The organism is Streptomyces sp. NPDC097617, from assembly GCF_044761485.1.
In the GTDB taxonomy this organism is placed as follows: Bacteria; Actinomycetota; Actinomycetes; order Streptomycetales; family Streptomycetaceae; genus Streptomyces.
Window position 1 is genome coordinate 1 of the sequence record NZ_JBIWCL010000020.1, and the last position, 57,671, is coordinate 57,671.

General features: G+C 72.0%; 45 protein-coding genes. 12 read left to right on the forward strand and 33 right to left on the reverse strand.

Translation table 11 applies throughout. The annotated features are described in order from the left end of the window. Positions 1–225: hypothetical protein (locus ACIQZO_RS27345; protein ID WP_403631013.1), on the forward strand; the 225-nt coding region annotated here is incomplete at its 5' end. Positions 226–429: 204 nt separating this feature from the next. On the opposite strand, the gene ACIQZO_RS27350 is transcribed toward ACIQZO_RS27345, so the two are convergent. From ACIQZO_RS27350 to thyX, 3 genes are all read right to left on the reverse strand, one after another. Then, positions 430–2,115, reverse strand: a complete 1,686-nt coding sequence (locus ACIQZO_RS27350; protein ID WP_403631016.1) for a ribonuclease J — start codon at positions 2,113–2,115, stop codon at positions 430–432. A gap of 124 nt (positions 2,116–2,239) precedes the next feature. Then, the gene (gene dapA / locus ACIQZO_RS27355) at positions 2,240–3,139 is read right to left on the reverse strand and encodes a 4-hydroxy-tetrahydrodipicolinate synthase (RefSeq protein ID WP_403631019.1); all 900 of its coding nucleotides are present in this window, start codon (positions 3,137–3,139) and stop codon (positions 2,240–2,242) included. Between the two features lie 200 nt (positions 3,140–3,339). Further along, a complete protein-coding gene (gene thyX, locus ACIQZO_RS27360) occupies positions 3,340–4,080 on the reverse strand; it encodes an FAD-dependent thymidylate synthase (protein WP_030708713.1) in 741 nt (246 codons plus the stop codon). Positions 4,081–4,302: 222 nt separating this feature from the next. Here thyX and ACIQZO_RS27365 point away from each other — a divergent pair, with 222 nt between their 5' ends. Both ACIQZO_RS27365 and ACIQZO_RS27370 read left to right on the forward strand, forming a co-directional pair. Next, the gene (locus ACIQZO_RS27365) at positions 4,303–4,542 is read left to right on the forward strand and encodes a hypothetical protein (protein ID WP_398665463.1); all 240 of its coding nucleotides are present in this window, start codon (positions 4,303–4,305) and stop codon (positions 4,540–4,542) included. A gap of 48 nt (positions 4,543–4,590) precedes the next feature. Next, positions 4,591–5,157 carry a hypothetical protein gene (locus ACIQZO_RS27370; protein ID WP_403631023.1) on the forward strand — a complete coding sequence of 189 codons (567 nt, stop codon included), beginning with the start codon at positions 4,591–4,593 and terminating at the stop codon, positions 5,155–5,157. A gap of 35 nt (positions 5,158–5,192) precedes the next feature. Here the strand turns inward: ACIQZO_RS27370 and ACIQZO_RS27375 are convergent, their stop codons facing one another. The 6 genes from ACIQZO_RS27375 to eccD all read right to left on the reverse strand — a co-directional run bounded on the left by ACIQZO_RS27375 (position 5,193) and on the right by eccD (position 12,335). After that, positions 5,193–5,645: a hypothetical protein gene (locus ACIQZO_RS27375; RefSeq protein WP_403631025.1), complete on the reverse strand. Its 453-nt coding sequence runs from the start codon at positions 5,643–5,645 to the stop codon at positions 5,193–5,195. A gap of 16 nt (positions 5,646–5,661) precedes the next feature. Beyond that, entirely contained in the window at positions 5,662–6,414 is a 753-nt protein-coding gene (gene dapB, locus ACIQZO_RS27380; RefSeq protein ID WP_403631027.1) for a 4-hydroxy-tetrahydrodipicolinate reductase, read from the reverse strand. A 40-nt stretch (positions 6,415–6,454) separates the two neighbouring features. Then, positions 6,455–7,834 (reverse strand): M16 family metallopeptidase, encoded by a 1,380-nt coding sequence (locus ACIQZO_RS27385; protein ID WP_403631030.1) that lies wholly within the window; start codon positions 7,832–7,834, stop codon positions 6,455–6,457. Beyond that, positions 7,831–10,053 (reverse strand): polyribonucleotide nucleotidyltransferase, encoded by a 2,223-nt coding sequence (locus ACIQZO_RS27390; protein ID WP_403631349.1) that lies wholly within the window; start codon positions 10,051–10,053, stop codon positions 7,831–7,833. The genes ACIQZO_RS27385 and ACIQZO_RS27390 overlap by 4 nt, the downstream gene beginning before the upstream one ends. A gap of 303 nt (positions 10,054–10,356) precedes the next feature. Then, positions 10,357–10,644, reverse strand: a complete 288-nt coding sequence (gene rpsO / locus ACIQZO_RS27395; protein WP_030011220.1) for a 30S ribosomal protein S15 — start codon at positions 10,642–10,644, stop codon at positions 10,357–10,359. A 185-nt stretch (positions 10,645–10,829) separates the two neighbouring features. Next, positions 10,830–12,335: a type VII secretion integral membrane protein EccD gene (eccD, locus tag ACIQZO_RS27400; RefSeq protein WP_403631033.1), complete on the reverse strand. Its 1,506-nt coding sequence runs from the start codon at positions 12,333–12,335 to the stop codon at positions 10,830–10,832. A 196-nt stretch (positions 12,336–12,531) separates the two neighbouring features. Here eccD and eccCa point away from each other — a divergent pair, with 196 nt between their 5' ends. Continuing rightward, positions 12,532–16,488 (forward strand): type VII secretion protein EccCa, encoded by a 3,957-nt coding sequence (gene eccCa, locus ACIQZO_RS27405; RefSeq protein ID WP_403631036.1) that lies wholly within the window; start codon positions 12,532–12,534, stop codon positions 16,486–16,488. A gap of 128 nt (positions 16,489–16,616) precedes the next feature. Continuing rightward, positions 16,617–16,862 (forward strand): DUF397 domain-containing protein, encoded by a 246-nt coding sequence (locus ACIQZO_RS27410; RefSeq protein WP_384586890.1) that lies wholly within the window; start codon positions 16,617–16,619, stop codon positions 16,860–16,862. 82 nt (positions 16,863–16,944) lie between these two features. Here ACIQZO_RS27410 and ACIQZO_RS27415 read toward each other — a convergent pair whose 3' ends face one another. From ACIQZO_RS27415 to eccB, 4 genes are all read right to left on the reverse strand, one after another. After that, positions 16,945–17,253: a WXG100 family type VII secretion target gene (locus tag ACIQZO_RS27415; protein ID WP_403631039.1), complete on the reverse strand. Its 309-nt coding sequence runs from the start codon at positions 17,251–17,253 to the stop codon at positions 16,945–16,947. 49 nt (positions 17,254–17,302) lie between these two features. Continuing rightward, positions 17,303–17,650, reverse strand: coding sequence for a hypothetical protein (locus ACIQZO_RS27420; RefSeq protein WP_403631041.1), 348 nt, complete (start codon positions 17,648–17,650; stop codon positions 17,303–17,305). Positions 17,651–17,866: 216 nt separating this feature from the next. Continuing rightward, complete coding sequence (mycP, locus tag ACIQZO_RS27425; protein WP_403631043.1) at positions 17,867–19,153, reverse strand: type VII secretion-associated serine protease mycosin; 1,287 nt, start codon at positions 19,151–19,153, stop codon at positions 17,867–17,869. Between the two features lie 11 nt (positions 19,154–19,164). After that, on the reverse strand, positions 19,165–20,742 hold the full coding sequence (eccB, locus tag ACIQZO_RS27430) for a type VII secretion protein EccB (protein WP_403631046.1): 1,578 nt from the start codon (positions 20,740–20,742) through the stop codon (positions 19,165–19,167). 258 nt (positions 20,743–21,000) lie between these two features. On the opposite strand from eccB, the gene eccE reads away from it, so the two are divergent. The 3 genes from eccE (at position 21,001) to ACIQZO_RS27445 (ending at position 25,458) form a co-directional block, all read left to right on the forward strand. After that, positions 21,001–22,275 (forward strand): type VII secretion protein EccE, encoded by a 1,275-nt coding sequence (eccE, locus tag ACIQZO_RS27435; protein ID WP_403631049.1) that lies wholly within the window; start codon positions 21,001–21,003, stop codon positions 22,273–22,275. Further along, positions 22,272–22,970 carry a hypothetical protein gene (locus tag ACIQZO_RS27440; RefSeq protein ID WP_403631052.1) on the forward strand — a complete coding sequence of 233 codons (699 nt, stop codon included), beginning with the start codon at positions 22,272–22,274 and terminating at the stop codon, positions 22,968–22,970. Before eccE ends, ACIQZO_RS27440 begins: the two co-directional genes overlap by 4 nt. A gap of 106 nt (positions 22,971–23,076) precedes the next feature. Then, a complete protein-coding gene (locus tag ACIQZO_RS27445; protein WP_403631055.1) occupies positions 23,077–25,458 on the forward strand; it encodes an SCO5717 family growth-regulating ATPase in 2,382 nt (793 codons plus the stop codon). A gap of 63 nt (positions 25,459–25,521) precedes the next feature. Here the strand turns inward: ACIQZO_RS27445 and ACIQZO_RS27450 are convergent, their stop codons facing one another. The 9 genes from ACIQZO_RS27450 to rimP form a co-directional block, all read right to left on the reverse strand. Then, positions 25,522–26,478, reverse strand: a complete 957-nt coding sequence (locus ACIQZO_RS27450; RefSeq protein WP_403631058.1) for a bifunctional riboflavin kinase/FAD synthetase — start codon at positions 26,476–26,478, stop codon at positions 25,522–25,524. Positions 26,479–26,604: 126 nt separating this feature from the next. Next, positions 26,605–30,351 carry a serine protease gene (locus ACIQZO_RS27455; protein ID WP_403631060.1) on the reverse strand — a complete coding sequence of 1,249 codons (3,747 nt, stop codon included), beginning with the start codon at positions 30,349–30,351 and terminating at the stop codon, positions 26,605–26,607. Positions 30,352–30,612: 261 nt separating this feature from the next. Beyond that, the gene (gene truB, locus ACIQZO_RS27460) at positions 30,613–31,548 is read right to left on the reverse strand and encodes a tRNA pseudouridine(55) synthase TruB (protein ID WP_403631063.1); all 936 of its coding nucleotides are present in this window, start codon (positions 31,546–31,548) and stop codon (positions 30,613–30,615) included. Further along, positions 31,545–31,994 carry a 30S ribosome-binding factor RbfA gene (gene rbfA / locus ACIQZO_RS27465; RefSeq protein ID WP_403631065.1) on the reverse strand — a complete coding sequence of 150 codons (450 nt, stop codon included), beginning with the start codon at positions 31,992–31,994 and terminating at the stop codon, positions 31,545–31,547. The genes truB and rbfA overlap by 4 nt, the downstream gene beginning before the upstream one ends. 40 nt (positions 31,995–32,034) lie before the next feature. Continuing rightward, positions 32,035–32,328, reverse strand: coding sequence for a DUF503 domain-containing protein (locus tag ACIQZO_RS27470; RefSeq protein ID WP_030011580.1), 294 nt, complete (start codon positions 32,326–32,328; stop codon positions 32,035–32,037). Positions 32,329–32,512: 184 nt separating this feature from the next. Next, the gene (gene infB / locus ACIQZO_RS27475) at positions 32,513–35,656 is read right to left on the reverse strand and encodes a translation initiation factor IF-2 (protein WP_403631069.1); all 3,144 of its coding nucleotides are present in this window, start codon (positions 35,654–35,656) and stop codon (positions 32,513–32,515) included. Positions 35,657–35,796: 140 nt separating this feature from the next. Then, a complete protein-coding gene (locus tag ACIQZO_RS27480) occupies positions 35,797–36,090 on the reverse strand; it encodes a YlxR family protein (RefSeq protein ID WP_403631073.1) in 294 nt (97 codons plus the stop codon). A gap of 146 nt (positions 36,091–36,236) precedes the next feature. After that, positions 36,237–37,247, reverse strand: coding sequence for a transcription termination factor NusA (gene nusA, locus ACIQZO_RS27485; protein WP_403631076.1), 1,011 nt, complete (start codon positions 37,245–37,247; stop codon positions 36,237–36,239). A 2-nt stretch (positions 37,248–37,249) separates the two neighbouring features. Next, a complete protein-coding gene (gene rimP, locus ACIQZO_RS27490) occupies positions 37,250–37,747 on the reverse strand; it encodes a ribosome maturation factor RimP (protein ID WP_030718678.1) in 498 nt (165 codons plus the stop codon). Between the two features lie 166 nt (positions 37,748–37,913). Here rimP and ACIQZO_RS27495 point away from each other — a divergent pair, with 166 nt between their 5' ends. From ACIQZO_RS27495 to ACIQZO_RS27510, 4 genes are read left to right on the forward strand one after another with little or no spacing between them, the layout of a single operon-like run. Continuing rightward, on the forward strand, positions 37,914–38,456 hold the full coding sequence (locus ACIQZO_RS27495) for a hypothetical protein (protein ID WP_403631078.1): 543 nt from the start codon (positions 37,914–37,916) through the stop codon (positions 38,454–38,456). Next, a complete protein-coding gene (locus tag ACIQZO_RS27500; RefSeq protein ID WP_403631081.1) occupies positions 38,453–38,920 on the forward strand; it encodes a ferritin-like domain-containing protein in 468 nt (155 codons plus the stop codon). The genes ACIQZO_RS27495 and ACIQZO_RS27500 overlap by 4 nt, the downstream gene beginning before the upstream one ends. 16 nt (positions 38,921–38,936) lie before the next feature. After that, on the forward strand, positions 38,937–39,839 hold the full coding sequence (locus tag ACIQZO_RS27505; RefSeq protein ID WP_403631084.1) for an aminoglycoside phosphotransferase family protein: 903 nt from the start codon (positions 38,937–38,939) through the stop codon (positions 39,837–39,839). 42 nt (positions 39,840–39,881) lie between these two features. Next, positions 39,882–40,841, forward strand: coding sequence for a slipin family protein (locus tag ACIQZO_RS27510; RefSeq protein ID WP_403631086.1), 960 nt, complete (start codon positions 39,882–39,884; stop codon positions 40,839–40,841). Positions 40,842–40,951: 110 nt separating this feature from the next. Here ACIQZO_RS27510 and ACIQZO_RS27515 read toward each other — a convergent pair whose 3' ends face one another. The 11 genes from ACIQZO_RS27515 to ACIQZO_RS27565 all read right to left on the reverse strand — a co-directional run bounded on the left by ACIQZO_RS27515 (position 40,952) and on the right by ACIQZO_RS27565 (position 57,464). Next, positions 40,952–42,646 (reverse strand): proline--tRNA ligase, encoded by a 1,695-nt coding sequence (locus ACIQZO_RS27515; protein ID WP_403631089.1) that lies wholly within the window; start codon positions 42,644–42,646, stop codon positions 40,952–40,954. A gap of 61 nt (positions 42,647–42,707) precedes the next feature. Continuing rightward, a complete protein-coding gene (locus tag ACIQZO_RS27520; protein WP_403631092.1) occupies positions 42,708–43,250 on the reverse strand; it encodes a GNAT family N-acetyltransferase in 543 nt (180 codons plus the stop codon). Between the two features lie 85 nt (positions 43,251–43,335). Continuing rightward, positions 43,336–44,178: a GNAT family N-acetyltransferase gene (locus ACIQZO_RS27525; RefSeq protein ID WP_403631352.1), complete on the reverse strand. Its 843-nt coding sequence runs from the start codon at positions 44,176–44,178 to the stop codon at positions 43,336–43,338. Positions 44,179–44,336: 158 nt separating this feature from the next. Next, on the reverse strand, positions 44,337–45,494 hold the full coding sequence (gene ispG, locus ACIQZO_RS27530; RefSeq protein ID WP_403631095.1) for a flavodoxin-dependent (E)-4-hydroxy-3-methylbut-2-enyl-diphosphate synthase: 1,158 nt from the start codon (positions 45,492–45,494) through the stop codon (positions 44,337–44,339). A 174-nt stretch (positions 45,495–45,668) separates the two neighbouring features. Beyond that, positions 45,669–46,970 (reverse strand): M50 family metallopeptidase, encoded by a 1,302-nt coding sequence (locus ACIQZO_RS27535; protein WP_403631098.1) that lies wholly within the window; start codon positions 46,968–46,970, stop codon positions 45,669–45,671. Next, positions 46,967–48,220: a 1-deoxy-D-xylulose-5-phosphate reductoisomerase gene (dxr, locus tag ACIQZO_RS27540; protein ID WP_403631101.1), complete on the reverse strand. Its 1,254-nt coding sequence runs from the start codon at positions 48,218–48,220 to the stop codon at positions 46,967–46,969. The genes ACIQZO_RS27535 and dxr overlap by 4 nt, the downstream gene beginning before the upstream one ends. 21 nt (positions 48,221–48,241) lie before the next feature. After that, on the reverse strand, positions 48,242–49,570 hold the full coding sequence (locus tag ACIQZO_RS27545) for a hypothetical protein (RefSeq protein ID WP_403631103.1): 1,329 nt from the start codon (positions 49,568–49,570) through the stop codon (positions 48,242–48,244). Between the two features lie 91 nt (positions 49,571–49,661). Further along, a complete protein-coding gene (locus tag ACIQZO_RS27550; RefSeq protein ID WP_403631106.1) occupies positions 49,662–51,596 on the reverse strand; it encodes an acyl-CoA dehydrogenase family protein in 1,935 nt (644 codons plus the stop codon). A gap of 155 nt (positions 51,597–51,751) precedes the next feature. After that, a complete protein-coding gene (locus tag ACIQZO_RS27555; RefSeq protein ID WP_403631108.1) occupies positions 51,752–53,197 on the reverse strand; it encodes an aldehyde dehydrogenase family protein in 1,446 nt (481 codons plus the stop codon). A gap of 195 nt (positions 53,198–53,392) precedes the next feature. After that, on the reverse strand, positions 53,393–54,973 hold the full coding sequence (locus ACIQZO_RS27560; protein ID WP_403631110.1) for a PucR family transcriptional regulator: 1,581 nt from the start codon (positions 54,971–54,973) through the stop codon (positions 53,393–53,395). Positions 54,974–55,115: 142 nt separating this feature from the next. Then, positions 55,116–57,464, reverse strand: coding sequence for an ATP/GTP-binding protein (locus tag ACIQZO_RS27565; RefSeq protein ID WP_403631113.1), 2,349 nt, complete (start codon positions 57,462–57,464; stop codon positions 55,116–55,118). Positions 57,465–57,671: the final 207 nt, after the last annotated feature.

Here is a 57,671-nt window from a genome sequence, read left to right on the forward strand (position 1 = left end):
TTTGGCACGCTGTTGAGTTCTCAAGGAACGGACGCTTCCTTTGTACTCACCCTCTCGGGCTTTCCTCCGGGCTTTCGTTCTGTTCTTGCGTTTCCGACTCTATCAGACTCTTTCGCGTCCGACTTCCTCGGCGCTTTCCAGGTTTTCGCTTTCGCGCTTTCCTTTCCAGCGATTCCAACCTTACCAGACCATTTCCGTGCCGATTCCGACTCGGATTTGAATTGATGGCCGTTGGAGAGGCCTTTCCCTTTCGGGCTGATCAGACTTTATCAGGTCTCCCTGGGTCTGGATTCCCACCCGCTCGCATGACCCATCCGGGCACACGTGTGTGCCGGGGTGCCGTGCGAGGTGGAGACGTAAACGTACTGGAGCGGGGCCCCCGGATGCAAATCCGGTTGCCCCGCTCCCGTGCGGTCGCTACGGCGAGGGTCAGACCTCGACGACGACCGGGAGGATCATCGGGCGGCGGCGGTAGCCGTCCGAGACCCACTTGCCCATCGTGCGGCGGATGAGCTGCTGGATCTGGTGCGGCTCCGCGACGCCGTCGGCCGCTGCGCGGGCGATGGCTTCCTCGATCTTCGGGATGACCGAGGAGAACGCCGAGTCCTCGATGCCGGAACCGCGGGCCTGGATGTTCGGGCCGCTGACCACCTTGCCGGTGGTGCTGTCCACGACGACGTAGACCGAGACGATGCCCTCGTCGCCGAGGATCCGGCGGTCCTTGAGCGAGGCCTCCGTGACGTCGCCGACCGAGAGGCCGTCCACGTACACGTAGCCGGCCTGGACCTTGCCGGAGATCCGGGCCTTGCCGTCGATCAGGTCGACGACCACGCCGTCCTCGGCGATGACGATGCGGTCCTTCGGAACACCCGTCATGGCACCGAGCTCGGCGTTGGCGCGCAGGTGGCGCCATTCGCCGTGGACCGGCATGAGGTTGCGCGGCTTGCAGATGTTGTAGAAGTACAGCAGCTCGCCGGCCGAGGCGTGCCCCGAGACGTGCACCTTGGCGTTGCCCTTGTGCACGACGTTGGCGCCCCAGCGGGTCAGGCCGTTGATCACGCGGTAGACCGCGTTCTCGTTGCCCGGGATCAGGGACGACGCCAGGATCACGGTGTCGCCGGGGACGATCCGGATCTGGTGGTCGCGGTTCGCCATGCGGGACAGGGCCGCCATCGGCTCGCCCTGGGAGCCCGTGCAGACCAGCACGACCTCGTCGTCCGGCAGGTCGTCGAGGGTCTTGACGTCGACGACGAGCCCGGCCGGGACCTTCAGATAGCCCAGGTCACGGGCGATGCCCATGTTCCGGACCATCGAGCGGCCGACGAAGGCGACCCTGCGGTCGAATTCGTGGGCGGCGTCGAGGATCTGCTGGATGCGGTGCACGTGGCTGGCGAAAGACGCCACGATGATCCGCTTCTGAGCACTCGCGAAGACCCCGCGGATGGCGTTGGAGATATCGCGCTCGGGCGGGACGAAGCCCGGGACCTCGGCGTTCGTCGAGTCGGAGAGAAGGAGGTCGATGCCCTCCTCGCTCAGACGCGCGAAGGCGTGCAGGTCGGTCAGGCGGTTGTCCAGCGGGAGCTGGTCCATCTTGAAGTCGCCCGTGCACACGACCATGCCGGCGCCGGTGCGGATGGCCACGGCCAGGGCGTCCGGGATGGAGTGGTTGACGGCGATGAACTCGCAGTCGAACGGGCCGAGGGCCTCGCGCTCGCCCTCCTTCACCTCAAGGGTGTAGGGGCGGATGCGGTGCTCCTGGAGCTTCGCCTCGATGAGGGCCAGCGTCAGCTTGGAGCCGATCAGCGGGATGTCCGCCTTCTCCCGGAGGAGGTAGGGGACGGCGCCGATGTGGTCCTCGTGGCCGTGCGTGAGGACGATGCCGTCGATGTCGTCGAGGCGGTCCCGGATGGACGAGAAGTCCGGCAGGATCAGGTCGATGCCCGGCTGCTCCTCCTCGGGGAAGAGGACGCCGCAGTCGACGATCAGCAGACGGCCGTCGTACTCGAAGACGGTCATGTTGCGGCCGATCTCGCCGAGACCACCCAGGGGTGTGACTCTGAGGCCGCCCTTGGGCAGCTTCGGCGGCGGACCGAGTTCCGGATGCGGATGGCTCAAAAGTGTCTCCTCACCACACACGCCACGTACCCCGGAAGGCACGTGGCGCGCATGTCATTCGTGCACTTGCTGTTGTCTGTTCTCTATGCGTTTGTTCGTGCTTATTGAGTTGTGAAGTCTGTTGTCAGAGCTGTACCCCACCGGCGGCCAGGTCCATCGTGAGCCGGGCCGTCTCTTCGGCGGACAGCTCGACCAGCGGGAGCCGCAGCGGGCCCGCGGGCAGGCCCTGCAGGTTCAGCGCGCCCTTGGTGGTCATCACGCCTTGGGTGCGGAACATACCGGTGAAGACCGGGAGCAGCTTCTGGTGGATCTCGGTCGCCTTCTGGACGTCTCCGCCCAGGTGGGCCTCCAGCATGGCGCGCAGCTCGGGGGTGACCACGTGGCCGACCACCGAGACGAAGCCGACCGCGCCGACCGACAGGAGCGGCAGGTTCAGCATGTCGTCGCCCGAGTACCAGGCCAGGCCGCTCTGTGCGATGGCCCAGCTGGCGCGGCCGAGGTCTCCCTTGGCGTCCTTGTTGGCAACGATACGGGGGTGCTCGGCCAGCCGGACCAGGGTTTCGGTGTCGATCGGGACACCACTGCGGCCGGGGATGTCGTAGAGCATGACCGGCAGCCCGGTGGCGTCGGCGATCGCCGTGAAGTGCCGGAAGAGGCCTTCCTGCGAGGGCTTGCTGTAGTACGGCGTGACGGCGAGCAGGCCGTGGGCGCCGGTGCGCTCGGCCTGGCGGGCCAGCTCGAGCGTGTGTCGGGTGTCGTTGGTACCGATGCCGGCGACCACGTGGGCGCGGTCTCCGACGGCTTCGAGTACGGCTCGTACGAGGTCGTTTTTCTCCGCGTCGGTGGTGGTCGGCGACTCACCGGTGGTGCCGTTGATGATCAGGCCGTCGTTGCCTGCGTCCACCAGGTGGACGGCGAGCTGCTGCGCGCCGTCGAGGTCGAGTGCGCCATCCGCCGTAAACGGCGTGATCATGGCGGTGAGGACCCGCCCGAAGGGGGTCTGCGGAGTCGAGATCGGAGCCATGGGTAACACGCTACTCGCTGCCATGCTCGCGGTGTCCCCTCGGGGGACGTCAACGGGGTGTTGGACGCCGGCACTGCCTGCTCGGGGGTTCAAGCAGTGCCGGGTCCGTTTGATCAGCCTAGATGAAGTTTACGAAACGTCGCAATACGGACACTTAGGACTTGACGCCGTACATCTGTACGCCGCGGGTGTACCGGCCCTTACGGGGCAACGCGACCGTTGCCGTTGTAGGCCGCGTACGTCAGCGGCATGAGCTTCGCCCAGTGCTGCTCCATCTTCTCGCCGACCATCTCGATCTCCCGCTGCGGGAAGGACGGGACGGCCGCGAGCTCGTGCTGCGTACGCAGACCGAGGAAGTGCATCAGCGAGCGCGCGTTGCAGGTGGCGTACATCGAGGAGAAAAGACCGACCGGCAGGACCGAACGGGCAACCTCCCGGGCCACGCCCGCCGCGAGCATCTCCTGGTAGGCCTCGTAGGCCCGCACGTAGGAGTCTTCCATGACGCGCCCGGTCAGCTCCTGCTGCGCCCGGGTGCCCTCGACGAAGACGTACTTGCCCGGGCGGCCCTCCTGGACCAGCTTGCGCTCGGCGTCCGGGACGTAGAAGACCGGCTCCAGCTCCCTGTAGCGGCCCGACTCCTCGTTGTACGACCAGCCCACGCGGTGACGCATGAACTCACGGAAGACGAAGATCGGGGCACTGATGAAAAAAGTCATCGAGTTGTGCTCGAAGGGGCTGCCGTGGCGGTCACGCATCAGATAGTTGATGAGGCCCTTGGAACGCTCCGGGTCCTTCTGCAGCTCCTCCAGCGACTGCTCGCCGGCCGTGGAGACACGAGCGGCCCACAGTACGTCGGAGTCGGCGGCGGAGTGCTTCACCAGCTCCACCGTCACGTCACTGCGGAAGCTGGGTTTCAGATCTGAAGCGGCGGTTTCGCTCACCGGGGGTCCTTCCAAACGTGCGTCCTGGGGCGCGCCCACTCTACGGCGCCCCTCGCATCGCCCATGCCGACGCACGCGGCGCACGGGGTTCGCGCAGGCCGTCGCCCAGTTGACGCACAGCCATGAATTTTTCCTAATGTCCTGAAATCCGGCACCGATTGAGGGGCTCGTTCGTCCTACCTGGAGAACCCACACCCATCCACCCCGAGGAGATTCGCTCTGATGTTCCTCCGGCGCGAACCCGTCCCGTTCGCCTTCGTCTCCGAGGCCGACCGCTTCCGAAGCAATGTCACTCCGCCGCCGCGCGAGCGCCTGGGCCGGACCCAGTTGGCCGCCCGTACCCTGGTCGGACTGACCGTGGTTGCCGGGCTCGCCGGTTCACTGCTCTTCGGTATGCCCGCGCTGCAGCCGACCAAGGCGCCAGAGAAGTCGCAGCAGTCGGAGGCGTCCCAGGGGCGGTAGCCTCACGGGCACAGCCCAACCGAACGTGCATGTGAGTGAGGTCCAGCCGTGCCCCTGCCCTTTTTGACGGCCGACGGCGTATCCGATGTGGATGACGACGGCGACGGCGACGAGATCCTGGCCCATGCCGACCAGGACCGGTGGCGCCGGCCCTACCGGCCCGGCCCGTGGCGCGTGGGGATCGGCGCACTGCTGCTCCTGCTGTCGGCCTTCATGCTGCTGGCCACGATGATCGTCACCTTCGCGGGCGGCTGGGGCGGAGGCCTGGTCTGCCTGGTCGCCGCGCTCGCCGTCGTCGGCTCGGCGGTGCAGACCCTGCGCGTCGGCGTCTGGGTGAGCCCCGCGGGGCTGCGCCGGGTCGGATTCTTCGTGACCCGCACCCTCCCGTGGAGCGAGGTCGGCGAGCTGCGTACGGTGCAGCAGCCGGTCCGCTGGCTCGGACTGCCGAGGACCGTACAGGGGCAGGCGCTGACGATGTCCGCGCGGGGCGAGGCGGAGGCACCGGTGCTGCTGACCGACCACAACGCCGATTTCCTGTCGCGGACCGAGGCCTTCGACCGGGCCGCGGACACGGTGGGGGCCTGGGCCGACGAGAACCGGCCCGTGGCGCTCTGAGCCGCGCGGAGCGCCCGTGGAAGCCCGTACGGGGATCAGACCTGTACGGGCTTCTTCTCGTGGAGGGCGATCGCCCGCTGCATGGCCTTGCGCGCCCGCGGGGTGTCACGGGCGTCGTGGTAGGCGACGGCGAGCCGGAACCAGCTGCGCCAGTCCCCGGGCGCGTCCTCGGTCTCGGCCTTGCGGCGCGCGAAGACCTCGTCGGCGGAGTCCCGCAGGATCCGCCCGTACGTGTCCCGCTCCAGCTCGTCGACGGGCAGCCCGCCCTCGGCCTCCAGCTCGGACGCGAGGTGGTTGGCCCGCGTGACGAACCGGGTGTTCTGCCAGAGGAACCAGACACCGATGACCGGCAGGATCAGCACGGCCACCCCGAAGGTGACGGTGAGCCAGGTGCCGTGCCGGATCAGCATCAGCCCCCGGCTGCCGGCCAGGACGAAGTAGACCACCAGGACGGCGGCCGTGAGGAAGTACGTGATCTTCGCGCGCATCGTGAAATCAGCCCAGTCAGCCCAGGTCGAGGAAGTGTTCCAGGCCGAAGGTCAGGCCCGGGGTCTGCGCCACTCGGCGTGCGCCGAGCAGGATGCCCGGCATAAAGCTGCTGTGGTGCAGGGAATCGTGACGGATGGTCAGGGTCTCGCCCTCACCGCCGAGGAGCACCTCCTGGTGGGCCAGCAGGCCCCGCAGGCGGATGGCGTGCACCGGGACGCCGTCGACGTCGGCGCCGCGCGCACCGTCGAGGGCGGTGGCGGTGGCGTCCGGCTGGGCGCCGAGGCCGGCCTCGGCGCGGGCGGCCGCGATGAGCTGCGCCGTACGGGTCGCCGTACCGGAGGGGGCGTCGACCTTGTTGGGGTGGTGCAGCTCGACGACCTCGACGGACTCGAAGTAGCGGGCGGCCTGCGCGGCGAACTTCATGGTGAGGACGGCACCGATGGAGAAGTTCGGGGCGATGAGCACACCGGTCTCCGGCGATCCGGCGAGCCATGTGTTCAGCTGGGCGAGGCGGTCCTCGGTCCAGCCGGTGGTACCGACCACTCCGTGGATGCCGTGGCGGATGAGGAAGTCCAGGTTCCCCATCACCGATGCCGGGGTGGTCAGCTCGACCGCGACCTGGGCGCCGGCGTCGGCCAGCGTTTCCAGCTTGTCGCCGCGGCCGAGTGCCGCGACCAGTTCCATGTCCTCGGCGGCCTCGATCGCCTTGACCGCCTCGGCACCGATCCGGCCGTTGGCTCCGAGGACCGCCACGCGCAGCTTGCTCATGTTTTGTCCTTAAATAAACAGACTTGCTTGCCGTACCGAACTACGTGACCGCTTCGTCGAGACGGGCGGCCTGCTTCTCCTTCAGCGGGCCGATCACCGCGAGCGAGGGCCGCTGTGCCAGTACATCCTGCGCGACCGAGCGGACGTCGTCCGGGGTCACGGCGGCGATTCGGGCCAGCATGTCGTCGACCGACATCTGGTCGCCCCAGCACAGCTCGCTCTTGCCGATGCGGTTCATGATCGCGCCGGTGTCCTCGAGGCCGAGGACGGTGGATCCGGAGAGCTGGCCGATGGCCCGCCTGATCTCCTCGTCGGCCAGTCCCTCGGTCGCGACCTTGTCGAGCTCGTCGCGGCAGATCCGGAGCACGTCGTGGACCTGGTTGGGCCGGCAGCCCGCGTACACGCCGAAGAGGCCGGTGTCGGCGAAGCCCGAGGTGTAGGAGTACACGCTGTAGGCGAGGCCGCGCTTCTCCCGGACCTCCTGGAAGAGGCGCGAGGACATGCCGCCGCCGAGGGCGGTGTTCAGTACGCCCAGGGCCCAGCGGCGCTCGTCGGTGCGGGCGAGGCCGGGCATGCCGAGGACCACGTGGGCCTGCTCGGTCTTGCGGTTGACCAGTTCGACGCGGCCGGCGGTGCGGATGCGCTTGGCGCCGGTGCGCGGGCCGATCGGCTCGGCATCGGTGCGGGTCAGCGAGCCGGCCTTGTCGAAGGCGGCACGGACCTGGCGGACGACCTTGTTGTGGTCGACGTTGCCGGCGGCGGCCACGACAAGGTGGGTCGGGTCGTAGTGCTTCTTGTAGAAGCGGCGGATCCGGTCGGCGCCGAGCGCGTTGATCGTGTCGACCGTGCCGAGGACCGGGCGTCCCAGGGGGGTGTCCCCGTACATGGTCTGCGCGAACAGGTCGTGCACCATGTCGCCCGGGTCGTCCTCGGTCATCGCGATCTCTTCGAGGATGACTCCGCGCTCGGCGTCGACGTCCTCCTCGCGGATCAGCGAGCCGGTGAGCATGTCGCAGACCACGTCGATGGCCAGCGGCAGGTCCGTGTCGAGCACCCGGGCGTAGTAGCAGGTGTACTCCTTCGCCGTGAAGGCGTTCATCTCTCCGCCGACCGCGTCGATCGCGGAGGAGATGTCGAGGGCGCTGCGTGCCTGCGTGCCCTTGAAGAGGAGGTGCTCCAGGTAGTGCGTGGCGCCGTTGAGCGTGGGCGTCTCGTCACGGGAGCCGACGTGCGCCCAGATGCCGAAGGTGGCGGAGCGGACGGAGGGCAGCGTCTCGGTGACGATGCGCAGTCCGCCGGGCAGGACCGTGCGCCGGACGGTGCCGATGCCGTTGCTGCCCTTGAGGAGGGTTTGGGTACGGGCGACGGCCCGCCCCTCCGAAGAGGGGCGGGCCGTCACACGGGAACTACGCGACATCACTTGTCGGAGTCGTCCTTGTCAGCGTCGTCACCGGCGGTCTCGCCGTCGATCACGGGGACCAGCGAGAGCTTGCCGCGCTGGTCGATCTCGGCGATCTCGACCTGGACCTTGGTACCGACCGCGAGCACGTCCTCGACGTTCTCCACGCGCTTGCCACCGGCGAGCTTGCGGATCTGCGAGATGTGCAGCAGGCCGTCCTTGCCGGGCATGAGGGAGACGAAGGCACCGAAGGTGGTGGTCTTGACGACCGTACCCAGGTAGCGCTCGCCGACCTCCGGCATGGTCGGGTTGGCGATCGAGTTGATCGTGGCACGGGCGGCCTCGGCGGCCGGACCGTCGGAGGCACCGATGTAGATGGTGCCGTCGTCCTCGATCGTGATCTCGGCGCCGGTGTCCTCCTGGATCTGGTTGATCATCTTGCCCTTGGGCCCGATGACCTCACCGATCTTGTCCACCGGGATCTTGACGGTGATGATCCGCGGGGCGAACGGGGACATGGCGTCCGGCGTGTCGATCGCTTCCATCATCACGTCGAGGATGTGGAGGCGGGCGTCGCGGGCCTGCTTGAGGGCCGCGGCCAGGACGGAGGCCGGGATGCCGTCCAGCTTGGTGTCCAGCTGGAGCGCGGTGACGAACTCCTTGGTGCCGGCGACCTTGAAGTCCATGTCGCCGAAGGCGTCCTCCGCACCGAGGATGTCGGTGAGGGCGACGTAGTGCGTCTTGCCGTCGATCTCCTGGGAGATCAGGCCCATGGCGATACCGGCGACGGGGGCCTTGAGGGGCACACCGGCGTTCAGCAGCGACATGGTGGAGGCGCAGACCGAGCCCATGGACGTCGAACCGTTGGAGCCGAGGGCCTCGGACACCTGACGGATCGCGTAGGGGAACTCCTCGCGGGTCGGGAGGACCGGCACGATCGCGCGCTCGGCGAGCGCGCCGTGGCCGATCTCGCGGCGCTTCGGCGAACCGACGCGGCCGGTCTCGCCGACGGAGTACGGCGGGAAGTTGTAGTTGTGCATGTAGCGCTTGCGGGTCACCGGGGAGAGGGTGTCCAGCTGCTGCTCCATGCGGAGCATGTTGAGGGTGGTGACGCCCAGGATCTGGGTCTCGCCACGCTCGAACAGCGCCGAGCCGTGCACGCGCGGGATGGCCTCGACCTCGGCGGCGAGGGTACGGATGTCCGTGATCCCGCGGCCGTCGATGCGGACCTTGTCCTTGATGACGCGCTCGCGCACCAGGGCCTTGGTCAGGCTGCGGTAGGCGGCGGAGATCTCCTTCTCGCGGCCCTCGAAGGCCGGGAGGAGCTTCTCGGCGGCGATCTCCTTGACGCGGTCCAGCTCGGCCTCGCGGTCCTGCTTGCCCGCGATGGTCAGCGCCTGGGAGAGGTCACCCTTGACGGCGGCCGCGAGGGCCTCGTACACGTCGTCCTGGTAGTCCAGGAAGACCGGGAACTCGCCCTCGGGCTTGGCGGCCTTGGCGGCCAAGTCGGCCTGAGCCTTGCAGAGGGCCTTGATGAAGGGCTTCGAGGCGTCGAGGCCGGCGGCCACGACCTCCTCGGTCGGCGCCTCGGCGCCGCCCTTGACCAGGGCGATGGTCTTCTCGGTGGCCTCGGCCTCGACCATCATGATCGCGACGTCGCCGTCTTCGAGGACGCGACCCGCGACGACCATGTCGAAGACGGCGTCCTCGAGCTCGGTGTGCGTCGGGAACGCGACCCACTGGCCGCGGATCAGCGCGACGCGGACGCCGCCGATCGGGCCGGAGAAGGGCAGGCCGGCCAGCTGCGTGGACGCGGAGGCGGCGTTGATCGCCACGACGTCGTACAGGTGGTCGGGGTTGAGCGCCATGATCGTCGCGACGACCTGGATCTCGTTGCGCAGGCCCTTCTTGAAGGACGGGCGCAGCGGGCGGTCGATCAGGCGGCAGGTGAGGATCGCGTCCTCGGAGGGCCGGCCCTCACGACGGAAGAAGGAGCCGGGGATCTTGCCGGCCGCGTACTGCCGCTCCTCGACGTCCACCGTCAGGGGGAAGAAGTCGAGCTGGTCCTTGGGCTTCTTCGACGCGGTGGTGGCGGACAGCACCATCGTGTCGTCGTCCAGGTAGGCAACGGCGGAGCCGGCGGCCTGGCGGGCCAGACGGCCCGTCTCGAAGCGGATGGTGCGGGTGCCGAAGGAACCGTTGTCAATGACGGCCTCGGCGTAGTGGGTCTCGTTCTCCACTAGCGTTTTCTCCATTTTCGTCGTCTCCGTCCGCCGCCCGTGTGGCGGTGGACGGTTAGGAGAAGCGCTCCTGGCGTGCGGGCCGGTCTTCGATCGAAGCACCCGGTTCGTTGCCCTTCGGGGCATTCCGGGTGCCACTACCGAGGACCGGCGGCGTGGGAGGGCGCTCCTCCTCTTCAGTTGTGCACGTCTGCGAGGACGTACACGTGCGTCCGTTCCAGACTACAAAGGGTCCGGTCCGTCCCGCACGTACAGCAAAGGGAGCGGCCCCCGGATGTGGGAACCGCCCCCTTCACGGCGTCTTTACTTGGCGCCGGCCGCACCGCGGCGGATGCCGAGGCGCTCGACCAGCGTACGGAAGCGCTGGATGTCCTTCTTGGCCAGGTACTGCAGCAGGCGGCGACGCTGGCCGACCAGGATCAGCAGACCACGACGGGAGTGGTGGTCGTGCTTGTGCGTCTTGAGGTGCTCGGTCAGGTCCGAGATGCGGCGGGAGAGCATCGCAACCTGGACCTCGGGGGAGCCGGTGTCGCCCTCCTTGGCACCGAACTCGGTGATGATCTGCTTCTTCGTAGCGGCGTCGAGCGGCACGCGTACTCCTCGTTTTAGGTCTTCGTTGCCACCGAGTGCCCCAGGTCTGAGTCTCTGGGGAGCTTCCGTTACTCGGGAGGCGGGGTCCGCCGAGCGCAGTCCACCGACCCTCTTGCCGAGGAGTCCGGGGGACGCGTACACAAACGGCCGTCACACAGCGTACCAGGCTGCCGCTCCGCCACGTCTCAGCTGGTGAGAGCCCTGGCGCGGGAGTAGACGTCCAGCACAGCCAGGGTAAGGGGCACAAGGCTGAGCAGGACCGCCGCCTCGGTGAGGTCGAGGAGCCGCCCCCAGAAGGGTGACAGACCCTTGCGGGGAATGACCAGCGCAATTCCGGCGAGGAGGGCCGCGCCGGCCGCGACGGCGGCGGTCAGCCAGATCGTACGGAGGTCCAGACCGCTGCTGTCGTGCTCCAGGAGGAGGGCTTCGAGCAGGTCGGTCGGCGGGTGCAGGGCCATGCCCATGATCAGCAGGGCGATGGCGGTGAGGCCCGCGGCCAGGGCGCAGACCACCTGGGAGGTGTAGCGGAAGAGGCGGGCGCGCAGCAGCATGGCGAGGCCGGTGGCCAGGGCCAGCAGGCGGCCCCAGGTGTTGTCGGAGAAGCCGAGGACGGCGGAGGCTCCGACGGCGACCGCGGCGCAGCCGCCGACCAGGCCGAGGAGCATCTCGTGGCCGCGGCGGGCCTGGGCGGCGATGGCCTCGGCGTCGAGCGGGGTCCCCGCCTCGTGCTGGTCGGAGCCGGACTGCTCGCCGTACGGCTCGGTCTCGTAGCGGTCCGGGGTCTCGTAATCCTCGGTGGCGCTCTGCGGGGCGGCGTAGCCGATGGGCAGGCGGGCAAAGCGGGCGGAGAGGCCGGGGAGGAAGGCGACGAGGCCGATGGCCACGGGGGCGCAGACGGCGGCGGTGTAGGTGGCGGAGGCCTCGGTGGCGATGGCCACGAAGGTGGCGAGGGTTCCGGTGGCGGCGACGAAGGTGGCCGCGACGAACGGCGCGTCGCCGCTGGGGGTGAGCGCGACCAGGGCCACGGAGGCGATCAGGGCGCAGACGCAGCCGAGCAGGAACTGGAGGCGGCCGGGACCCTGGCCGACGGCCGGGGCGATGATCCCGGAGCCGGCGATCATCAGGTGCGGGAGCGCGCCGAGGCCGAGCGCGACGGCGGAGAGGCGGTCGCGGTAGACGCGGGCGCGCACTCCGGCGACGGCGGTGAGCAGGACGCCGACGGCGCCCGCGATGATCCCGGGCAGGCCGTGCATGTCGTGGCGCAGCGGGTCGGCGTACCAGAGGACGAAGCCCAGCATGACGATCAGCACGGCGGCGCCGGCCAGGCCCGCGCCGCGCAGCATGTCGTCGCTCCAGCGGTGCCGGTCGCGGACGACGGCGGAGGCGACCGCGTCGGACACGTCGTCGAACACGGCGGGCGGCAGGGACTCGGCGAAGGGGCGCAGGCTCAGCACCTCGCCGTCCAGGACCTGCTGGGCGGCGAGCGTGCGCGCGCCGTCGAGGACGGTGCCGGAACGCCGTACGAGGTGGAAGCCGGTGGGAGCGCCGACGGGCTGGGTCTGGCCGGTGAGGCGCAGCAGCTCGGGGTAGACGTCGGCGACGGCGATGTCCTCGGGGAGGGCGACGTCGATGCGGCTGTCGGGGGCCACGACGGTGACCCTGCAGAAACCCGTCGTCCCGGCCGTACTCACCTGTGTGACCCCCCTGATCGGTACCCGCACCGGCGGACGATTCGCGGATGCGCATGCTGCGCGCGCCACCCTACCGGGCTTATGACCGACTGTCGGCAAGTAGGATCACCGTCGCGTGGGGGAGACCCCCTTCGCGCCCGGGACTTGGGGGCGCCGGTTGCGACGTCCCGTCCGTTTTCGAGGGATTGATGCTCCGGTGAGCCAGATCGTCGTCAAACGCCCGCCGCGGTCCCTGCCGCCCGAGGTTCCCGCGGAGGAGCTGCGGCTGGAGGCTCCGCCCGAACTCCCGCGCGGGCAGCAGGAGGGCATGCTGATGCAGCTCCTGCCGATGCTCGGCATGGGCTCTTCCGTCGTGTTCTTCTTCATGCCGGGCGCGGCTCCGTTCATGCGCATCATGGGTGTGCTGATGCTGGTGTCGACGGTGGCCATGGTCGTCGCGCAGCTGGTGCGCCACCGGCGCGGTGCGCAGGGGCAAATGGCCGATGTGCGCCGGGACTACCTCAAATATCTTGCGCAGACGCGCCGTCAGGTACGGCGGACCGCGCGGGCGCAGCGTGACGCGCAGCTGTATCTGCACCCGGCTCCCGAGCAATTGTGGTCGGTGGTGGCGGAGGGTTCGCGGCTGTGGGAGCGGCGGGTCGGCGACCAGGACTTCGGACAGGCCCGGCTCGGGCTGGGCGCGCAGCGCCTGTCGACGCCGCTGGTGGCGCCGGAGACCGCGCCGGTGGACGAGCTGGAGCCGCTGACCGCGGGCGCGATGCAGCGGTTCCTGAAGGTGCACTCCTCGCTGGACGGGCTGCCGATGGCGCTGTCGATCCGCGCCTTCTACCACGTGACGGTGTCCGGGGAGCCGGAGTCCGCGCGCAGTACGGCGCGGGCGATGGTGGCGCAGCTGGCGACGCTGCACTCCCCCGAGGACCTGATGGTGGCCGTGGTGGCCGCGCGGGGTGCGGTGCCCTCGTGGGACTGGACGAAGTGGCTGCCACACACGCAGGTGCCGGGTCAGGTCGACGGGGCGGGATCGAAGAGGCTGTTCGGGGACGACCTCGCCGAGCTGGAGGGGTTGCTGGCGTCCCGGCTGGAGGGGCGGCCGCGGTTCAGCCGGGACGTCTCCCCGGTGCTGGACCAGCCGCACCTGGTGGTCGTGCTCGACGGTGGGATGGTGCCGCCGGACTCGGTGTTCGCGGCGGCCGAGGGCCTGCAGGGCGTCACCATCGTCGAGGTGGTCGCGGGTGAGCTGGACGAGCCTCGCGGTGGGCTCTCCGTCGTGGTGCGGCCGGGCCGGCTGCGGCTGGAGTCGGGCGCGGGGGTCGCGTACGAGGGCGTGCCGGACACGCTGTCGCTGCCCGCGGCGGAGGCCCTCGCCCGGCAGCTGGCGCCGATGCGCACGGGTGGCGGGGACGACGACGAGCCGTTGCTCGCCAACCTGGACTTCACCGACCTGCTGAACCTGGGCGACGCGGCCGCGGTCGATGTCGCGCGGACCTGGCGGCCGCGGTCGGCCGGTGAGCGGCTGCGCGTGCCGATCGGTGTCGGCGAGGACGGCGCCCCGGTCATGCTGGACCTGAAGGAGGCCGCGCAGGAGGGCATGGGTCCGCACGGCCTGTGCGTGGGTGCGACCGGTTCCGGCAAGTCGGAGCTGCTGCGCACGCTGGTGCTGGGCCTGGCGGTCACGCACACCTCGGAGACCCTGAACTTCGTGCTCGCCGACTTCAAGGGCGGTGCGACCTTCACGGGCATGGGGCAGATGCCGCACGTCGCGGCGGTCATCACCAACCTGGCGGACGACCTCACGCTCGTGGACCGCATGGGCGACTCGATCCGCGGTGAGTTGCAGCGCCGCCAGGAGCTGCTGCGTTCGGCGGGCAACTACGCGAACATCCACGACTACGAGAAGGCCCGGGCGGCCGGGGCCCCGCTCGAGCCGCTGGCCTCCCTCGTGCTGGTCATCGACGAGTTCAGCGAGCTGCTGACGGCGAAGCCGGACTTCATCGACATGTTCATCCAGATCGGCCGCATCGGCCGCTCGCTGGGTGTGCACCTGCTGCTGGCCTCGCAGCGTCTGGAGGAGGGCAAGCTGCGCGGTCTGGACACGTACCTGTCGTACCGGATCGGTCTGCGGACCTTCTCCGCGGCGGAGTCGCGGACCGCGATCGGTGTGCCGGACGCCTACCACCTGCCGTCGGTGCCCGGTTCGGGCTACCTGAAGTTCGGTACGGACGAGATGACCCGCTTCAAGGCGGCGTACGTCTCGGGCACCTACCGTTCGGGCGGGCCGGACCTGTCCGTGGGGCAGTTCCCGGTGGAGCGGCGGCCCGCGCTGTTCACGGCGGCCCCGGTGCCGGTGGTGTACGCGGCTCCGGACCCGGCGTACCTGGCGGCGCAGTCGGTGCGCACGGACGACGCGCTCGCGGACACCGTGCTGGACGTGATCGTGAGCCGGTTGGAGGGGCAGGGGGTGCCGGCGCACCAGGTGTGGCTGCCGCCGCTCGACCAGGCTCCGCCGCTGGACCAGTTGCTGCCGGCGCTGGCGCCGAGCGCGGAGCGCGGTCTGCACGCGGACGGGTACACGCGGCCCGGCGGGCTCGTCGTGCCGCTCGGCCTCATCGACAAGCCCTTCGAGCAGCGGCGCGAGGTGCTGTACCGCGACTTCTCCGGTGCGGCGGGCCACATGATGGTGGTCGGCGGCCCGCAGTCGGGCAAGTCGACGCTGATGAGGACGCTGATCTCCTCGTTCGCGCTCACGCACACCCCGCGCGAGGTGCAGTTCTACGGGCTGGACTTCGGCGGTGGCAGCCTGTCGTCGATCTCCGAGCTGCCGCACGTCGGCGGAATCGCCTCGCGCCTGGACCCGGAGCGGGTCCGGCGTACGGTCGCGGAGGTGGGGGGCATCCTCAACCGCCGCGAGGAGTTCTTCCGTGCCAACAACATCGACTCGATCGGCACCTACCGGCGCCGGCGGGCGGCCGGTGACCTGCCCCACGAACCGTGGGGCGATGTGTTCCTGGTCGTCGACGGCTGGGGCAACTTCCGGGGCGAGTACGAGGGCCTGGAGCAGATCGTCACGGACATCGCCTCCCGCGGTCTGGGTTACGGCATCCACGTGGTGATCACCGCGGCCCGGTACATGGAGGTCCGGGCCGCGCTCAAGGACCAGATGCTCAGCCGCCTGGAGCTGCGGCTCGGCGACACCATGGACTCCGAGTTCGACCGGAAGGTCGCGGCGAACGTCCCCACGGGGATGCCCGGCCGCGGTCAGGTCGCGGAGAAGCTGCACTTCCTGGGGGCGCTGCCGCGGGTCGACGGTTCGCACGACGCGGCTGACCTGTCGGAGGCCACGGCCTCCTTCGTGGACGCGGTGAAGCAGAACTGGTCGGGGCAGGCCGCTCCGGGTGTACGGCTGCTGCCGCGGCTGCTCCACTCCGACCAGCTGCCCAAGGGCGGGGAGTACCCCGGCCGCGGGATCGCGGTCGGTATCGACGAGACCGACCTGGAGCCGGTGTTCATCGACTTCGAGTCCGACCCCTTCCTCCTCGTGTTCGGCGAGAGCGAGTCGGGCAAGACGAACCTGCTGCGGCTCATCGCCAAGCAGATCTCGGAGCGCTACACGCCGGACCAGGCACGTCTGGTCGTCGGCGACTACCGGCGGAGTCTGCTGGGGGCGCTGCCGGAGGAGCACCTGCTGGAGTACGCGCCGATGGCGAGCTCCCTGCAGATGCACATGGAGGCGCTGGGCGGGGTGTTCTCCCGGCGGCAGCCGCCGACCGACGTCACTCCGCAGCAGCTGCGGGACCGCAGCTGGTGGACGGGCCCGGACGTGTTCATCATCATCGACGACTTCGACCTGGTCTCCACGAGCCAGGGCAACCCGCTGGCCCAGCTGGTGGAGTTCCTGCCCTTCGCCCGGGACACGGGTGTGCGGTTCATCATCGCGCGCAACTCGGCGGGCGCCTCGCGTTCGCTGTACGAGCCGTTCATGCAGCGGATCAAGGAGCTGGGCGCGCAGGGCCTCGTCCTGTCCGGCGACCCGTCCGAGGGTGACCTGGTCGGCTCGGTGCGGCCGCGTCCGATGCCGCCGGGCCGGGCCCACTTCGCCTCGCGCCGGCGGGGCACCTCGCTGGTCCAGCTCGGGCGGATGCCGGGCGGGATGTGAGCCCCGCCCCCGGTGACCGGCGGCGACGCCGGTCACCGGGGGCGGGGGATCGCGGGAAACCTGTCCCGGCCGGTGGCGCAGCCCCGATAATCGGCGGTGAAGACGCGCCACCGAGGGAAAGGCCGCCCATGGGCACCCAGCAGGAGAAGGACGAGCTGTACGCGCTCGACATCAGCGGTGTGGAGTGGGAGGGCCCGCCCGGGACCAGTCCGGACGAGGAGCGGGTGGAGATCGCCCGGCTCCCCGAGGGTGCGGTGGCCATGCGGTCCTCGCTGGACCGGGAGACGGTGCTGCGCTACACGGCCGCCGAGTGGGAGGCCTTCGTACTGGGGGCCAGGGACGGCGAGTTCGACCTCGACCGGCACCACCCCTGAGCAGGGGCGGAGCACACGCCGAAGGGGCGCGCCCGGTGCGGGCGCGCCCCTTCGGCACGTGCGGACTGACGTGGGTCCGGGCTCAGTAGGCCTCGGTGAACAGGCGCGAGGCCTTCACGTCGGTGGCACGGTAGTCGCCCTTGCCCTGCTCGATGAGGCGGGCGACCTGCTCCAGCGTCTTCTGCATGTGGTCGGCCTTGCCCTTGTACTTCGCCTGGAGCTGGATGTACTGGCCGTGCGCCTCGCCGTCCCAGGTGTCGGTGACGACCTTGAGGGCCGCCGCCATCTCGTCCAGGTCCTTGACGATGTTCCCGGAGACGACCCGGATGCGGTCCGCCATCTGCTGGACCGACTCATACCTGACCTTGGTGTGCCCGTCAGCACCCGACATGTTCTTCTCCTTCTCGCTGCGCTGCGGTGACTGGTGAAAGACGCGTACGTCAGATGCCGTTGAGGCCGGAGCCGTTGCCTCCGCCGCCGGCGCTCGACTGGACGGCCTTGAACGCGGCGCGCACGTCGTCGTCCTGCGCGTTGCTGAGGTTCTTCGTCTGCGCCACGGCGTTGTGCAGGACGCCCAGCAGGCGGCGGATCTCGTCGTGGTCCTCATTGACCGTGCTCTGCGCGGACATGAACCCCGAGGCACCCACACCGGTCCAGCCGGCGCTCACGGTGGCGAGGATGTCGGCGAGCTCGCGGGCCTGCCTGGTGACGGCGTTGGCCGTCTCCTCGATCTTGTTCTTCGCCTGGACGACCGGATCGTCCGCAAGTCCGAAGGTGTTCGTGCTCATCGAAGCTCCTCACTTCTCAATTCGCCGGCAGAACCGGCGGATTGCGCAGCGGAGTGGATGGACGTGCCTGGCGCGGTGGTGAGCCACGCGCCCCGGTTGTCCCCCTCCGCTTCACGCGATCCCCCGATCACACTCGTGAAGCCTGGTGCCACTCTAGCCAGTTCATCTCCCAGCCCCAACACCGGTCGGGCGCTTCCGTTGATGAACTGTGACCGTTCACTGCAAACGACGCCGACGGCTGCGGGCGTCCCGGACGACGGTCGCGGTGCCCGCGATGACGGCGATCAGGACGGCGCCGATGCCGAGAGCGTACGTGCCGAACCTCTCCTCGCGCTCCTGGGCCGTCTCGGTGAGCCGCAGCGCCGCCGCCTCGGGGGCGGTCGCCGGGGGCGGGCCGGGGTCCGGGACCGGGGCCTTCGGGGCCTGCTGGTCGTGGGCCAGCGCACGCACCGGGTCGACGACCCCCCAACCGACGTAGTCGTCGCGCCCGTTGACCGCGCGCTCGGCGGTGTTCTGGATCTGCCAGACGATCTGCTGCCCGGACCAGTCCCCGTGCTTGGCGCGCAGCAGGGCGGCGACGCCGGCGACGTACGGCGCGGAGAAGCTGGTCCCGTTGTCGATGCACTGGCCGAAGCCGGGGACGGTGGAGACCATGTCGACGCCGGGCGCCGCGACCCCGATGAAGTCACCGGGCTGGGAGAACACGGCCCGCTCGTTGTTGCGGTCCGAGGCCGCCACGGCGAGCACTCCGGGGAAGGCCGCCGGGTAGGTCTTGCGCTTCTCGCCGCTCGTGCCGTCGTTGCCCGCCGAGGCCACCACCACGACGTTGGCGGCGACGGCCTTCTGGACGGACTTGCCGAGCTCTGAGTCGGCGGACAGCTGCGCGTCGGTGTCCTGGGAGATGTTGATCACTTGGGCGCCCTTGGCCACCGCGTGGTCGATGGCCTGGGCCAGGGACAGGGCGTTGCCCTTGCCCTGCCCGTCGTTCTGCCGGATCGGGATGATCGTGGCATCCGGGGCCAGGCCGACGAAGCCGGTGCCCTCCTGGGGGCGCGCGGCGATCAGCCCGGCGACCTTGGTGCCGTGGCCGATGGTGTCGGTCGTGCCGTCGCCGCCCTTGGGGTCGACGAAGTCCTTGCCGGCGCCGGTGTCGAGCGCGGCGCTGAGCTGCGGGTTCGCCCGGTCCACGCCGGTGTCGATGACCGCGACGCGCACGCCGGCGCCGTTCTTGTCCTTGCCCTTGGTCTGCGCCCAGAGCTCGTCGAGCAGGAGCCGCTGGAGGGCCCAGGGACGGTCGGCGATCTGCTGCTTCATCGGGAAGGTGCACTCCCCCGCGCCGTCGAGGCGCAGCGCGTACGGGGACTGCGCGTACGAGGACTGCGCGTACGAGGACTGCGGCGCGGGCGCCTCGGCGGCCGAGGCCGCTCCCGCGCCGCCGCCGGCCGGCGTGAGGAGGAAGGCGGCGGCCAGGAGCGCCCGCCGGGGCGCGTGGGTCTGGGTCATCGGCGGCTTCCTCACGAACCCTGGGGCTGGCGGGCTGAGTTGGTGTCCAGGCGCGGCCCCTTGGAGAGGAACTCCGACCACGCGATGGGCACCATGGCCGGGCTGACGCTGCCGTACCCGAGCCGGACCTGCGCCTGGCTGGCCTCGGGGCGGACGTCCGTACCGGCCTTCGACTGGTCGGGGGCACCGATCTTGGACTTCTCGGCGTCGCTGTCTCCGTTGGCCTGGACGGCGTAGCGCAGGCCGGTGTCGGTGACCAGGAAGAGCGAGCCGCCGGCCGTCGTCTGCTTGCCCTGGACCTGGGTGTAGAGCAGGCCCGAGCCGGGGGTGACGTACGCGCTGGTGCCGCTGGCGGTGATGTCGACGGGGAAGCCGGTACCGGCCCAGGTGCTCAGGGTCTGGTTGCCCTGGCCGTCGACCGAGCGCAGGACGCCGCAGACGGTGTCGCGGTTGTTGCCCCCGCCGCTCTGGGTGCCGGCGGGCGGCGTCGTCTGATTGATCCGGTCGGTCTTCTTCTGCGGCCACTTGACCTCGCCCGCGAACGGGGTGGCGTCCGGGTTGATCGACTGGAGGTCGACCTCGCGGGGCTTGCCGTGCATGTTGAGGCCGTCCGTCGCGGGCGCCGAGATCAGCAGCCAGGCGACGAAGTCGGAGACCGGCGCGACCTTCCCGGGCAGCACCACGTAGTGCTGCGCGCCTGAGCCGGTCTGCGCCTCGAGCACCATGCCGACCTTGTTGTCGGCCGTGCCCAGGCCCTTGACCCCGGCATCGGAGCCGGCCCGGCCGGGGAGCGGCGGGAAGGACAGGTCCTCACCGGAGTTGAGGGTGCCCAGCCATTCCGGGGTGACCTGCTGCGCAGTGGCGCCGGTGCCGACCAGCGCGTTGGTCATCGTCCCGGCGGCCGGGGTGCCCTCCGGGAACTTGTACTTCGTCCCCGCCGCGTCGATCAGGTAGCGCTCCTGGCCCGCACCGGTGCTCTGCACGTACAGCGACTGGGTGTCGGTGAGCCTGCGGGCGTCGTCCGTCTTCGCCGCCTCGCGGTCGGCGAGAACGAAGGTCGCGGTCTGCACGCCGCGGCCGTTGCCGCCCGGCTGCTGGCAGACGGCCCAGCGCTTGGCCTTGCCCGCGTCGTCCTTGGAGGGGAGCCGGTCGGGGGCGTAGGGGATGCCGATGATGGGGCCGCGCGGGGGTTTGCCCGCGTCCAGGACCTTGTCCTCGACCTGGATCACCTTGAACTTCGACGGATCCAGGAGGAGTCGGGCGGAGGCGAGGTTCAGCACCGGGTGCAGCCGGGTCTGGTCCTTGCCGTTCACCTTCGTCGTCAGGACCACGTACCGGGTCGTCGAGTCCTTGCCGACGATGACCCGGGTGCCCGGTTCCGACCAGCCCTTGGGGGCCGTCGGCTTGAACATCCCCCAGGCCCCGAATCCGGCGAGCACCAGCGCGCCGACGATCAGCCCCGGCAGGACCGCGCGCAGCGGGCGCGGCGCGCCCTCCTCGGTGCCCGTGGCGGATGGCTGGAGGAACGCGGCCACCGTGCGCCGCTTCGCAAAGGTGTACGCGTTGAGCTCATCACGTCGTGATGCCATGACCGCCTGCTTCTCCCCGCACGGCCCGGCCGGTGAGTACGGTCCCCGGGCCTCGATTGTCGGACCGGGCACCTACTATGCCTCTTGACGGACGGTATGCAGGGGCCGGGTAGGGTGAGGCTGCCGCTCAGCCCCTTCCGCACCGGGTTAATCAGGGCTTGTTGGGGTGGATTGGGGAGATTCCGGGACCGTGCGGCAATCGTCGCGCAGCGCCGGAACTCATGGGGTCCGGCCCCGGAGAGGGGAAGTGCGCGAGTGATGGCCACCGCGACGGAGCAGCAGAGCGGCGCGCCCGCACCGGCCCGCGGCGGGGTGACGCCGCATCCGAAGTCGAGCCCCGGCCGCTTCGGTCCGTTCCGACTGCAACAGCTCGTACTGCTTCAAGTCGCGGCAGCGGCGCTGCTGGTGGCCTGGGTGGTCGAACCACTGCTGCTGGTTCCCACCGGCGTGCTGGCGCTCGTCCTGGTGGTGCTCGCGGTCGTACGCCGCCACCAGCGCTCCCTGCCCGAATGGATCGGCGGCGCGCTCGCGCTGCGTTCGCGCCGGCGCCGGGCCGCGGCCTTCACCGTGCCCGCGGGCACCGAACCGGGGCTCGCCCCGCTGGTCGAGGCCGATCCGGCGCTGCGCACCCTCACCTTCAGCGACCGAGACCGGCGTCCGGTCGGCATGATCGGTGACGGGACCTTCCTGACCGCGGTCGTCCAGGTGGACACGGACGCCACCGCGCTGCGGCCCGACCGTGCGGCGCGGCCGCTGCCGCTCACCGTCGTACGGGACATCCTCGAAGTGGACGGCATCCGGCTGGAGTCCGCGCAGCTCGTGCAGCACACCCAGCCGGCGCCGGCCCCGCACCTGCCCGAGCGGTCGATGGCGACGCGCAACTACGCGCCGCTGCAGGCCCGGACGGGCACCCCGGCGGTCCGCCTGACGTGGATCGCGCTCAAGCTCGACCCGGAGCTGTGCCCCGAGGCCGTCACCGCGCGCGGCGGCGGCCTGGCCGGCGCCCAGCGGTGCCTGGTGCGCGCCGCGGACCAGTTGGCGAGCCGGCTGGCCGGATCCGGGTTCACCGCCACCGTGCTGACCGAGCAGGAACTGACGGCGGCGCTCGCCACGTCCTCGTGCGCCAACCCGATGGCGATCACCCAGGCCGGGCGGTCGGCCAGCACCGGGCGGCGGACCGAGGAGACCTCGCGGACCTGGCGCTGCGACGACCGGCGGCACACGACGTACTGGATAGGCCGCTGGCCGCAGCTGGGCGGCGCCGGTTCGGCCGCGCTGCCGCAGTTCGTGGCGCTGCTGACCTCGCTGCCCACCCTCGCCACGAACTTCAGCCTGACAATGGCCCCGGCGGAGCGACAGGGCGTCACGCTGACCGGACACGTACGGGTGACAGGCCGCAGCGACGAGGAACTCGTCACGGCACGCCGGGAGTTGGAGAGGACGGCGCGCGGCGTGAAGACCGGGCTGGTACGGCTCGACCGTGAACAGGTGCCGGGGCTGCTGGCTTCGCTGCCGCTGGGAGGGGCTCGATGAAGGGCGGTTTCGGGCTGGTCGGCCCGCGACGCGAGCGGCATGTGGTGCCCGCCGCGGACCTGGACCTGCTGGCGCTGCCCGTCGGGGACGACGGGGTTGTCATCGGCGTGGACGCCGAGGGCCGGTCGGCGGTGCTCGGCATCAACCGGCCGACGCCGTACGAGGTGACGCTGATCGGCGGGCTGTGGACGGCGCAGGTGCTCGCGCTGCGCGCGGCCGCCACGGGCGCGCGCGTGACGGTGGAGACCGGACGCGGCCAGGTGTGGTCCGGGCTGGCCCAGGCGGCGGGCGGCGGACAGCAGTGCGTGACCCTGCACGAAGTGGGCAGGATCCCGCCGCAGGGCGCGTCGGCGGGCAGCCCGGTGCTGGTCATCCGCGACTGCGGCATGCGGCCGCCGCGCGGGCGTGTGGTGGCCGGTCCGTGGCAGTCGGTGCTGACCCTGCTGCCGTACCTGAGCCCGACGGCGCCGCGGTTGTTGCAGCAGTCGTCCCTGGTGGGCGTGCAGCGGGTGTCCCCCGACGAGGCGGAGCAGATCGGCCGCCTGATGCGGCTCCCGCGGCAGGCGGTGGAATCGCTGCCGACGCTGGGCGACGGAGTCACCCTGTGGTGCACGCCGCGGGACCGGCAGTTCGTGATGACGCAGGGGACGGAAGCGGAGACGGGCCTGCTCGGAGGGGCCCGGCGCATCGACTGAACCGGCTCCCCGAGGGGGGCGGACAGTGATGTCGGGGCGCGATTAGGCTGGGTCCGGGCGCGGCGAGGTGGGCGCCGGACCAGTGTTCGACAGACCAGGAGGACCAGTGAGCGGCGATCGGAACGAGAGGCGCGGCGGGACGTGGGACGTCCCGACGGACGATCAGTCCGACGCGGAGCCCGAAGTGACGGGCGAGTTCACCATCGACTACACCCCGCCGGCCTGGTACATGCAGGGCGGGACCCCGGCCGCGCAGGTACCGGGACTCCCCGAGGGCAGCGGCTTCGAGCCCCACCGCCCGTCGGACCTGGATTCGCCCTCGACGATGCGGATCGCACCGCCCGCCCCGCGGACACCGTCCGACGGCGCGGGCCTGCCGTCCCCATTCCCGTCCTCATCACCGTCCCCGTTCCCGCCCGCCCCCGCGGACCCGGTCGCCATGGCCCCGGGGTACCCGGCGCCCGCACCGGCTCCGATCGCCCCTGTGGCGCCGGCGTACGAGGCTCCGGTTGCGCCTGCGCTGCCGGCTCCGGTGTACGAGGCTCCGGCACCGGTCGAGTCGGCGCTGCCGTACGAGGTGCCGGCGTCGCCTCCGGTCGAAGCCCCGGCCCCGCTTCCCGCCCCCATCGACGAGGCGCCGGCACTGGCTCCCGCGCCGGTCGAGGACGCGCCGCCCGCGCTCGAAGCCCCGCTCCCGGTCGCGCCGGACCCGGCTCCGGTCGACGAGGTCACCCCGGAGCCCGCTCCGGCTCCCGCCCCTGCCCCTGCCCCTGCCCCTGCCCCTGAACTCGTCGACGCCGCGCCCGTGACGCAGTTCCCGCCCCTGCCCCCCGTCGACGAGGTGACGCCGTACCCGGCACTGCCGTCGCTGCCGGTCGCCGCGCCCGTGACCGAGGCTCCGCCCGCGCCGTGGGCCGGACCGCAGGACGCTCCCGCCGAGGGCGCGCCCGTACTGCCGCCCGCCGAGCAGGCAGCGCCGCCGGCTCCGGCTCCGGCTCCGGCTCCCGCTCCGGTCACCCCCGCGGACGCACCGCCGGCGCCCGTCGCGGAGACCCCGTACGGGGGACCCGTCGGCGAACCGCCGTCGCCGCCGGTCGCGTTCGGGACGCCGGACGCGTATGCGTTCCCGCCGCCGGCTCCCGTACCTCCCCAGCCGCAGCCCCCCGCCCCGCCGCAGCACTACGACCCCCGCGCCGCCGCCGGGCAGTGGTCCGCCGGGCCCGGTCAGCAGCCCTCGCAGCACCAGCCGCAACCGCAGCAACCGCAGCCGCACGACCCGCGCTACTCCGCCGGCCAGACCGGCGGCGGGGCGCCGCTGGGCTACACCGCCGCCGTCGAGCTGTCCTCCGACCGCCTGCTGCGCAACAAGCAGAAGCCGAAGAACAACAACAACGGCGTCGGCGGCCTGTTCCGCTTCGGCGGCAAGGCGGCCGAAGCGGAGCGCCAGCGCAAGCTGGACCTGATCCGCACCCCGGTCATGTCCTGCTACCGCATCGCCGTCATCAGCCTCAAGGGCGGCGTGGGCAAGACCACGACCACCACCGCCCTCGGTGCCACCCTCGCCACCGAGCGCCAGGACAAGATCCTGGCCATCGACGCGAACCCCGACGCCGGTACCCTCGGCCGCCGCGTCCGCCGCGAGACCGGTGCCACGATCCGGGACCTGGTCCAGGCGATCCCGTACCTGCACTCGTACATGGACATCCGCCGGTTCACCTCGCAGGCGCCCTCCGGTCTGGAGATCATCGCCAACGACGTGGACCCGGCCGTCTCCACGACCTTCAACGACGAGGACTACCGCCGCGTCATCGAGACGCTGGGCCGCCAGTACCCGATCATCCTCACCGACTCGGGCACCGGGCTCCTCTATTCCGCGATGCGCGGCGTCCTGGACCTGGCCGATCAGCTGATCATCATCTCGACCCCGTCCGTCGACGGTGCCAGCAGCGCCAGCACCACCCTCGACTGGCTCTCCGCGCACGGGTACGCCGACCTCGTCTCGCGCTCCCTCACCGTCATCTCCGGGGTCCGCGAGACCAGCAAGATGATCAAGATCGAGGACATCGTGCAGCACTTCGAGACCCGCTGCCGCGGTGTCGTCGTCGTGCCCTTCGACGAACACCTCGCGGCCGGCGCCGAGGTCGATCTCGACATGATGCGGCCCAAGACCCGCGAGGCGTACTTCAACCTCTCCGCGCTGGTCGCCGAGGACTTCCTGCGGGCCCAGCAGCAGGCCCCGCAGGGCCACTGGGGTGCGCCGCAGCAGCAGCCCCAGCCTCCGCAGCCGGCCTACCAGCAGCCCCCCGCGCAGCCGCAGCCGCAGCCGCAGCCGTACGGTCAGCCCCAGGACCGGCCCCCGTACCAGCAGCCGCCGCAGCCCTACGGTCAGCCGTACCCGCAGCCCGGCCAGCCCTGGCAGCAGCCTCCGGCCCCGCAGCAGCAGCCGCCGCACCCCCAGCAGCCCCCGCGCGACCCGCGCCTCGGCTGACGACGGACAGCAGGAAGGGCCCGTACCACCCCGAAGGTGGTACGGGCCCTTCCGCGTCGTCTGTCAGCGCTTCGCGTCGTACGCGTCCGTCAGCACCCGCGCCCGCTTCACATCGTCCGCGATCGCTTCAAGCAACCCGTCCAGGGACTCGAACCTCGCCATCCCCCGCACGTAGGCGAGGAAGTCGACGGCCACGTGCATCCCGTACAGGTCCAGCCCCACACGGTCGATCGCGTAGGCCTCCACGGTCCGCTCGGTGGCGTCGAACTGCACGTTCGTCCCGACCGAGATCGCCGCGGGCATCCGCTCGCCGTCCGCCGTCAGCCAGCCCGCGTAGACCCCGTCGGCCGGGATCGCGGTGTGCGGCCGGGTCTCGACGTTCGCCGTCGGGTAGCCGAGTTCACGCCCGCGCTGCGCACCGCGCACCACCACGCCCTCGACCCGGTGCGGACGCCCCAGGATCTCGGCCGCGCCGTCCATGTCGCCCTCCGAGACGAGCCTGCGGGCCAGCGTCGAGGAGAAGGGCACCCCGCCGCCCGCCTCACCGCGCTCGACCAGGTCCACGACGTCGACCTGGTAGTCGTACGTGGAGCCCAGCTCGCGCAGGAAGTCGACGTTTCCGGCGGCCCGGTGGCCGAAGCGGAAGTTCGGGCCCTCGATGACGGACCGCGCGTGCAGCTTGTCGACGAGGACCTTCACGATGAAGTCGGCCGGGGACAGCTGGGAGAACTCCGCCGTGAACGGCAGGATCAGCAGCGCGTCCACGCCCAGCCCGGCCATCAGCTCGGCACGCCGGTCGTACGGGGCCAGGATCGGCGGGTGGCTGCCGGGGCGGACCACCTCGCTCGGGTGCGGGTCGAAGGTGACCACCACGGACGGGACGCCGAGCTCACGTGCCGTGGCCACCGCCCGTCCGATGATCAGCTGATGTCCCCGGTGCACGCCGTCGTAGGAGCCGATGGTGACGACGCTGCGTCCCCAGTCCTGGGGGATGTCCTCCAAGCCACGCCAGCGCTGCACTGTGACCGCTCCTCGCCCGAACCCGGTTGGTCCTTGAACTGATTGCCGATTGCAGGTCTAAGACTGCCATGCCCGTGGCCGGTGCCCCGCATCGGCATCTGACTGGATCGGCCACCGTGTCTGTCGTCACGTCACATCCTCCGCCGCCCGGCTGAGGGTCTCCACCGTCCGGCGGGCGCTCGGCCCCAGCAGGGCCGCCGCCTCCACCTCCGCCGTCGCCAGCCAGCGGGCCACCAGCGCCCCGAAGGCCGGTTCGGCCCGGGCCAGCTCGACCGTCCGCCGCTCGAAGACCGCCGGCCCGCCCGGGGCCCGCAGCAGCTGCCGCCCGGTGCGCCGCAGCAGCTCCCGCGTACGGTCCTCGGTGCGCCCGGAGGTCCCGGCCGCGAGAGCCCCGAGGAACACGTCGAGCACCTGCGGATCGGCCTCCTCGCGCAGCAGGGTGTCGGCGAGCTCCCCGCGCAGCGGGTACGAGGCCTCCCCGCCCGGCGCCGCCAGTACGACGGCCAGCTCGGCACGCACCGCGGCCGGGGCGCCGAGGAGCAGGTCCAGGACCAGCGGCCGCACCACCGAGGCGGCGGCCGGACCCTGGTCGAGCCGCCGGTCCACGAACCAGGCGGCGTGCGGCGCGTCCCCGGGACACCGCGAGAGGTGCTCCCGTACGAGGTCGCCCGCGCGCCGGGCCAGCCCCGGCGTGGTCAGCGCGGCCAGGGCCCGCACCACCTCCCCGTCGGCCCGGGCCCGCAGGGCGGCGAACACCTCGTCCGGATCGGGCAGTACGGGCAGGGCCGCGACCAGCGCCTCCGCGGGCAGCCGGGAGCCGAGCTCGGGATCCCGGAAGCAGGCCAGGGCGTCGGGGAGGTAGCGCCCGCGCACCTGGGGGTCGCGGAGCAGGATCGCGAGCGCGCTGCCGTGCAGGGTGGCGTCGGCGGGGCGGGCGAGCAGGGCCTGGGCGGCGAGGCGCAGCAGCTCGCGGTCGGCGGGGGTGCGTACGTGCGGGGCGGTGGCGAGCCCGTAGGCGGCGGCCGCGACCCGAAGCCCGGGCCGTTCGTCGTTGGCCCAGCGGCCGACGGCCCGGCACAGGGCGGAGGGTTCCTCCTCGGCCAGTACGGCGAGCAGCTCGTCGGCGCGGGGGTGCGCGGCGGTGACGAGCGCCTCGGTGAGGTCGTCCACGGCGAGGCCCCGGTGGGTGTGCAGCAGGGCCTGGGCGGCGGTGGCGACGGTGGCCCCGGGCCGGCCGCGCAGCCGGCGGCCGTCGGTGAACCAGGCGCAGAGCAGCGGCTGTGCGCCCTGCGGGTCCCGGGCGAGGCGGCGGGCCGCGGCGTCGAGGTAGCGGTCGCCGGGGACCGCCTCGGCGGGGTCGGCGGGCAGCAGGCGGCGCAGCAGGTCGAGGCGGTCGGGCTCGGGCAGCCGGAGCCGGTTCCAGAACCAGCCGCCGAACTCCCCCGGGCCGGCGCGGGCCACGTGCTCGGCGAGAGCGTGCAGGACGGGCAGGTGGGGGCGGGCATCGGCGGTCCTGAGCAGGGTCTCGCGCAGCAGCCGGGCGGCCCACCAGGCGCTGTCCGGGGTGGCCCGCTCCGGTTCCTCGGCGAAGTGGTTGAGGCGGTCGACCAGCCCGGTGAGCTCCCGGCGCAGCGGGTCGGGGGCGAGCCGGCGCAGGGCCTCCAGGACGGGCCCGATCCGGTGCCGGGGTACGGGCAGTCCGGGTCCGGCGGGGCCGTGGACGAGGAGGCCGAGGGCGGTGGGAACGTCCAGGTGGCCGGCCTGGATCCAGTCGGACAGCTCCTCGTGGGCGAAGCGGTAGCCGGGTCCGGCGGGCACGAGCAGGCCCTCGGTCAGTACGGCGGAGGCCCAGCCGGTGCGCCACGGGAACAGTTCCTCGAAGGCGGCCCGGTCCAGCTGCCCCTGCCCGGGCCCCAGCGCGCGCCGGGCGGCCTCGTGCACCCGGCCGGCCACGCGCGTCGCGAGCCGCCGCACCCCGGGGCCGTGCACCCGGGCGCCCCCGGCGTCGGCGCAGGCCGCGGCGATGCGGACGGCGGCGCGCAGGCACAGCAGGTCCAGGTGTGCGGCGAAGACCTCACCGCGGCCGGGGCGGCCCGCGGTGACCTCGGCGGCGCGGATCCCGGCGAGCAGGTGCAGGGTGAGCGGGTGGCGGGCGTCGGCCTCCCGGACGGCGTCGGCGGGGATGCCGAGACGGGCCCGGGCGGTCTCGGCCTCGGCGGCGGTGAGGTCCGCGAGCGGGAGGGCGGGCGGCAGCCGCCGGGCCGGGCGGGCCGGGGTGTGCAGTGCCTCGGGCGGGTACAGGGCGCCGGCCCGTTCCCAGTACTCGGGCCGGGCGGCGACGACCAGCCGGGCCCCCGTGCCGCGCAGCCACTCGGCGGTGGCGGCGGTCCAGGGGGCGAGGCGGTGGGCGAGCTCCGGCGGCATCTCCTCCGGGGCGTCGAGCACGACGAGCAGGGGCCGGCCGGCGCGGGCGACCACGTGCGCGAGGTGCTCCGCGACGCGGTGGGCTCCCGCCGGGGCACCGGTCTCCTCGGCGCAGCCGGCCCCGCCGCCGGCCACGGTCCGGCTGCGCCACTCGACGAATACGGCTCCGCCCGCGCCCGGGCCCGCCCCTGCCCGGCCGCACCACTCCTGCGGCACGACCGCATCGGGGCTCGGCGCCCCTTGGCCGCGCCGCTGCTCGGGCACGACTGCGCCGGCCCCGGACGCGCGCCGGGACGTCTCCTCGGACGCCGAACGTGACGAGGTGTCGGAAGGCTCGGCGGCGAAGCGGTCAGCGCCCCGCGAGCGGCGCCCCGCCGCGCTTTCGACCCCGTCGGCACCCGCGCGCGGGCCGGCCTCCGACGCCGAGCATGACGCGGGGGCGCAAAGCCCGGCGGCGAGGCGGTCGGCGGCCCGTGGGGGCGACGGGGCTTCGACGATGCGGGCCGCCGCCGTCAGGGCCCGGGTCACCGCGTCGGCCAGGGAGGTGTCGGCGGCACGCAGGTCCGCGCCGCGCAGCCACAGCGTCGGCGCCGGGCAGGCGCCCCGCGCCCGGCGCACGGCCAGGGCGGCCAGTTCCGTGGTGCGGCCCGTGCCCGGGTCCCCGACCAGGCCGAGGACCGGGTGGTCCCCGGTGGTGAAGGCGGCGAGTTCGGCGGCGATGCCCGGGCGCTCCACGGATTCCGGGCCGTCCGGGCCGTCCGCCGAGAGGGGGGCGCCGAGCGTGGTCGCGGTCAGCTCCAGCGCACCGGCGAGGTTCAGGTCGGTGCCGTGGCCGGGGACGGTCGCGGCATTGCGCTCCAGGAGGGCGGCAAGCGGGCCGTCGGGGTCGGCTCCGGCCGCCGCCCGCAGGGCCACCGCGAAGCCCCCGGAGCGGTGCTCCGCCCGCAGAGCGGTGCCCAGTACCGCGAGCACCGCTCCGGTACCGGCGTCGAGCACCGGGCCCCCGCAGGCCTCTCCGCCCAGCCGCAGCGCGTCCCGGCCGTCCGTGCCGATCGCCAGTTCCACGGCCACGCCCGCGGGCACGGCGTGCGTCCCCTCCGCCGCCGGGTAGCTGGCCTGCGCGCCCCCGAGCACCCGCGCCTGCCGCCATCCCCGCGCCGGCAGCCGTACGTACGTCCCGGGGTCGATCACCTCGCGCAGTGCCACCGGCAGCGGCCGTACCCCGAGCCCGTCGGTCCGTACGAGCGCCAGCGCGAGCTCCGGCAGGACGGTGACGTCCGCCGCCTCGGCCAGCCAGGTCCGCCCGGCGGGTCCCGGCCCGTGCAGCACCACCCGGGTCAGGCCGTCGACGGCCTCGTGACTGGTGACCACCGTCCCGCGGTCATCCGCGACGAATCCGCTGCCGCGCGCCCGCCCGCCGGGATCACAGATCTTGACGAGCTCCGCCATGGCCGCACCACTCCCCGTACCGCTCCCCCGCAACGCCCCGTGCTCCGACGGTAGGCAGGTGAAGATCAGCACGAAAAGCACGCGAGGCGAAAGCGCCCCCTTACGCTCCCTCCATTCACTCCGAGCGCCTGCTCGGACGGGTGAATCCAGGGGTCCGGGTGGATAGAGACCTACCCGAGGGGGGTCGTGGAGCGGTGAGCGGCAGTCCATGTGCGCTCACCGCTCCACGTCAACACCCGGTGACCGGGTGGACGATCGGGATCAGACGAAGACCGCGAGGGACTTCGCCTTTCCGTTCTTGCTCTCGACGAGCCCGAGCAGCTGCCCCTCGGGGCCGAAGACCGCGACCGTGCGTCCGGCCTCGTACTCCTGCGGCATGTCGATCCGCACGCCGTTCGCGAGCAGCGACGCCCGCCGGGCGTCCAGGTCCCAGCGCGGGAAGGCGGCGGCGGCCGCCTCGCCGATGGGCATGACGGTCAGCTCCTCCTGGTGCTGGTCCAGGGTGCGCGCCATGTCGAGCTTGTACGGACCCACCCGCGTGCGGCGCAGCGCGGTCAGGTGCCCGCCGACGCCGAGGTCGGCGCCCAGGTCCCGGGCGAGCGCGCGGATGTACGTACCGCTGGAGCAGACGACGGAGACGACGAGGTCGACGACCTTCGTGCCGTCCTCGGCCTCGGCCTCCCGCATGTCGTACACCTGGAACGACGAGATGGTCACCGGCCGGGCCGGGATCTCGAAGTCCTCGCCGTCGCGGGCGCGCTTGTAGGAGCGCACGCCCTTGATCTTGATGGCGCTGACCTTGGACGGGACCTGCATGATCTCGCCGGACAGCTTGGCGATACCCGCGTCCACGGCCTCCCGGGTGACCCCGGTGGCGTCCGTGGAGGAGGTGTTCTCGCCCTCCGCGTCGTCCGTCAGGGTGTTCTGGCCCAGGCGGATCGTGCCGAGGTACTCCTTCTCCGTGAGCGCGAGGTGGCCGAGGAGCTTGGTGGCCTTCTCCACGCCCAGGACCAGCACACCGGTCGCCATCGGGTCGAGCGTGCCGGCGTGGCCGACGCGACGGGTCTTGGCGATCCCGCGCATCTTGGCGACCACGTCGTGCGAAGTGAAGCCGGACGGCTTGTCGACAATGACAAGGCCTCCCCCAGGCTCCGCCCGGGAGGTGCCCCCGGGCGTCTTCCCTGCGTTGCTGCTCATTCCGCGGCTGCGTCCTCGTCGTCCTCGCCCGGCTTCTTGTACGGGTCGGCGTCGCCGGCGTACTGCGCGCCGGAGGAGACCTCCCGCACCTGGGCGTCGGAGGAGCGCGCCTTGTCGAGGAGGCTCTCGATGGTCTTGGCGTTCTCCGGGAGGGCGTCCGCGACGAAGGTCAGGGTGGGCGTGAACTTGGTGCCCGCCGCCCGGCCGACCGCGGAGCGCAGAACGCCCTTGGCGCTCTCCAGGCCCGCTGCCGCGCTGGCCCGGTCCTCGTCGTCGCCGTAGACCGTGTAGAAGACCGTGGCCTCCCGCAGGTCGCCGGTGACGCGGGTGTCCGTGATGGTCACGTGCGTACCGAGGCGGGGGTCCTTGACTCCGCGCAGGAGCTTCTCGGCCACCACTTCCCGGATGAGGTCCGCCAGCTTCTTCGCCCGCGCATTGTCGGCCACTGGTCCGTCTCCTTCTTCTGTCTTGCAGACAAGCTATAAGTCAGTCTTCATCACCGTGGAGGCGCCGTCGTACGGACAGCAGCTCCACTTCCGGACGCGCCGCGACCAGCCGCTCGCAGCGGTCCAGTACGTCCGAGAGGAACCCCGCGTCCCCGCTGACCAGGGCGACTCCCAACCGCGCCCGGCGGTGGAGGTCCTGGTCGCCCACCTCGGCCGCGCTCACGGAGAACTTCCTCTGGAGCTCGGCGACGATGGGTCGGACGACGGAGCGTTTCTCCTTCAGCGAGTGGACGTCGCCGAGGAGCAGGTCGAAGGACAGAGTCCCCACGTACATGCAGTTCCGGATATCCCGCCGGTGCGGGTTCGGTGGCCTGCCGGGCCGTCGCCCGGCAGGATCACCCGGCGCTCGCGCGGCCGGGTCACCAGAACCGTACACGCAACGGCCGGGGCCGATCGACGGATTTTCCGCCGACCGGCCCCGGTGTTACGAGCTACGACACGTGCGATGTGCTTCGCGCTTACGCGCGGGGCTTCTCGCGCATCTCGTACGTCGCGATGACGTCGTCGATCTTGATGTCGTTGAAGGAACCGAGGTTGATACCACCCTCGAAGCCTTCGCGGATCTCGGTGACGTCGTCCTTGAAGCGGCGCAGACCGGAGATGGTGAGGTTCTCGGCGACGACCTTGCCGTCGCGCAGGAGCCGCGCCTTGGTGTTGCGCTTGACCTCGCCGGACCGGATGAGGACACCGGCGATGTTGCCCAGCTTGGACGAGCGGAAGATCTCGCGGACCTCCGCCGTACCGAGCTCGACCTCTTCGTACTCCGGCTTGAGGAGACCCTTCAGGGCCGCCTCGATCTCCTCGATGGCCTGGTAGATCACCGAGTAGTAGCGAACGTCGACGCCCTCGCGGTCCGCCATCTGCGCGGCACGGCCGGCCGCACGGACGTTGTAACCGATGACGATGGCGTCGGAGCCCATCGCCAGCGAGATGTCGGACTCGGTGACCGCACCCACACCGCGGTGCAGGACCCGGATGTCGACCTCTTCACCGACGTCGAGCTGGAGCAGCGAGGACTCGAGAGCCTCGACCGCACCGGACGCGTCGCCCTTGATGATGAGGTTGAGTTCCTGGACCAGACCGGCCTTGAGCACGGAGTCGAGGTCCTCGAGGGACACACGACGGACGCGCTTGGCGAAGTTGGCGTTGCGCTCACGCGCAGCACGCTTCTCGGCGATCTGACGGGCCGTACGGTCCTCGTCGACGACGAGGAAGTTGTCGCCGGCGCCGGGGACGTTGGTGAGACCCAGGACCAGGACGGGGGTCGACGGACCCGCTTCCTCGACGTTGTTGCCCTTGTCGTCGAGCATGGCGCGCACACGGCCGTAGGCGTCGCCCACGACCATCGTGTCGCCGACGCGGAGGGTACCGCGCTGGACGAGGACGGTGGCAACGGCACCGCGGCCGCGGTCGAGGTGGGACTCGATCGCAATACCCTGAGCGTCCTGCTCCGGGTTGGCGCGCAGGTCGAGCGAGGCGTCGGCGGTGAGGACGACGGCCTCGAGCAGGGAGTCGATGTGCAGACCCTGCTTGGCGGAGATGTCGACGAACATCGTGTCGCCGCCGTACTCCTCGGCGACCAGACCGAACTCGGTGAGCTGACCGCGCACCTTGACCGGGTCGGCACCCTCGACGTCGATCTTGTTGACCGCGACGACGATCGGGACGCCGGCGGCCTTGGCGTGGTTGAGCGCCTCGATCGTCTGCGGCATGACGCCGTCGTTGGCCGCGACCACGAGGATCGCGATGTCGGTCGACTTCGCACCACGAGCACGCATGGCGGTGAACGCCTCGTGACCCGGGGTGTCGATGAAGGTGATGCGACGCTCTTCGGCGTTGACCTCGGTGGAGACCTGGTACGCACCGATGTGCTGCGTGATGCCACCGGCCTCGCCCGCAACGACGTTCGTCTTGCGGATGGCGTCGAGCAGTCGGGTCTTACCGTGGTCGACGTGACCCATGACGGTCACGACCGGCGGACGCGGCATGAGGTATTCCTCGCCGCCCTCGTCCTCGCCGAACTCGATGTCGAAGCCCTCGAGGAGCTCGCGGTCCTCTTCCTCCGGGCTGACGATCTGGACGACGTAGTTCATCTCGCCGGCCAGCATCTCGAGCGTCTCGTCGGAGACGGACTGCGTGGCAGTGACCATCTCGCCGAGGTTCATCATCACGGCGACGAGCGACGCCGGGTTGGCGTTGATCTTCTCCGCGAAGTCGGTGAGGGAGGCACCGCGCGACAGGCGCACGGTCTCGCCGCCACCGCGCGGCAGCATCACGCCGCCGACGGACGGGGCCTGCATGGCCTCGTACTCCTGGCGCCTCTGACGCTTGGACTTGCGACCACGACGAGCCGGACCACCGGGACGACCGAAGGCGCCCTGCGTGCCACCACGGGCACCGGGACCACCGGGACGACCACCGAAGCCGGGACGACCGCCGCCACCGGCACCGGCCGGACCGCCGCCGAAGCCGCCGCCACCGGGACGCGGGCCGCCGAAGCCGCCACCGCCGCCGGGACGCGAGCCCGGACCGGCCGGACGACCGGCGAAGCCGCCGCCCGCGGGACGACCGGCACCGCCGGGACGACCTGCGCCGCCCGTACCGGGACCACGGCCACCGGGGCCGCCACCGGGACGGGGACCGGGACCACCGGCAGCGGGACGCTGCGGCATCATGCCCGGGTTGGGACGGTTACCACCGGGAGCACCACCAGGGCCGCCACCGGGACGTGCGCCGCCCTGCGGACGGGGCATGCCGCCCGGGGTCGGACGACCCGCACCGGCACCCTGCGGGCGCGGAGCGCCACCAGGACCACCCTGCGGGCGCGGAGCACCCTGGCCGCCACCGGCGCCGGGGGCACCGGGACGGGGCGCGCCGGCCGGACGGGGCGCCTGCGGGCGCGCCATGCCGGTGGAGCCGCCGGAGGTGAAGGGGTTGTTGCCCGGACGGGGACCGGCCGGACGGGCGCCCTGGGGACGCGGGGCCGAGGAACCGGGTGCACCGGCGGGCCGCTGGCCCTGGCCACCGGGGGCGGAGCCGGCCGGGCGCGGGGCGCCGGGACGGGCACCGGCCTGGCCACCCTGACCCTGGGCCGGACGCTGCTGCGCCGGACGGGGGCCGGGAGCGGCGGCGGGACGCTCGGTGCGCGCCGGGGCGGCCGGAGCCGCCGGAGGCGCGGAGAACTCGGTCGCCACGGGCGCCGCCGGAGCGGGCTTCGGGGCGGCCGGGGCCTTCGGGCCGGGACGCGGGCCGGAGGCGGCCGGAGTCACCGGGGCGGGCGCTGCGGCGGCCGGAGCCTCCGCGACGACCGGCTTGGGGGCCGGTGCGCCGGGCTTCGGCGCGCCGGGACGTACAGCGGCACCCGGGGTCGGAACCCCGGGCTTGGCGGGGGCGGCCTTGCGGGGCGCACCCGGCTTCGCGGCGGACTTGCCGGCGTTACCGCCGGGGCCCTGCAGCGCGTCGGTCAACTTGCGTACAACCGGCGCCTCGATCGTCGAGGACGCCGAACGGACGAACTCACCGAGTTCCTGGAGCTTGGCCATGACGACCTTGCTCTCAACTCCGAACTCCTTAGCGAGTTCGTATACCCGGACCTTAGCCACTTCGCTCCTTTTAGGTCCGGGTTACGCCGGACCGTCGCTACTTCATGGGCGTACTCATCGCGTACTCATCGAGTGCTCATCGCAATCTCGACCTACTTCCAACTCGCGAGGTACCTGACCGCACGGTTATCCGTGCCGTACTACTTCATTACGGTGTGCCCGGCCTCACCGGCCACGGCTTTGCGCAGGTTCTCCGTGTCGAGCGCTCCGGCGGACCGAAGGGCCCGGGGGAACGCACGGCGGCGGATCGCCTGGTCGAGGCAGACCACGGCGGGGTGCACATAAGCACCCCGGCCCGGCCTCGTGCCGCGTGGATCGGGGACGCATGCGTCTCCGTCCGCCACGACGCGCAGCAGATCGTTCTTGGCCGCTCGCTCCCGACACCCCACACAGGTGCGTTCGGGGCATGCGCGGGCTTGCGTCCGGCCAGACACGCCTAAGTCTACCTCCCCGCACCGACCTCTCTCCCGACAAGTGGCGGGGGAAAGATCGAACGGCTGTCGTGTTGTCTTGATATCCGCTGCCGGAGCAGCGGTCGTGCGCCCTGTCTACCGTCCGGGCAAGCCCGGACGGTAGCGGTTTATTCCCCGTCCCGGTCCCGGTCGGTGTCCGGGGACACCTCGGTGTCGGGACGGATGTCGATGCGCCAGCCGGTGAGCCGCGCGGCGAGGCGGGCGTTCTGGCCCTCCTTGCCGATGGCCAGCGACAGCTGGTAGTCCGGCACGGTCACCCGGGCGGACCGGGAGTCCCAGTCGACGACCTCGACCTTGCTCACCCGGGCGGGTGACAGCGCGTTCGCGACCATCTCCGCCGGGTCGTCCGACCAGTCGACGATGTCGATCTTCTCGCCGTGCAGCTCGGCCATCACGTTGCGCACGCGGCTGCCCATCGGGCCGATGCAGGCGCCCTTCGGGTTGAGGCCCGAACGGGTGGACCGAACGGCGATCTTGGTACGGTGACCGGCCTCACGCGCGATCGCCGAGATCTCGACGCTGCCGTCGGCGATCTCCGGGACCTCCAGCGCGAAGAGCTTCTTCACCAGGTTGGGGTGGGTGCGCGAGAGGGTCACGGACGGACCGCGGACACCCTTCGCGACGCGCACGACGTACGCCTTCAGGCGCAGACCGTGCGTGTACTCCTCGCCGGGGACCTGCTCCTGCACCGGCAGGATGGCCTCCAGCTTGCCGATGTCGACGAGGACGTTCTTCGGGTCCTTGCCCTGCTGGACGACGCCGGTGATGACGTCGCCCTCACGGCCTGCGAACTCGCCGAAGGTCAGGTCGTCCTCGGCGTCGCGCAGACGCTGCAGGATCACCTGCTTGGCGGTCGTCGCGGCGATCCGGCCGAAGTCCGACGGCGTGTCGTCGAACTCCTTGGGCTCCTGGCCCTCTTCGAGATCCCTCGGGTCTTCCGTCGCCCACACGACCACGTGACCGTTGGCGCGGTCCAGCACGACGCGAGCGCGGCGGAAGCTCCCCTCGGTCCGGTGGTACGCGATGAGGAGGGCCGACTCGATCGCCTCGACGAGCAGGTCGAAGGAGATCTCCTTCTCCCGGACCAGACCCCGCAGGGCACTCATGTCGATGTCCACGGCTACGCCTCCTCTTCCTTCTTGTCCTTGCGGTTGAACTCGATCTCGACACGCGCCTTGGCGATGTCGGTGAATGCGATACGCCGGGCGGTCGCCTTGCGGCCCTTCACGCCCGGGACTTCGAGGTCCAGGCCCTCGTCGTCGGCTTCGAGAATGCGGGCGATCAGTTCCCCGCCCTCGGCGAGCTGGAACTTCACGAGACGGCCGATCGCCCGTACGTAGTGACGGTGCTCGGTCAGCGGGCGGTCCGCGCCCGGCGAGCTCACTTCGAGGACGTACTCGTCCTCACCCATCACATCGGTTTCGTCGAGCTTGTCGGAGACCTCGCGACTCAGCTCGGCACACGCGTCCAGCTCCACGCCCTCGTCGGAGTCCACGATGATCCGCAGCATCCGGCGCTTGCCCGCCCGGGACATCTCGATCTCTTCGAGGTCCAGGCCCTTGGCGGCGACGAGAGGCTCCAGCAGTCCGCGCAGCCTGTCGCTCTGGGTGGTGCTCATCCGGGTGACTCCTCGGCCGCGTGTGCTGTTGTGATTTCCGTCGTGTGTCAGGTCAAAGGGTATCCGGTGTCGGAGGGTGTTGCCGTCCGCCCTGTGGACGGGGCCCCGGGTACCGTGATCGCACCCTGCCCCGCCATCAGCGCTTCATCACCCGGAGGACGTCGCCGTGCCCTGGACTCTGCCTTCGAGACCCTCGCGCCGGAGCCTGCTCGCCGGAGCTGCCGGCGCGGCCGGCGCCGCGCTGCTGACCGGGTGTTCCGGCGACCTCCCGACCGAGGCCGCCCTCACGATTCCACTCGAACGGCGGATGCGTGAGACGGCCGTCCGTGACAGTACGCGACTGCGGGACCGTTACGACGCCACCGCGGCCGCCCATCCGGCCCTGGCCGCACGGCTCGCACCGCTGCGCGCCGCCGTCGACGCGCACGCCGCGGCCCTGTCCCTCACGCCTTCGGCCCCGCCCTCGCCCACCCCGTCCCGGTCCGGCGGTACGGGGGCGGCCGCGCCAGCGGTGAGCGGTGAGCCGGTGCCGGCCAAGCCCGAGGAAGCGCTGACCGCGCTCGCGGACGCCGAGCGCAGCCTGTCCGAATCCCGGACCATCGACCTGGCCGGGGCCCCCGGGGAGCTCGCCCGGCTGCTGGCCTCGGTGGCCGCCTGCGGCGCCGTACACGCCCACCTGCTGACCTCGAACCCCGGAGCCGCGTCGTGAAGCCCGAACCCTCCCCCGCCGGCGGGGCCCTGGAGGCCGCCCAGGCCGCGCTCGCGGCCGAGCACGCGGCCGCCTACGGCTACGGGGTGATCGGCGCCCGGTCCACCGGCGCCCGCGCGACGCAGGCCCGGGAGTCGTACGGCGGCCACCTCGCGCGCCGCGACGCGCTCGCCCGGACCGTGCGCCGGCTGGGCGGATCGCCCCGGCCCGCCGAGGCCGCGTACGCCCTGCCGTTCGAGGTGCGCAGTGCGGCCGACGCCGAGCGGCTGGCCGCGCAGATCGAGGACCGGGTGGCCGGCGCTTACTCCGATCTGGTGCGTGCGGCGGAGGGCCCGCTGCGCCGCGAGGCGGCCGACGCGCTGACCGCGGCGGCCGTGCGCGCGGCACGCTGGCGCGGTGTCGGCGTAGCCTTCCCTGGGCTCGCGGAACGCGCTGACGAGGCGCAACGGGCCCAGCACAGCTGAAAGGGACCACGCACGCATGGTTTTCGAACCGCCGCAGCGGCTAGTACGGGCGCTCGGTGAGATGCCGGAGACGGCGCAGGACGAGGACTGGCTGGGGCAGTTGCCCCGACTCACCGAAGCCGCGCTGTCGCGGCGCGGGGTGGAGGCCCGGCGGGTGCAGGCCCCGGGCGGCCGCAGCAGCCTGGTGGTCCTCGTCACGTACGCCGACGGGACCCCGGCCGCGCTGAAGCTGGCGCCCCCGCACGCCCGGCCCGACCGGGAGCTCGCCGCGCTGGCCCACTGGGGCGGCTTCGGGGCCGTACGGGTCCTCGACACGCGGCACCACGACGACGACGGGGCGTTGCTGCTGGAGCGGTTGCACCCGGAGGTGTCGCTGCGTTCGCTGCCGGAGGCCAAGGCCCTGCTCGAGGCGAGCGGCACGCTGCGCAGGCTGTGGGTGGCGCCGCCGGACGGGCACGGCTGGGAGACGGTGGCGGAGCGCACCGAGTGGCAGTCGGCGGCCCTGCGGGCGGCCCCGGCGGAGGTCCGGGCCCTGGCCGACACGGCACTGGCGCTGCGGGCCGAGCTGGTGGCGGCCCCGCCGGAGGAGCTGCTGCTGCACGGGAACTTCCGGCAGGGCAAGGTGCTCGCGGGCGAGCGCGCGCCGTGGCTGACGGTGGGTCCCGATCCGCTGGTCGGGGAACGCGCGTACGACCTGGCGCGGCTGGTCCGGGACCGTCTGGAGGACCAGGTGGCCTCCTCCGCGGGGGCGGCGGGCGCCCGGCGCCGGGTGAACAAGCTGGCCGACGCGCTGGAGGTGGACCGGGAGCGGCTGCGGGGCTGGACGCTGTTCCGCGCGGTGGAGTCCGGTAACCGCGCGCTGGCGGCGGGGCGGCGCCGGGACGCGGAGCTGCTGCTGGAGTTCGCGGCCTGGCTGTAGGGCATACCTTAGATATGTAGGTATGTCCGGCAGGGGGCCGTCATGGTCGAAGAACTGCTGACAGCGGCCATCGCCACTGGCGTGGCTGCCGTGGTCTATCTGGGCGCCGCGGCCCGGGTGGTCAAGCAGTACGAGCGGGGCTTGGTCTTCCGCTTCGGCAGGCTGCGCGAGGAGGTCCGCGGCCCGGGCCTCACGACGGTCGTTCCCGTCGTGGAACGGCTCCGCAAGGTGAACATGCAGATCGTGACGCTGCCGGTGCCCGCACAGGAGGGCATCACCCGGGACAACGTGACGGTGCGGGTGGACGCGGTGGTGTACTTCAAGGTCGTCGACCCGGCGAGCGCGATCGTGGCGGTGGAGGACTACCGCTTCGCCGTCTCGCAGATGGCGCAGACCTCGCTGAGGTCGATCATCGGAAAGTCGGACCTGGACGATCTGCTGTCCAACCGGGAGATGCTCAACCAGGGGCTGGAGCTGATGATCGACAGCCCGGCGGTGGGCTGGGGCGTGCAGATCGACCGGGTCGAGATCAAGGACGTGTCCCTGCCGGAGACCATGAAGCGGTCGATGGCGCGGCAGGCGGAGGCGGACCGTGAACGGCGGGCGCGGGTGATCAACGCGGACGCCGAGCTGCAGGCCTCGCACAAGCTCGCCGAGGCGGCGGAGGTCATGTCGGAGCAGCCGGCGGCGTTGCAGCTGAGGCTGCTGCAGACGGTGGTGGCGGTCGCCGCCGAGAAGAACTCGACGCTGGTCCTGCCGTTTCCGGTGGAGCTGTTGCGGTTCCTGGAACGAGCGGCCCCGTCGCCTGCGGCGACGGCCTCCCCCGAGAACCCGGCCCCGGCCGGCCCGGCTTCCGAAGGCCCCGGGCCGGCCGAGGTCGACGACGCGGACGCGGACGCGCTCGACGGGGCTCCGGTTCCGGATGCGCTCGGTGGGCCGGCGGACGGCCTGATGCTGGACGCGGCCCCGCCGGAGCAGGAGCGGGACGGGCTGCGCGAGTAGCCGCTGCGCGGAGCCTTCTCCCCGCCCCGCCCTCTCTCCGTCTCCCGGACACTGCCCGGACCCGCGCCTCAGACGCGGGCCGGGCAGGACGCGGGCGGGGCCGCAGGCGGCTACGTCAGGCGGGCGAGTGCTTCCGGCAGGGGGAGTTCCTCGCGGGTGCCCGTGGCGCGGTGCTGGAGTTCGACCACGCCGTCCGCGGAGCGGCGGCCCGCCACCAGGATCCACGGCACGCCGATCAGTTCCGCGTCCGTGAGCTTCACGCCGGGCGACAGGCCGGGCCGGTCGTCCAGCAGGATCCGCAGGCCCGCCGCGGCGAGCGCCGTCGCCGCCTCCTCCGCCAGCGCGAGCGGCACCGCCTTGCCCGCCGCCACCACGTGGACGTCGGCCGGGGCCACCGCCGCGGGCCAGCACAGGCCGCGTTCGTCCGCCGTCTGCTCGGCCAGCGCCGCCACCGCGCGGGAGACGCCGATGCCGTACGAGCCCATCGTGACCCGGACCGGCTTGCCCTCGCGGCCGAGCACATCCAGCCCGAAGGCGTCCGCGTACTTGCGGCCCAGCTGGAAGATGTGCCCGATCTCGATCGCCCGGTCCAGCCGCAGCCCCGCCCCGCAGGACGGGCAGGGGTCGCCCGGCTCCACGACCACCACGTCCAGGTACTGGTCCACCTCGAAGTCCCGCCCGCAGACCACGTTCCGGGCGTGCGTGTCCGCCCGGTTGGCCCCCGTCACCCAGGAAGTGCCGGGCGCGACACGGGGGTCGGCCAGGTAGCGGACCTTCTCCAGACCCTGCGGGCCCACGTATCCGCGTACCAGATCGGGGCGGCCCTCGAAGTCCTCGGCCGTCACCAACTCCACCACCGCCGGGGCCAGGTGCTCGCCCAGCTTGCCGAGGTCCACCTCCCGGTCGCCCGGCACGCCGACGGCCGTGATCTCGCCGTCGACCTTGACCAGAAGGTTCTTCAGCGTCGCCGAGGCGGGTACGCCCAGGTGCGCGGCGAGGGTCTCGATCGTCGGGGTGTCCGGGGTGTCCACCTCCTGCGGCGCCGGGTGTTCGCCCGACACCGGCGCGAGGGCGAAGGTCACGGCCTCCGTGTTCGCCGCGTAGGAGCAGGAGGGGCAGTCCACGAAGGTGTCCTCGCCGGCGCCGGCCGGGGCCAGGAACTCCTCCGACGCCGAGCCGCCCATCGCTCCCGAGACCGCCGACACGATGCGGTGGTCCAGGCCGAGCCGCTCGAAGATGCGGACGTACGCCTCGCGGTGGAGCCGGTAGGACTCCGCCAGCCCCTCGTCGGACACGTCGAAGGAGTACGAGTCCTTCATCTGGAACTCGCGGCCGCGCAGCACGCCGGACCGGGGCCGCGCCTCGTCGCGGTACTTGGTCTGGATCTGGTAGAGCATGACCGGCAGGTCCTTGTACGAGGTGCACTGGTCCTTCACCACCAGGGTGAAGATCTCCTCGTGGGTCGGCCCGAGCAGGTAGTCGGCACCCTTGCGGTCCTTGAGCCGGAACAGCAGGTCCCCGTACTGCGACCAGCGTCCGCTGACCTCGTACGGCTCCTTCGGCAGCAGGGCCGGGAGCAGCACCTCCTGGGCCCCGATCGCGTCCATCTCCTCGCGGACGATGCGCGAGACGTTGTCCAGGACCCGCTTGCCGAGCGGCAGCCACGTCCACACCCCGGCGGAGCTGCGCCGGACGTAACCGGCGCGGACCAGGAGCCGGTGGCTGAGGGTTTCGGCGTCGGCCGGGTCCTCGCGGAGGGTCTTGGCCATCAGGCGGGACATCCGCTGCACGTGTTGCGTAGACATGCGGGGAGGTTACCGGCCGGGCCGCCGCCCGCGGTACTCGTTTCAGTGCCTGGCCGGCGCCTCAGCGCCTGGTCAGCGGCAGGATGGCCCCCATGACGGCGTACGGGAGGCTCGCGCTCGGGAAGTGGACCTGGCGGGCGAGGTCGGCGTAGCCGAGGGCCCGGTAGAGCCCTCGGGCGGGGCTCTCGGTGTCGATGGCGGAGAGGATCGAGCGGGGCTCGTCGGCGGCGTCGGTGATGTCGGTGATCAGCGCGCGGCCGATGCCGTTGCCCTGGAATCCGGGGTGCACGTGCAGCTCGGTGATCACGAAGGAGCCGTCGAGCCACTCCTCGTGCCCGCCGGCCCGCAGATAGGGCTCGACGATGCTGGACCACCAGTGGCTGCGGTCGTTCGGCATCCCGTAGACGAATCCGGTGAGGGCCCCGTCCTCGGCGAACGCCCCGAGGGCGCGGGCTCCGCGGCAGGTCATGTGGCGCTGGACGATGTAGCGCCGGATGCCGACCTCCTCCTCGCTGAGGCCGAAGGCGACGGCCTGCACGCGCAGGGCCTCGTCCACGCGGGCGGCGAGGTCGAGGGGACCGATTCGGACTCCGGAAGGCAGCATGCCGCGACCTTACTTCGCGGTACCGGGCGCCGGAATGCCACGGCCCGGGTCGGTGGTCCGGCTGTGGCATCAGGCGGGGCGGGGTTCAGAAAAGTACGCTCATGAACGCGCCGACCTCACGGAAACCGACGCGGCGGTAGGCCGCCCGCGCGGCGGCGTTGAAATCGTTCACGTAGAGGCTGACCACGGGCGCCACGTCCCGCAGCGCGTACGCGACGACGGCGGCCATCCCGGTCTCGGAGTGACCGAGGCCGCGGAACTCGGGGTCCACCCACACGCCCTGGATCTGGCAGGCACGGGTGGTGGCGGCGCCGATCTCGGCCTTGAAGACGACCTTGCCGTCCTCGACGTGGGCGAAGGAACGGCCACTGGCGACGAGTTCGGCGACGCGGGCCTGGTAGAGCAGCCCGCCGTCACCGGCCATCGGCGAGATGCCGACCTCCTCGGTGAACATGGCCACGCAAGCGGGCATGATCACCTCCATCTCGTCCTTGCGGATCCGGCGGACCCGTGGGTCGGCCCGTACCGTGGTGGACGGGCGCTCGATGATCATGAGCGGCTGATGGGAGCGGACCTCGCGGGCGGGGCCCCAGCTCGGCTCCAGGAGCTGCCACAGCAGCCGGGTGGCCCCGGCGGGGCCGACGATGGAGGAGCAGCGGCGGCCCGTGCGGCGGGCCCGGTCGGCGAAGGCGCGTACGGCGTCAGGTCCGGCGCAGACGGGGACCAGGTTGGCTCCGGCGTAGCAGAGGGAGCGGAGCTCGCCGTCCGCGTACCAGCCCCACATCTCGCCGCCCAGGCGCCAGGGGTCGAGTCCGGCGACCTGGACCCGGGAAGTGACGAAGGCGTTCTCGACCGGCTCGCGTCCGAGGATTTCCATCGCCGCGTCGAGATCACTGGGCTCAAGGACCCGGGTGGTGGTCTGCGTCAACACTGGGGCCTCACCATGCAAGTCTGCTGATCTCCGCACTGTACCCGGCGGCGCCCGGGGATGCCGTGTCCGCGGTCACGAAACGGCCCCGGACCGCCCCCCAACTGCGGGAACGGCACCGGGGCCGAGGGAGTTCGCGGAGAGCCGGGACCGGAGGATCAGACGCCGATGGCGACGGTGGGCTCGCCGCTCATCACGCCGTCCTTCTCCATCTGCTCGGCGATCTTCATCGCCTCTTCGATGAGGGTCTCCACGATCTTCGACTCGGGGACGGTCTTGATGACCTCGCCCTTCACGAAGATCTGGCCCTTGCCGTTGCCGGAGGCGACGCCGAGGTCGGCCTCACGGGCCTCACCGGGGCCGTTGACGACGCAGCCCATGACCGCGACGCGCAGCGGGACCTCCATCCCCTCCAGGCCCGCGGTGACCTCTTCGGCCAGCTTGTAGACGTCGACCTGGGCGCGACCGCAGGACGGGCAGGAGACGATCTCCAGGCGGCGCGGCTTGAGGTTCAGCGACTCCAGGATCTGGATGCCGACCTTGACCTCCTCCGCCGGCGGGGCGGAGAGGGAGACGCGGATGGTGTCGCCGATGCCCTCGGAGAGCAGCGCGCCGAAGGCGACCGCGGACTTGATGGTGCCCTGGAAGGCGGGGCCGGCCTCGGTGACGCCCAGGTGCAGCGGGTAGTCGCAGGCCGCGGCGAGCTGGCGGTATGCGTTGACCATGACGACCGGGTCGTTGTGCTTGACCGAGATCTTGATGTCGCCGAAGCCGTGCTCCTCGAAGAGGGAGGCCTCCCACAGCGCGGACTCGACCAGCGCCTCGGGGGTGGCCTTGCCGTACTTCTTCAGCAGCCGGGCGTCGAGGGAGCCGGCGTTCACACCGATGCGGATCGGGGTGCGCGTCTCGTTCGCGGCCTTCGCGATCTCCCGGACCTTGTCGTCGAACTGCTTGATGTTGCCCGGGTTCACGCGGACCGCGGCGCAGCCGGCGTCGATCGCGGCGAACACGTACTTCGGCTGGAAGTGGATGTCGGCGATGACCGGGATCTGCGACTTCTTCGCGATCACGGCGAGCGCGTCGGCGTCGTCCTGGGTCGGGCAGGCCACACGGACGATGTCGCAGCCGGAGGCGGTGAGCTCGGCGATCTGCTGGAGCGTCGCCCCGATGTCGGAGGTCCTGGTGGTGGTCATCGACTGCACGGAGATCTGTGCGTCGCCACCGACGGCCACCTTGCCGACCTGGATCTTGCGGCTGACCCTGCGGTCGGCAAGCTTCGTCGGCACGGCCGGCATTCCGAGAGAGATGGCAGTCATCTGCTGTGCAACCCCAAGGTGTGGATCAAGGTCCCGAGATCGGCGGGCTCCAGGCTTCGAGATTACGCCAACCAAGGGGCGGCCCGTGCATCCGAGGGGGTGCGCCACCCGAACGTAGGGAGCCGGGCACGATCCGTGCCCGGCTCCGGTACGACTGGGGTACGGCCCCGCAAACTAGGTGATCTTGATCGGGTTCACCACGTCCGCCACCATCACCAGCAGGGTGAAGCAGATGAACAGGCCCGCGACGACGTACGCGACGGGCATCAGCTTCGCCACGTCGAACGGGCCGGGGTCGGGGCGCCGGAAGATCCGCGCGACGCCCCTGCGGAGCGATTCCCACAGCGCGCCGGCGATGTGCCCGCCGTCGAGCGGGAGCAGCGGCAGCATGTTGAAGAGGAACAGCGAGAGGTTGAAGCCGGCCAGCAGGTTGAGGAAGAAGACCAGCTGGTGCTGGGCGGGGATGTCCAGGGTGAAGATCTCACCGCTGACCCGCGCCGCGCCCACGACGCCCATCGGGCTGTCCTGCTTGCGCTCGGCGCCGTTGAAGGCCGCGTTCCACAGGTCCGGGACCTTGGACGGAAGCGCCACCAGCGACTGGACGCCGGCCTGCATCATCTCGCCCATGCGGTCGACGGACTGGCCGAAGGACTGCGGGACGTAGCCGGCGGCGGGGGCGAAGCCCAGGAAGCCCGCGGTGACGTACTCGTCCTTGACGTACCGGCCGCTGCCGTCCGTCTTGGCGACCTTGTTCTCGATCAGGTTCGCCGTCAGGTCCACGCGCTGACCGGCCCGCTCCACGGTGATCGTGGCGGGGCCGACGGTGGAGCGGATGTCCTTCTGCAGGGCGGACCAGTCACCGACCGTGCGCCCGTTGAAGGCGACGATCTTGTCGCCCGCCTTCAGGCCGGCCGCCTTGGCGGGGGCCGCCGGGTCGCCGGGGGCGCACTTGTCGCGCTTCTCGCTCTGCTGGATGACGCAGTCCGAGACGGTGGCGACCGAGGTGGTCTGGGTGTTCAGCCCGAAGGCCATCAGGGTGGTGAGGAAGATCGCCACGGCCAGGATCAGGTTCATGAACGGCCCGGCGAACATGACGATCACGCGCTTCCACGGCTTGCGCGTGTAGAAGAGCCGGCTCTCGTCCCCGGGCTGGAGCTCCTCGTACGCCGCCGAGCGCGCGTCCTCGATCATCGACCGGAACGGCGAGGTGGAGCGGGCGGTGACCCGGCCGTCCTCGCCGGGCGGGAACATCCCGATCATGCGGATGTAGCCACCCATCGGGATGGCCTTGATCCCGTACTCGGTCTCGCCCTTGTGCCGCGACCAGACGGTCGGCCCGAAGCCCACCATGTACTGCGGCACGCGAATGCCGAAGATCTTGGCCGTGGACAGGTGCCCCAGCTCGTGCCAGGCGATGGAGACCAGCAGGCCGACCGCGAAGATCACGACCCCGAGCACCGTCATCAGTAGTGTCATGCGCGCGCCTCCGCGGCGGCCCGCGCCGCCATCTCCCGCGCCCGGGCCCTGGCCCAGGCCTCCGCTTCCAGGACGTCCTGGACCGTCAGGGAGGTTCCCGACTCAGGCGTCCCGTGTTCATCGACCACGGCAGAGACCGTATCCATGATTGCTGTGAACGGCAGCCGACCTGCCAGGAATGCCTCGACGCACTCCTCGTTGGCCGCGTTGAACACGGCCGGGGCGGTACCACCGAGGGTACCCACGTGCCGGGCGAGGCCCACCGACGGGAAGGCCTCGGTGTCCAGCGGGAAGAACTCCCAGGTGGAGGCCTTGGTCCAGTCGAAGGCGGGGGCCGCGTCCGGGATCCGCTCGGGCCAGCCGAGGCCGATCGCGATGGGACCGCGCATGTCCGGCGGGGTGGCCTGGGCGAGCGTGGAGCCGTCCGTGAACTCCACCATCGAGTGCACGTAGGACTGAGGATGGACCACGACCTCGATGCGGTCGAAGGGGATGTCGTACAGCAGGTGCGCCTCGATGACCTCCAGGCCCTTGTTGACCAGGGTCGAGGAGTTCACGGTGATCACCGGGCCCATGGCCCAGGTGGGGTGCGCGAGGGCGTCCTGCACGGTGACGTGTGCGAGCTCGGCTCGGGTGCGGCCGCGGAAGGGGCCGCCGGAGGCGGTCACCACGAGCTTGCGGACGTCGGCCCGGGTGCCGGCGGCGAGCGCCTGGAAGAGCGCCGCGTGCTCGGAGTCCACCGGGATGATCTGGCCGGGCTTCGCCAGGGCCTTGACCAGCGGGCCGCCGACGATCAGCGACTCCTTGTTGGCCAGGGCCAGGGTCCGGCCCGCCCGCAGGGCGGCGAGGGTCGGCGCGAGGCCGATGGAACCGGTGATGCCGTTGAGGACGGTGTGGCACTCGGAGGCGGCGAGTTCGGCCGCGGCGTCCGGACCGGCGAGGATCTCGGGCAGCGGCTCGGACGGGCCGTACTGGGCGCTCAGCGCCTCTTTCAGGGCCGGTACGACGTCCTCGCGGGCGACGGCCACCGTCTTGACCCGCAGCAGCCGGGCCTGCTCGGCCAGCAGCTCCACCCGCCCGCCCGCGGCGGACAGTGCGGTGACCCGGAACCGGTCCGGGTTGCGCAGGGCGAGGTCGATGGCCTGGGTCCCGATGGACCCGGTGGACCCGAGGATGACGATGTCCCGGAGGCCGGCCGCGGGGTCGAAGAGGAGGTGCGGATCGGCGAGGGGGGCTGGGCGGTCGCTCATGCCCCCCATTGTTGCCTCAACTCAGGAGCGGCCGGACACGGAGCCCCCTTCCGTTACCCGCAGAAGCAGGTGCGGGAGCGTTCCGGCGAACTCCGGGAGCGTCCGGGCGACGCTCCACCAGGCTTCGGGGTCCTCGTCCAGGGCCAGGGCCAGCAGCTGGTCGGCCTCGGCGTGGGAGGCGAGGACGGCCGCGGGGCGGTCGTGCCGGTCGGGGTGGTCCACATCTCCGAGCCAGTGGTCCTGGTCGAGGGCCCAGCAGGCCGGCAGCTTGTGCCGGATCACATCGTTGCCGGTGAGCAGAGCGCGGTCGAGGCAGTCGCGCACCCAGCGGATGTCCTCCCGGACGCTGTCCATCGGCACGGCGAGGCTCGCCAGGGCCAGCTCGCGCTCCACGCCCCCGTAGGGCTCGACGGCCGTCGGGGCCAGGTGGCGCACCGCGCGAACGAGGTCGGGGTCGGGCTCACCCGCGTCGGCCGCCTCGGGCACGGTTCCGTCGGCCAGGGCGGCGACCAGCGCGGGCAGCGGGCCGCGGTGGCCGGGGGCGTGCCTCAGCAGCTCCGCCCACATACGGGGATCGTCCCCCAGCGGCCGCAGCGCCCGCAGGACGGCCGTCTGCATGCCGGCCTGCTCGGGCAGGGTCCAGCGCAGGCCTCCGGTGTCGGGGAGGCGGGCGAGCAGCAGGGTCAGGTGCGCGGGGGCGAGGTGGGCGACGAGTTCCTCGTGCGTGAGCCGGCCCATCCGTACGGCGCGGACGGCGGGCCGGTGCCAGGAGCGCCCGTCCGGCGGCTCCGCCCTGCCGGCCAGGAAGGCGTGGACGGTCTCCAGGGGCAGGTCCTCGACGAGCAGCAGGGCCTCGACCGCGCCGGTCGGCAGCGGCTCGCGCAGGTGCTCGGCGCCTATCAGCTCCGGGTCCGGCCGGTGGCGCAGCGCCAGGATGTCCAGCGGGACCCGCGGCCCGCGCCTGCCGTGCCGGCGCAGCAGTCCGATCAGCTCGGCCGCGTCGAGCGGTCCCTCATCGGGGTCCCTGCCGAGCTCGGCGCGGAGCACCGGCAGCAGTGCGGGCGGTGTGCGGCGGCGGGCGTAACGGGCGGGTCCGGGCAGGCCGGGCAGCGGCCGGCCCACGACCCGGGGGTTGCGCGCTATGAAGGTCCGGTCGGCCGCGCCGCCGTGGCGCAGCAGCAGGGTGACGGTCGAGGCGGACAGCCACTCGTCCCGGCACAGGTATTTGCGGGTGGGCTCGTCCAGCCTGCCGATCATGTCCGTGACGACGTGGTCCGGTGCGTGGCGCAGCAGGTGCGCCACGCACCAGGCCAGCCGTCGGCTGGTGCGGTCTTCCTCGGCCGTCGACATCGTTCTCGTCCGCCTCGTGCTGTGCTCGTACGCGTACCAGTACTCGTACTCATCCTCGTACGTCTGTCCGACGTGCGGCGATGATTGCAGGTCAGCGGATGGGGCGGTGCACGTTTTTCTGAGTTGACGGTCCGGGGGCGGCGTCCGCGATCCAGGGGCCGTCGCCGGAGGGGTCGAGGACGCCCTCCTCCAGCCAGGCGTAGGTGCCGGACAGGACGCCCGCGACCACCTTGCGGTCGAGCTCGTCGGTGTTGGACCAGAGCCTGCCGAAGAGCTCCTCGACGCGCAGCCTGGACTGCTCGCAGAAGGCGTCGGCCAGCTGGTACGCCTCCCGGCCGTGGGCGCCGGTGGCCCTCATGTGCTCGGCGCGCACGCAGGCCGCGCTCATCGCGAAGAGCTCGGCGCCGATGTCGACGATCCGGCCGAGGAAGCCCTGCTTGGTCTCCATCCGGCCCTGCCAGCGGGACATGGCGTAGAAGGTGGAGCGGGCGAGTTTGCGGGCGCTGCGCTCCACATAGCGCAGGTGACCGGAGAGGTCGGGGTGACCGCCGGGGTGGAAGGCCCGGTAGGTGCCGGGGACCTGGCCGGGGCCGGTGGCGAGCTTCGGCAGCCAGCGGGCGTAGAAGCCGGCGGCGCGCGCTCCGGCCTTCGCCTTGTCGCCGAGCGCCTTGTCCGGGTCGATGAGGTCGCCCGCCACCGAGAGGTGTGCGTCGACGGCCTCGCGGGCGATCAGCAGGTGCATGATCTCGGTGGAGCCCTCGAAGATCCGGTTGATGCGCAGGTCGCGGAGCATCTGCTCGGCGGGGACGGCGCGTTCGCCGCGGGCCGCCAGGGACTCGGCGGTCTCGAAGCCGCGCCCGCCGCGGATCTGGACCAGTTCGTCGGCCATCAGGCAGGCCATCTCGGAGCCGTAGAGCTTGGCGAGGGCGGCCTCGATGCGGATGTCGTTGCGGTCCTCGTCGGCCATCTGGGAGGCGAGGTCGACCACCGCTTCGAGGGCGAAGGTGGTCGCGGCGATGAAGGAGATCTTGGCGCCGACCGCCTCGTGCTTCGCGACCGGCCGGCCCCACTGCTCGCGTACGCCGGACCATTCGCGGGCGATCTTCAGGCACCACTTGCCGGCACCGACGCACATGGCGGGCAGGGACAGCCGACCGGTGTTGAGTGTGGTCAGGGCGATCTTGAGCCCGGCGCCCTCGGCGCCGATGCGCTGGGCCGCGGGGACCCGGACCCGGTGCAAGCGGGTGACGCCGTTCTCCAGGCCGCGCAGGCCCATGAAGGCGTTGCGGTGCTCGACGGTGATGCCCGGCGAGTCCGCCTCCACGACGAAGGCGGTGATCCCGCCGCGGTGGTTCTCGGACTTCGGAACGCGGGCCATCACGACGAGCAGGTCCGCGACGACCCCGTTGGTCGTCCACAGCTTCACGCCGTCGAGCACATAGGCGTCGTCCCCGTCGGGGACCGCGGTGGTGGCCAGGCGCGCCGGGTCGGAGCCCACGTCGGGCTCGGTGAGCAGGAAGGCGCTGATGGCGGTGGTGGCGCAGCGGGGCAGGTAGGCGTCCTTCTGCTCCTGCGTGCCGAACATCTTCAGCGGCTGGGGTACGCCGATCGACTGGTGGGCGGAGAGCAGGGCCCCGATGGCCGGGCTCACCGAGCCGACGAGGGCCAGCGCCTTGTTGTAGTAGACCTGGGTGAGGCCGAGACCGCCGTACTTGGGGTCGATCTTCATGCCGAGGGCGCCGAGCTCCTTGAGCCCGCGCACGGTCTCGTCGGGGATCTTCGCCTCGCGCTCGATGCGGGCCCCGTCGATCGAGGTCTCGCAGAACTCCCGCAGCCGGGCCAGGAAGGCCTCGCCCCGCCGGACGTCCTCGTCGGCGGGGAGCGGGTGGGGGTGGATCAGGTCGAGCCGGAAGCGCCCGAGGAAGAGTTCCTTGGCGAAACTGGGTTTGCGCCAGTCCTGTTCGCGGGCCGCTTCCGCGACCTGCCGTGCCTCGCGCTCGGTCACCTTGGGCTGTGTTGCGGACATGAGGGGACTCACCTCGCCGCCGGAGTCGGGGGTCCACCGGCGTTACCCGCCGGTGCTACCTGGGAGTCGTACCCAAAGTCGGCGGGATGGAAAAGGGGGACGGCCGGAGCCCCCGCACAGTGGGCTCCGGCCGTCGGCTTTTTGGCCGTACGTGATCAGATGTCGAGGCCGGTCAGGACCAGGACTCGCTCGTACGTGTAGTCGTCCATCGCGTAGCGGACACCCTCACGGCCCACACCCGACTGCTTGACGCCGCCGTACGGCATCTGGTCGGCGCGGTAGGACGGCGCGTCGCCGATGATGACTCCGCCGACCTCCAGCTCGCGGTGGGCCCGGAACGCGGTCTGCACGTTGCGGGTGAAGACGCCGGTCTGCAGACCGAACTTCGAGTCGTTGACGGCGGCGAAGGCCTCGTCGGTGCTCTCGACCTTCTTCAGCGTCAGGACCGGCCCGAAGACCTCCTCGGTGGCGAGCTTGACGCCGTCCGGCACGTGGGCCACGACGGTCGGCTCGTACGAGGCGCCCGCGCGCTTGCCACCGGTGAGCAGCTTGGCGCCGCCGGCGACGGCCTCGTCGACCCAGGACTCGACACGCTGGGCGGCGGCCTCGGAGACGAGGGGGCCGACGTCGGTGGCGGAGTCGGACGGGTCGCCGGTGACCTGGGCCTGGACCTTCTCGACGACCTTCGCGACGAGGCGGTCGTAGACGGAGGCGTCGGCGATCACGCGCTGCACGGAGATGCAGGACTGGCCGGCCTGGTAGTTCGAGAAGGTCGCGATTCGGGTCGCTGCCCAGTCGAGGTCGGCCTCGGAGGACCAGTCGTCCAGGACCACGGCCGCGGCGTTGCCGCCGAGCTCCAGGGTGCAGTGCTTGTGGGGCACCGACTGCTGGATGGCGTAGCCGACGGTGTCGGAACCGGTGAAGGAGATGACGGGCAGACGCTCGTCCTTCACCAGGGCCGGCATCTTGTCGTTCGCGACCGGCAGGACCGACCAGGAACCGGCCGGGAGGTCGGTCTCGGCGAGCAGCTCACCCAGGATCAGCCCGGACAGGGGCGTCGCCGGGGCGGGCTTGAGGATGATCGGCGCGCCGACGGCGATGGCCGGGGCCACCTTGTGGGCGCACAGGTTCAGCGGGAAGTTGAACGGCGCGATGCCGAGGACCGGACCCTTGACGAAGCGGCGGGTCAGGGCGAGACGGCCGACACCGCCGGCGTCGGTGTCCAGGCGCTGGGCCTCACCGCCGTTGAAGCGGCGGGCCTCTTCGGCGGCGAAGCGGAACACGGACACCGCACGACCGACCTCACCGCGGGCCCACTTGACGGGCTTGCCGTTCTCGGCGGAGATCAGCTGGGCGATCTCCTCGGTGCGCTCGGCGAGCCGCTTGGACACGTGGTCCAGCGCCGCGGCACGCACATGGGCGGGGGTCGCGGAGAACTCCGCCGTCACGGCGTAGGCCGCGGCCACGGCCTCTTCGACCTGCTCGTCGGTGGGCACGCTGACCGTGCCGACGAGTCGGCCGTCCCACGGGGAGTGGACGTCGAAGCTGTCCTCGCCGGTGGCCTGGCGGCCGGCGAGCCAGAAGGCGTGGGTGGAAGTCATGCGAATCCCGGCCCTTCGAGAGTGTGCGGTGGATCCTGACCCCTCCACCGTAGGACTCCGGCGACGATTCGGCGTTTGTCCGGCGTGTAGTACCCGTCGCGGATGCTGCGCCGCTTTGTCAATGTCCGGTGTCCCGCTCGTCTGCTGGGGCGGAGGCGGCTGAGGGGGCCGGCGGGGCCGGCTGAAGGGGCCGGGCTACGCCGCGGGCGGGCTGGCCTTGAGGGCGAGCCACAGCTCCATGCGGACGTCCGGGTCCTCCAGGGAGCGGCCGAGGATCTCCTCGACCCGCTTCATCCGGTAGCGCAGGGTGTGCCGGTGCACCCCGAGGTCGGCGGCGGCCGCGTCCCACTGCCCGTGGCGGGAGAGCCAGGCCTGGAGCGAGGCCACCAGGTCGCCGCGCCCGGTCGCGTCGTGCTCCCGCAGGGCGCGCAGGGTGCCGTCCGCGAAGGCTCGTACGGCGTCGTCGGCCAGCAGCGGCAGGACCGAGCCCGCCGCCATGTCCTCGTGCTCCACCATCGGCCGGCCCCGGCGCCGGGCCACGGCCAGGGCCTGGTCGGCCTGCTTGAGCGCCGCCGCCACGCCGCCCGGTCCGGCGGGCGCGGACAGGCCGACCACCAGTTCGTCAAGCTCGGGCCCGGCGGTGTCCCGGCCGCGCCGTGCCTCCAGTGCCTCCGCGTGGTCCGCGCACGCCTGCACGGCGGAGCCCCCGTCGGAGGCGAGGATCACGAGCCGGCCCTCCTCCGGGACGACCAGCAGCGTCTCCCCCGTGCGGGCGGCCGCCGACTCCACCGTGTCGGCGAGCAGCGCCAGGCCTTCCGGCTGCGCGGTCCCGGCCAGCGCCGGCTCGGCCGCGATCAGCCGGAAGGGGGCTTCCAGCAGGGCCCCGTACAGATCGCCGGCCACGGACCGCGCGTGCTCCGCCTCGCCCGCCAGCAGCATCCGCAGCACCGCGGCCCCCAGCCGGGACTCGGCGTCGTGCAGCGAGCGCGAGCGCTCGGTGGTGAGGGTGAGCAGCGCGACCGCGGAGTGGACGGCGTACCGCTCGGCCGTGCCCAGGGGGGCCGCGGTCCCCACGGCGAGGGCGCCGCGTGCCCGCCGGCCCGTGCCCAGGGACTGGAGTTCGACGCGGTCCTCGGACCCGCCGACCACGGCGCTCGCGGGCGCCGGACGCTCGCGCAGCCGCTCCACGTCGGGGGTCAGCCGGGCGGCGCGCCGCGCGGCCCAGTCGGGGGCGGCCGCGACGACCGCGCCCGAGGTGTCGTACAGCGCGGCCCAGCCGTGCACGTGCGCCGCCAGCTTGGCCAGCAGCTCGGCGGGACCGTCGACGGAGAGCGCGGCGCGCGTCAGCTCGCGCTGCGCCTCGAAACCGGCGGTGACGGCGCGGTACTGGTCCGCCGCGAGGGCTGCGGAGACGGCCTTGCTGATCGCCAGGAAGGGAGTCCGCCGCGGCACCTCCAGCAGCGGCATGTCCTCGGTCCGCGAGGCCTCGACGAGCGCCTCCGGGATCTCCTCGTAGTTGACGCCGATCGCGAAGCCGATGCCGACGACCCCGGCCGCGGCGAGCCGTCGCACGTAGGCCCGCATCTCCTGCGGGTCCCCCGCGTCCAGCTTCATCGCGGTGATCAGCAGCAGCTCCCCGCCCTCCATATAGGGGACCGGGTCGGCGAGCTCACTGACGTGGGCCCAGCGCACCGGCGTATCGAGGCGCCCCTCCCCCGCCCGGACGCTGAGCTTGAGCGCCGAGTGCTGAACGAGTGAGGCGAGGGTGAGCGGCATCGGTTACCAGTGGCCTTAGCGGGAGGGGACGGCGGAGCGGAGGACGGCAGGCAGAAACAGGAGGAGAACCGTCGGCGGATTTCGCCGTGTCGTACGAACTACTCCCCTCGATTCTGCCACCTCGTACGGGTCGGGGTGCGGGTCAGGACGTTCCGGCCAGGCGGACCAGCAGCGGCGCCGCGCGTTCCCCGCGTACCGAGGTCAGCGACAGCACGGCGTGCCCCGGCGGCACGGCATGCGCCAGGTCCGACGCGGACCACCGCTCACGCTCCACCTGCCGCACGGTCACCGCGTCCGTGGTGACAGCCTTGCCGGTCACGAGCTTGCGGAAGGAGTGCATCAGCCGGGTCAGCGGCTGATCGGCGAAGACGGTGCGGTGGGTGACGTCCCGCGTCTCCACCCACTCGGTTCCCCAGGCCTCGGCGAAGCGCTTGCCGTCCCAGGTGGTGACCCCGGAGAAGGCCATCCGGCAGCCGACCGCCCCGAGCAGGGGCGTGCGCAGCGCCTCCGGTACGTCGTCCAGCGTGCGCAGGGTGAGCAGGACGCCCGCGTGCACCGAGCGCAGCCGCTGAACGCCCCGCACGGTCCCGGCGGTCAGAGTGTGCGAGGCGTCGTCGAGGGCGAGGAAGGCGAACAGGGAACGGTCCGTGCGGGCGGCCGCGGCGGCGTTGAACTGGGTGAGCAGCAGCCGGGCCAACATCCGGGAGGCGTCGGCGTGCCCGCGCTCGGGCAGGTCGACGCGGACGCGGATCGGGTGCTCCAGGGCGCGCAGGGAGAACGGCCGGCCCTGGCCGGTGGTGTCGAAGAAGCCGGCGAAGGCGGGCCGGTCCAGCAGGGCCACCCGGTCGGCGAGGGCCGGGCCGGGATCCGCCGGGGCGCCGTGCTGGCGGGCCCGGGCGTCGAGCTCGCGCAGCATCGCGTGCTGCCCGGCGAGATCGCGGCGCAGGGTGTCGAAGGCGGTGGGAAGCCCGTCGAGCAGCTCGCGCAGCTCGGGCACGGCCGGGAAGCGGTCGTACGCCGCCCGGAACGGCCCGAGGAGCTGGGCGAGGGCGGTGGCGGCCCGGCGTACGTCGATCCCGGGTACGTCCCCGACGAAGGCCTCGGCAAGCAGGGTGGCGGCCTCGTCGGGGTCGGTCGCACCGCCGTAGAGGTCGAGGTCGTAGACGGAGTCGGGGTCGCCGACGCGGACCACGACGTCGAAGGCTGCGTCCGGTCCGAGCTGGGCGCCGGCCGCGCCGACGGCGACGACGGCGGCCTGGCCGGCGAGTGCCTGGAGCGAGAGCGACTCGACGACGGGCCGCACCAGATGCCGGGTCTTGCCGGTGCCGGAGGGTCCGATGGCGAGCAGTGACGTGCCGAGCACGTCGGGGTCGAGGGCGAGGGCGGTGCCTCGGCGGGAGTACGGGTTGCGGGTGCCGTCCTCGACGGCGCCGAGCAGCACCTGCCGGGCCAGCAGATCGTGCCGGGCGGCCCGCACGGGCAGGTCCCGTGTCCCGGACGGGTGTACGCAGGCCCCCGCGCCCTGGTCGCGCACGGCGTCGGCGAAGGCCCGCATCCGCGATGGGTCGACGCGTACGGAGTCCCACGCGCGCCGGATCCGGGTGTAGTCCACGTCGTTCATCCGCCCGCCCCCGGCCTCCGCCTCCAACCGCTCGGCCGCCTCTCCCAGCCCGGCGGCCCGTAGCTGGGGCCAGCGGGCGGGGTCGTCCTCCTGCTCCTCGGCAGGTGCCGCCCGCGGGCGGTCCGGGCCCGCCGGAGCCGTGGTGGGCCGGAGCCTGCGCAGCAGGCGGACGGCGCCGCCGAGCCAGGCGAAGCCCAGCACGACGGCCACGTCGATTGCGGTCTTCGCCGTGTTGTCGAGGGCGAGGTTGGCCTCCTGGTCCGTGCCGTACGGCAGGAAAGCGAAGACCAGTTGCCGGAGCGGCAGCTGGTGGTTGTCGACGAGGAGGAGTGTCACCCAGGCCAGCGGCACGACCGCGAGGGCCGGAGCCCAGGGTCCGCGCTCGACGACCAGGCGGCTCCAGGCGGTCCGCCAGCTGCCGAGCCGGCCGAATCCGTAGAGGAGCGCCGCGACGAAGAGCAGCTCGTAGATCGGCTTGGCCCGCATCCCGCCCGTCCCCATGACGGGCTCCCCGTTCGCGGCGTACCAGCTGTCCGGGGTGAAGAGGTTCAGCGGCGCGTCCCAGAAGGGGATGTACGTGTTGCGCATGAGGGACCAGACGAGGACGCACGCCAAGAAGGAGATGAGGGCTCCGGTGGCGAGCGCCCGGTCGGGGGTCCGCGCGGGCTCCATCTCCGCCCGCGGGGTGTGCCCGTAGCGCCATACCCCCGGCTCGGCGTCCGGACGGGGGGTGCGCAGCCAGTCGGCGACGGTCGGCCCGCGGTCCGGTGCGTGGCGCGGCTTGGGTGGGTGCGCCGGGGGCTCGGCAGCAGGTCTCGGTACGCGGTCCGAGCGGGTCGCCCGTCCGTCGTGCGTGCCGTCGGTGTCCATGAAACCCCTGCCCCCTGCCCGTGCCTGCGCTGCGTCGCTCAATGTAGTTGCCCGACGTCGGCCGTGGGCCCGTACCCGCTCTCCGATTCGCCGTGCCGTCCGCGGGACGCCCGCCGGGTCCTTCCTATGGCCGTCGCGGACAAGGACACGCGGTGATCACTACCGAACGGAGCATGCAGGACCCCCGCTCCCGGGCCTAGCCTGCGG

Excerpts from the sequence above, each read along its gene's own strand:
- truB (WP_403631063.1), bottom strand. The coding sequence starts at position 31,548 with ATGAGCAGCAACGCAGGGAAGACGCCCGGGGGCACCTCCCGGGCGGAG.
- ACIQZO_RS27375 (WP_403631025.1), bottom strand. The coding sequence starts at position 5,645 with ATGCGCGCGAAGATCACGTACTTCCTCACGGCCGCCGTCCTGGTGGTC.
- ACIQZO_RS27420 (WP_403631041.1), bottom strand. The coding sequence starts at position 17,650 with ATGAGCACGAACACCTTCGGACTTGCGGACGATCCGGTCGTCCAGGCG.
- ACIQZO_RS27535 (WP_403631098.1), bottom strand. The coding sequence starts at position 46,970 with ATGACACTACTGATGACGGTGCTCGGGGTCGTGATCTTCGCGGTCGGC.
- rimP (WP_030718678.1), bottom strand. The coding sequence starts at position 37,747 with ATGAGCACCACCCAGAGCGACAGGCTGCGCGGACTGCTGGAGCCTCTC.
- ACIQZO_RS27555 (WP_403631108.1), bottom strand. The coding sequence starts at position 53,197 with ATGACTTCCACCCACGCCTTCTGGCTCGCCGGCCGCCAGGCCACCGGC.
- ACIQZO_RS27560 (WP_403631110.1), bottom strand. The coding sequence starts at position 54,973 with ATGCCGCTCACCCTCGCCTCACTCGTTCAGCACTCGGCGCTCAAGCTC.
- ACIQZO_RS27515 (WP_403631089.1), bottom strand. The coding sequence starts at position 42,646 with ATGTCTACGCAACACGTGCAGCGGATGTCCCGCCTGATGGCCAAGACC.
- dapB (WP_403631027.1), bottom strand. The coding sequence starts at position 6,414 with ATGAGCAAGCTGCGCGTGGCGGTCCTCGGAGCCAACGGCCGGATCGGT.
- ACIQZO_RS27455 (WP_403631060.1), bottom strand. The coding sequence starts at position 30,351 with ATGGCGGAGCTCGTCAAGATCTGTGATCCCGGCGGGCGGGCGCGCGGC.
- mycP (WP_403631043.1), bottom strand. The coding sequence starts at position 19,153 with ATGACCCAGACCCACGCGCCCCGGCGGGCGCTCCTGGCCGCCGCCTTC.
- ACIQZO_RS27415 (WP_403631039.1), bottom strand. The coding sequence starts at position 17,253 with ATGTCGGGTGCTGACGGGCACACCAAGGTCAGGTATGAGTCGGTCCAG.
- ACIQZO_RS27565 (WP_403631113.1), bottom strand. The coding sequence starts at position 57,464 with ATGGACACCGACGGCACGCACGACGGACGGGCGACCCGCTCGGACCGC.
- ispG (WP_403631095.1), bottom strand. The coding sequence starts at position 45,494 with ATGACTGCCATCTCTCTCGGAATGCCGGCCGTGCCGACGAAGCTTGCC.
- ACIQZO_RS27510 (WP_403631086.1), top strand. The coding sequence starts at position 39,882 with ATGGTCGAAGAACTGCTGACAGCGGCCATCGCCACTGGCGTGGCTGCC.
- ACIQZO_RS27545 (WP_403631103.1), bottom strand. The coding sequence starts at position 49,570 with ATGTCGACGGCCGAGGAAGACCGCACCAGCCGACGGCTGGCCTGGTGC.
- eccE (WP_403631049.1), top strand. The coding sequence starts at position 21,001 with ATGGCCACCGCGACGGAGCAGCAGAGCGGCGCGCCCGCACCGGCCCGC.
- ACIQZO_RS27520 (WP_403631092.1), bottom strand. The coding sequence starts at position 43,250 with ATGCTGCCTTCCGGAGTCCGAATCGGTCCCCTCGACCTCGCCGCCCGC.
- eccB (WP_403631046.1), bottom strand. The coding sequence starts at position 20,742 with ATGGCATCACGACGTGATGAGCTCAACGCGTACACCTTTGCGAAGCGG.
- ACIQZO_RS27550 (WP_403631106.1), bottom strand. The coding sequence starts at position 51,596 with ATGTCCGCAACACAGCCCAAGGTGACCGAGCGCGAGGCACGGCAGGTC.
- ACIQZO_RS27440 (WP_403631052.1), top strand. The coding sequence starts at position 22,272 with ATGAAGGGCGGTTTCGGGCTGGTCGGCCCGCGACGCGAGCGGCATGTG.
- dapA (WP_403631019.1), bottom strand. The coding sequence starts at position 3,139 with ATGGCTCCGATCTCGACTCCGCAGACCCCCTTCGGGCGGGTCCTCACC.
- ACIQZO_RS27470 (WP_030011580.1), bottom strand. The coding sequence starts at position 32,328 with ATGTACGTGGGGACTCTGTCCTTCGACCTGCTCCTCGGCGACGTCCAC.
- dxr (WP_403631101.1), bottom strand. The coding sequence starts at position 48,220 with ATGAGCGACCGCCCAGCCCCCCTCGCCGATCCGCACCTCCTCTTCGAC.
- ACIQZO_RS27365 (WP_398665463.1), top strand. The coding sequence starts at position 4,303 with ATGTTCCTCCGGCGCGAACCCGTCCCGTTCGCCTTCGTCTCCGAGGCC.
- ACIQZO_RS27505 (WP_403631084.1), top strand. The coding sequence starts at position 38,937 with ATGGTTTTCGAACCGCCGCAGCGGCTAGTACGGGCGCTCGGTGAGATG.
- ACIQZO_RS27410 (WP_384586890.1), top strand. The coding sequence starts at position 16,617 with ATGGGCACCCAGCAGGAGAAGGACGAGCTGTACGCGCTCGACATCAGC.